The sequence below is a fragment of the Bacteroidota bacterium genome (assembly GCA_020161395.1).
Lineage (GTDB): Bacteria > Bacteroidota > Ignavibacteria > Ignavibacteriales > Ignavibacteriaceae > UTCHB3.
Window position 1 is genome coordinate 115343 of the sequence record JAIUOE010000002.1, and the last position, 57671, is coordinate 173013.

41 protein-coding genes (2 of these 41 running past the window's edge) are annotated in these 57671 nt (G+C 42.2%); 5 read left to right on the plus strand and 36 right to left on the minus strand.

Annotated elements, in window-relative coordinates; translation table 11 throughout:
* The 3 genes in view from LCH52_03105 to LCH52_03115 are tightly spaced (at most 1 nt apart) and all read left to right on the plus strand, a layout consistent with a single transcriptional unit that may run on beyond the window.
* Positions 1–524, plus strand: the 3' portion of a protein-coding gene (locus LCH52_03105) for an ATP-binding cassette domain-containing protein (GenBank protein ID MCA0387461.1). It extends 406 nt beyond the left edge of the window; only the last 524 of its 930 coding nucleotides appear in the window; its start codon lies beyond the left edge, outside the window; the stop codon is at positions 522–524.
* 1 nt (position 525) lies between these two features.
* Positions 526–1659 (plus strand): ABC transporter permease, encoded by a 1134-nt coding sequence (locus tag LCH52_03110; GenBank protein ID MCA0387462.1) that lies wholly within the window; start codon positions 526–528, stop codon positions 1657–1659.
* A 1-nt stretch (position 1660) separates the two neighbouring features.
* The gene (locus tag LCH52_03115) at positions 1661–2791 is read left to right on the plus strand and encodes an ABC transporter permease (protein MCA0387463.1); all 1131 of its coding nucleotides are present in this window, start codon (positions 1661–1663) and stop codon (positions 2789–2791) included.
* A gap of 62 nt (positions 2792–2853) precedes the next feature.
* On the opposite strand, the gene LCH52_03120 is transcribed toward LCH52_03115, so the two are convergent.
* From LCH52_03120 to LCH52_03190, 15 genes are all read right to left on the minus strand, one after another.
* Positions 2854–3840: a hypothetical protein gene (locus LCH52_03120; GenBank protein MCA0387464.1), complete on the minus strand. Its 987-nt coding sequence runs from the start codon at positions 3838–3840 to the stop codon at positions 2854–2856.
* Position 3841: 1 nt separating this feature from the next.
* Positions 3842–6142, minus strand: coding sequence for a TonB-dependent receptor (locus LCH52_03125; GenBank protein MCA0387465.1), 2301 nt, complete (start codon positions 6140–6142; stop codon positions 3842–3844).
* A gap of 298 nt (positions 6143–6440) precedes the next feature.
* Positions 6441–7742, minus strand: coding sequence for a T9SS type A sorting domain-containing protein (locus tag LCH52_03130; GenBank protein ID MCA0387466.1), 1302 nt, complete (start codon positions 7740–7742; stop codon positions 6441–6443).
* Between the two features lie 68 nt (positions 7743–7810).
* A complete protein-coding gene (locus LCH52_03135) occupies positions 7811–9049 on the minus strand; it encodes an IPT/TIG domain-containing protein (protein ID MCA0387467.1) in 1239 nt (412 codons plus the stop codon).
* Positions 9050–9084: 35 nt separating this feature from the next.
* Complete coding sequence (locus LCH52_03140) at positions 9085–10101, minus strand: PorV/PorQ family protein (protein ID MCA0387468.1); 1017 nt, start codon at positions 10099–10101, stop codon at positions 9085–9087.
* 22 nt (positions 10102–10123) lie between these two features.
* The gene (locus LCH52_03145) at positions 10124–12166 is read right to left on the minus strand and encodes a hypothetical protein (protein ID MCA0387469.1); all 2043 of its coding nucleotides are present in this window, start codon (positions 12164–12166) and stop codon (positions 10124–10126) included.
* 41 nt (positions 12167–12207) lie between these two features.
* Complete coding sequence (locus LCH52_03150; protein MCA0387470.1) at positions 12208–15261, minus strand: carboxypeptidase-like regulatory domain-containing protein; 3054 nt, start codon at positions 15259–15261, stop codon at positions 12208–12210.
* 213 nt (positions 15262–15474) lie between these two features.
* The gene (locus tag LCH52_03155) at positions 15475–17694 is read right to left on the minus strand and encodes a S9 family peptidase (GenBank protein ID MCA0387471.1); all 2220 of its coding nucleotides are present in this window, start codon (positions 17692–17694) and stop codon (positions 15475–15477) included.
* A gap of 20 nt (positions 17695–17714) precedes the next feature.
* A complete protein-coding gene (gene pyrE, locus LCH52_03160) occupies positions 17715–18245 on the minus strand; it encodes an orotate phosphoribosyltransferase (protein ID MCA0387472.1) in 531 nt (176 codons plus the stop codon).
* Positions 18246–18298: 53 nt separating this feature from the next.
* Positions 18299–18538, minus strand: coding sequence for a membrane protein insertion efficiency factor YidD (gene yidD / locus LCH52_03165; GenBank protein ID MCA0387473.1), 240 nt, complete (start codon positions 18536–18538; stop codon positions 18299–18301).
* 195 nt (positions 18539–18733) lie between these two features.
* Positions 18734–19618: an NAD(+)/NADH kinase gene (locus LCH52_03170; GenBank protein MCA0387474.1), complete on the minus strand. Its 885-nt coding sequence runs from the start codon at positions 19616–19618 to the stop codon at positions 18734–18736.
* Complete coding sequence (locus LCH52_03175) at positions 19587–20363, minus strand: glycosyltransferase family 2 protein (protein ID MCA0387475.1); 777 nt, start codon at positions 20361–20363, stop codon at positions 19587–19589. Before LCH52_03175 ends, LCH52_03170 begins: the two co-directional genes overlap by 32 nt.
* Positions 20360–21379, minus strand: coding sequence for an AmmeMemoRadiSam system radical SAM enzyme (gene amrS / locus LCH52_03180; GenBank protein ID MCA0387476.1), 1020 nt, complete (start codon positions 21377–21379; stop codon positions 20360–20362). The genes LCH52_03175 and amrS overlap by 4 nt, the downstream gene beginning before the upstream one ends.
* A 10-nt stretch (positions 21380–21389) precedes the next feature.
* Positions 21390–22835, minus strand: a complete 1446-nt coding sequence (gene pyk / locus LCH52_03185; protein MCA0387477.1) for a pyruvate kinase — start codon at positions 22833–22835, stop codon at positions 21390–21392.
* Between the two features lie 93 nt (positions 22836–22928).
* Entirely contained in the window at positions 22929–25421 is a 2493-nt protein-coding gene (locus tag LCH52_03190; protein MCA0387478.1) for an AAA family ATPase, read from the minus strand.
* A gap of 182 nt (positions 25422–25603) precedes the next feature.
* Here LCH52_03190 and LCH52_03195 point away from each other — a divergent pair, with 182 nt between their 5' ends.
* A complete protein-coding gene (locus LCH52_03195) occupies positions 25604–26698 on the plus strand; it encodes an efflux RND transporter periplasmic adaptor subunit (GenBank protein MCA0387479.1) in 1095 nt (364 codons plus the stop codon).
* Positions 26695–29775, plus strand: a complete 3081-nt coding sequence (locus tag LCH52_03200; protein ID MCA0387480.1) for an efflux RND transporter permease subunit — start codon at positions 26695–26697, stop codon at positions 29773–29775. The genes LCH52_03195 and LCH52_03200 overlap by 4 nt, the downstream gene beginning before the upstream one ends.
* A 1-nt stretch (position 29776) precedes the next feature.
* Here LCH52_03200 and LCH52_03205 read toward each other — a convergent pair whose 3' ends face one another.
* The 21 genes from LCH52_03205 to LCH52_03305 all read right to left on the minus strand — a co-directional run.
* A complete protein-coding gene (locus LCH52_03205; protein ID MCA0387481.1) occupies positions 29777–31048 on the minus strand; it encodes a hybrid sensor histidine kinase/response regulator in 1272 nt (423 codons plus the stop codon).
* Positions 31049–31152: 104 nt separating this feature from the next.
* On the minus strand, positions 31153–33585 hold the full coding sequence (locus tag LCH52_03210; GenBank protein ID MCA0387482.1) for a response regulator: 2433 nt from the start codon (positions 33583–33585) through the stop codon (positions 31153–31155).
* Positions 33575–35224 (minus strand): methyl-accepting chemotaxis protein, encoded by a 1650-nt coding sequence (locus LCH52_03215; GenBank protein MCA0387483.1) that lies wholly within the window; start codon positions 35222–35224, stop codon positions 33575–33577. The genes LCH52_03210 and LCH52_03215 overlap by 11 nt, the downstream gene beginning before the upstream one ends.
* 18 nt (positions 35225–35242) lie before the next feature.
* Positions 35243–35749, minus strand: a complete 507-nt coding sequence (locus LCH52_03220) for a chemotaxis protein CheW (GenBank protein MCA0387484.1) — start codon at positions 35747–35749, stop codon at positions 35243–35245.
* The gene (locus LCH52_03225) at positions 35749–36558 is read right to left on the minus strand and encodes a hypothetical protein (GenBank protein ID MCA0387485.1); all 810 of its coding nucleotides are present in this window, start codon (positions 36556–36558) and stop codon (positions 35749–35751) included. The genes LCH52_03220 and LCH52_03225 overlap by 1 nt, the downstream gene beginning before the upstream one ends.
* The gene (locus LCH52_03230) at positions 36545–37012 is read right to left on the minus strand and encodes a chemotaxis protein CheW (GenBank protein MCA0387486.1); all 468 of its coding nucleotides are present in this window, start codon (positions 37010–37012) and stop codon (positions 36545–36547) included. The genes LCH52_03225 and LCH52_03230 overlap by 14 nt, the downstream gene beginning before the upstream one ends.
* A 139-nt stretch (positions 37013–37151) precedes the next feature.
* On the minus strand, positions 37152–39611 hold the full coding sequence (locus tag LCH52_03235) for a phosphodiester glycosidase family protein (GenBank protein ID MCA0387487.1): 2460 nt from the start codon (positions 39609–39611) through the stop codon (positions 37152–37154).
* A 76-nt stretch (positions 39612–39687) separates the two neighbouring features.
* Positions 39688–40326: an MBL fold metallo-hydrolase gene (locus tag LCH52_03240; GenBank protein ID MCA0387488.1), complete on the minus strand. Its 639-nt coding sequence runs from the start codon at positions 40324–40326 to the stop codon at positions 39688–39690.
* Positions 40316–41527, minus strand: coding sequence for a chorismate synthase (aroC, locus tag LCH52_03245; GenBank protein MCA0387489.1), 1212 nt, complete (start codon positions 41525–41527; stop codon positions 40316–40318). Before aroC ends, LCH52_03240 begins: the two co-directional genes overlap by 11 nt.
* Positions 41528–41615: 88 nt before the next feature.
* Complete coding sequence (locus LCH52_03250) at positions 41616–43100, minus strand: Do family serine endopeptidase (protein MCA0387490.1); 1485 nt, start codon at positions 43098–43100, stop codon at positions 41616–41618.
* A 54-nt stretch (positions 43101–43154) separates the two neighbouring features.
* On the minus strand, positions 43155–43904 hold the full coding sequence (recO, locus tag LCH52_03255) for a DNA repair protein RecO (protein ID MCA0387491.1): 750 nt from the start codon (positions 43902–43904) through the stop codon (positions 43155–43157).
* Positions 43904–44908 carry an S-methyl-5-thioribose-1-phosphate isomerase gene (gene mtnA / locus LCH52_03260; protein MCA0387492.1) on the minus strand — a complete coding sequence of 335 codons (1005 nt, stop codon included), beginning with the start codon at positions 44906–44908 and terminating at the stop codon, positions 43904–43906. The genes recO and mtnA overlap by 1 nt, the downstream gene beginning before the upstream one ends.
* Positions 44898–45812: a PfkB family carbohydrate kinase gene (locus LCH52_03265; protein MCA0387493.1), complete on the minus strand. Its 915-nt coding sequence runs from the start codon at positions 45810–45812 to the stop codon at positions 44898–44900. The genes mtnA and LCH52_03265 overlap by 11 nt, the downstream gene beginning before the upstream one ends.
* Before the next feature lie 75 nt (positions 45813–45887).
* A complete protein-coding gene (locus tag LCH52_03270; GenBank protein ID MCA0387494.1) occupies positions 45888–46349 on the minus strand; it encodes an NUDIX domain-containing protein in 462 nt (153 codons plus the stop codon).
* Between the two features lie 8 nt (positions 46350–46357).
* The gene (locus LCH52_03275; GenBank protein ID MCA0387495.1) at positions 46358–49822 is read right to left on the minus strand and encodes a hypothetical protein; all 3465 of its coding nucleotides are present in this window, start codon (positions 49820–49822) and stop codon (positions 46358–46360) included.
* A 20-nt stretch (positions 49823–49842) separates the two neighbouring features.
* Positions 49843–50937 carry a glycosyltransferase family 9 protein gene (locus LCH52_03280; protein ID MCA0387496.1) on the minus strand — a complete coding sequence of 365 codons (1095 nt, stop codon included), beginning with the start codon at positions 50935–50937 and terminating at the stop codon, positions 49843–49845.
* A complete protein-coding gene (locus LCH52_03285; protein MCA0387497.1) occupies positions 50900–52420 on the minus strand; it encodes a polysaccharide biosynthesis C-terminal domain-containing protein in 1521 nt (506 codons plus the stop codon). The genes LCH52_03280 and LCH52_03285 overlap by 38 nt, the downstream gene beginning before the upstream one ends.
* Positions 52421–52452: 32 nt before the next feature.
* A complete protein-coding gene (locus LCH52_03290; GenBank protein ID MCA0387498.1) occupies positions 52453–53574 on the minus strand; it encodes a hypothetical protein in 1122 nt (373 codons plus the stop codon).
* Positions 53574–55169 carry an SLBB domain-containing protein gene (locus tag LCH52_03295; protein MCA0387499.1) on the minus strand — a complete coding sequence of 532 codons (1596 nt, stop codon included), beginning with the start codon at positions 55167–55169 and terminating at the stop codon, positions 53574–53576. The genes LCH52_03290 and LCH52_03295 overlap by 1 nt, the downstream gene beginning before the upstream one ends.
* A 16-nt stretch (positions 55170–55185) precedes the next feature.
* On the minus strand, positions 55186–57408 hold the full coding sequence (locus LCH52_03300; protein ID MCA0387500.1) for a polysaccharide biosynthesis tyrosine autokinase: 2223 nt from the start codon (positions 57406–57408) through the stop codon (positions 55186–55188).
* 8 nt (positions 57409–57416) lie between these two features.
* Positions 57417–57671, minus strand: the 3' end of a protein-coding gene (locus LCH52_03305) for an SLBB domain-containing protein (GenBank protein ID MCA0387501.1). Its footprint extends 315 nt past the window's final position; 255 of the gene's 570 nt are visible here — the last part of the coding sequence; its start codon lies off the right edge, out of view; it ends in the stop codon at positions 57417–57419.

The following is a 57671-nucleotide window of genomic DNA, read 5'->3' on the forward strand; positions in this document are numbered from 1 at the left end:
TGCCCGGAGGCATAAAACAGCGGCTCGCACTGGCAACCGCAGTAATCCACAAACCAAAAATCGTATTTCTTGATGAACCCACAAGTGGTGTTGATCCAATATCACGAAGAGCTTTCTGGGAACTGATCAACTCACTTTCAGAGGAAGGAATTACTGTTTTTGTGACCACACACTACCTTGAAGAAGCGGAATATTGTGCCAATATCATCCTGATTAATGCAGGGAAAATAATTGCCGAAGGCACTCCAACAGAGTTGAAACAGAACCACATAAAATCAAGGGTACTGGAAATCACTTCGAACAACAGTGTGGAGTTGATGAACAAAATTTCTGAATCACAACTCAATGGTGAAATCTCCATTTTTGGAGATAAAATACACTTCATTCCTGCGGATAACACTACATCAAATGTTGACACAATGAGGTTCCTCAACACGAATTTCTCTAATTTTGATCTGAACATTTCCGAGATACTCCCCTCTCTCGAGGATGTTTTTATTCATCTCATAGAAAAAAAATATTGATATGCTAAAAACTGTTTTTGCAATCGCAAACAAGGAATTCAAACATCTGACCCGGGACCGAAGACTCTTCGGAATTTTGATGTTCTTCCCCGTGTTTCTTCTGGCATTCTTTGGTTATGCCGTTAATTTTGATGTGAAGCAAATTAAAACTGCGGTAATCGACCTTGACGGTTCCCCTTCGAGCCGCAGGTTTATCAGCGAGATGACCTCTACAGAGTATTTTGCAAAACCACTCTACGCACACGACATGTCATCGATTAGGCACCTGCTTGACAGCAAAACAGTTATTGCTGTTATTACGATACCTGAGAAATTTGAGGAAGAACTAAAACGGGGTGAAAAAACAACTGTTCAATACCTGATTGACGGAGTGGATGCAAACACTGCAGTAATTGTATCCAATTATATTGAAGCTGCAATCGGGTTGTTCAATTCCAAATACCGGGATGAGGAACTCGCAAAAACAGGATTGAAAGTTAATCCCCCTGTTAAAATTTCGCCTAAAATACTTTATAATCCGGAGTTGAAAAGCTCCCTCTTCTTTGTGCCGGGTCTGATTTCTATGATTCTGGTAATAACTGCCGTGGTAAGCGTCTCCCTCTCACTCGTAAGAGAGGAAGAAAGAAACACCATTGAGCAGATTCGAGTCTCTCCCGTTTCTTCCTTTTCATTGCTGATTGGCAAGATAACCCCTTACCTGCTTCTGGCATACCTGAACGCAGTGATGATACTGATTGTCGGGTATTTTCTCTTTGGTGTCGAAACAAAAGGAAGCTATTTCGATCTGGTTTACACAACATTCGTGTTTCTTCTTGCCTGCACCTCACTTGGAATTCTGGTTTCAGTAATCTCAGACAACTCACAGGTTGCATTTACACTGGGACAGTTCATATCCCTTCTGCCGGCACTTCTTTTGTCGGGATTTGTATTCCAGATAGACAGCATGCCACCTTTGATCCAGATTCTTACAAACATTACACCGACTAAATTTTTTAACCGGATACTAAGAGCCATTATCCTTCGGGGAACGGGACTCCCCACATTCTACAAAGACATGATAAGTCTGTTTATTTATACCGGTGTAACACTCGGACTTTCGCTCATTATCGCCAAAGTAAAAGAGAGGAAAGCCTGACATGAAAACAGTTTTGCGAATCATTTTGAAGGAGTTCCAGCAATTCAGGCGGGATCCAAAAATGTTCGGCATTATTCTCGTCGCACCTGTGATGCAATTGATTTTTCTCGGGTACGCTGCCACACTCGATATAAAGAGCGTAAAAACAATTGTCTATGATACGGACAGGTCGGAAATGAGCCGAAAACTGATCAGGGAATTTGAAGGCAGCACCTATTTCATTGTAAACGACCATCTCTTTAACTACAACGATGTTTACAAAAAAATGGATGAGGGGAATACAATTGCTGCGATTATCATTCCGAAAGACTTCGAAAAGGATATAAACCGGGGTGAATCAGCCACGATTCAGGCAATTTTCAACGGGAGTGACGGTAACACTGCATCAATCGCTGCAGGATATGTATCCAAAGTCATCGGAAAATTTGCGGGAAATGTAGCCGGCGACAAACTCAAACTGCGTGGTATCACCAGACTCCCCTCGGGTGAAGTCACTTCACAGTACAGAATCTGGTATAATCCCGCTGTTGAGTCGAGGTACTTTATGGTGCCATCCATCGTAGGGCTTCTCCTCAGTCTCATTACCCTTTTGCTGACCTCTCTCGCCATTGTCAAGGAGAAAGAAATAGGTACCCTTGAACAGTTGATTGTTACCCCCATCAAGTCATGGCAACTCATCGCAGGGAAACTGATTCCATTTGTTATGCTTGGATTTGTTACGGTTGTTCTGGTGCTTACGGCAATGAGGGTGATATTTGGAATTGAGGTAAAAGGGGATGTTGCATTTCTTTTTTTCTCGGCATTTATCTACATTCTGTCAACTCTGGGGCTTGGATTGCTTGTATCGACATTCAGCAAAACCCAGCAACAGGCAATGATGGTTGCCACATTCGGGGTAATGATGCCGCTAATTTTCCTCTCGGGTTTCTCCTTCCCCGTCGAGAACATGCCTGACATCTTCCAGAAAATCAGCATAATTATTCCGTTGAAATACTTCATCCTGATAATTCGCGGTGTTATTCTGAAAGGCTCCGGTTTCGCTGAACACTGGCAGGATGTCCTCGCTATGTTTATCATCGGGACCGTAATCCTCGGTATCAGCATCCTTCGGTTTAAGAAGAGAATATCTTAATTATGAGTTATAAATTATGATTTATTAGTTTAAACTCATAATTAATAAGTAATAACTCATAATTACTTAATTCTGTATCCAAACTTTGTGACATACCTTGAGTCGAACTCTTCCTGGTAGGTGGAGGTGAAATAGGTACCGAAGAGACCGTAACCGCCGGAGATGTTGGTGAAGACCTGCTCATCAAGCCGGAGACTGAAGTTGTCGAGGAAACCATTCACGCTTGAGTAGTAGAACGACAGGGGTGCATCGTACTCGGTTGATTCGAATATTACATGAAGTGCGCGGAACTGTGATTTGTCCTCAACACCCTCGGATATTTTGTTCATTGCCCAGTCGAATGAGGCAAGTTCATAGGAGGCTTCCTCGTCTCTGTTTGCGACAGGATAAATAGGTGTTTCCACACCGTTTCTGTTTATCACTCTTAGCGGTACTTCTATCGAGCCAGGCACTTCCCTGTTGTTCACTAACCTCGAATAGTATATTTTCATCTTGGGAAATGTAAGGTTCAACTCCTGTGAAGTCCAGTAGAAAGTCCAGTTTTTACCATATTTAAATGGATCGACATCAGTCGTGAATCCGCGCGGATACGGGATGGAGTTTTCGTAATTAAGGTACTGAGGTACTTTTGTTCCGGAGGTGAGCACTTTACCGTTTTGCAACCTAGCAGTAATTGTTATGGTGTCGTTTGCATAAAGTGGAATCGCCTTCCCAAAGTAAAATTTCAGCGGTCCTTTATATCTTGAAGAATCTTTACGGGCAACCATGGAATCTTTCAGTATGTAAGTATCCCCTCTGAATTTAATTTCCACCCGGGCACCGGCAATTTCCGGGTCTTCGGTGTTCAAAAGCGGATCTGTACCGGGAGCGTCATATACTTTTGCCAGGATTACTTTGGGGACAACGAACTTGCCAATCTCCTGACCCGGTGTAATTGAATAAAGGACATAGCCTTCCTTAAATTCAGATCTGGGAGAGAAACTTTCCTCACACCCCGTCAACATAACAGTGAAGAAAAGAATGCTTAATGTCGATAGAATCTTTTTCATGTTAAAACTCGGCTTTCACGAAAATTGCAGGGAGAATCGGGAGTTGATCTATTCTCTTTCCGGTTTTTTTGTCAAAATAGTAGATGTTTGCGCGATTGTAGGCATTTATTACACTCGCACCAATCGTAAAGTCTGCAAAAGAAGTCGAGAACTTTTTGGTGATCGAAACATCAAGTCTGTGATACCAGGGCAGTCTGCCGGAATTCTTGGTATCATAGATAAACTGTGGTTCATAGTTGTTGAAAATGTCAATCGGCGTTGTACCGTCCAGTATGAGCTTGTTGAAAAATCCCGAAATCGGTGTAAACGGCATTCCTGATGAAAGCACCCAATTAGCGGTGAATTGCCAGTTGTCACCCGGATTGATACCTGCAAGAATACTCAATGAATGCCGGACATCGTACCTTGGCGGATAAGTGAGGTCTTTTGCCTTTTTCTCAGCCCAGCCAAGTGCGTAGGAGGCTCTCGCATAAAAAATGCTTCCGTCAAATTTAAGGGACGACTCAATTCCGTAGGAAACTCCCTCAATATTCTTGAAATCGAACTGTATCGATGTAAACTTCTTCTCGTTCACTTCCATCAGATTCGACATTACTTTGTAGTAAGCCTCGACTTCAAGAAGGAATTTATCGGTAAAGTAGGATGTGAAACCGGCAATAAAATGTGTCGCTTCTGCTGCGGTGATGTTGTCGGGAATGATAACCCAAGGTTCGAAAACAGAGATGAGCTCATCTTCGTTGGCAAGAGAAACCATCTCCTGTGAGTATCTGCCGAATGCAAATTTAAAGATCATCAATCGGTTTAGCAGGTATGTCAGACTTATTCTGGGCTCAAAAAGGAAAGGTCTTTTTTCCGACATTGAAATAAAATTGAACCGCATTCCAAGATCGAATCCGACATCATCCCAACGGAAAAACCGGTAGTTAAAATAGCCGGCGAGAGCATTTTTTGTGGTTTTGAAGTCAATTTCCCGCTCCAACTGATTCACCTGTTTCAAAGAAGTGGAAATATTTTTATTCTGAAGACCAAAAAGGAGCTGATCCTTGCTGTCATAGATGTATGCAAAATCGGCATTTATTGTGAAATCAGTTACATTATTCTCACGGGGCTTCGAACCGCTGAAGTTTGGCTCCACCTTAGCCATGTAATGCGAAAATGAGAAAATAACATCGGAGACCAATGGTGAACCATCCCAAATCTTGCTCCATTTCAGTCCACCGATATTGTTTCTGATGTGATAATCTTCAAGCAAAGGGTCGCTGTTGATTACCTGATCGCTGCTTAAAAAAAGATTTGCACTGAATTTGCTGTTGGGATCGATATACGCCGGTGAGTAATTCACTTTAAGCGACAGATCGTAAAAATCGAACGGGGTCTCTTTGTTGTTAAGGTACTTTTTCAGTATCCCCGACCAGTAACTTTTTCTTCCCGTCAACAGAAATGATCCATCTGGAATGGGTCCCTCGGCTGCCACTTTTCCTGAAAGGAGACCTGCCTGTATGGTCCCCTGATAAAAATTCTTGTTTCCGTCACGGGTAATGATATTTAGAATCGAGGAAAGCCTGTCCCCCATAGCGGGCGTAAAGCCTCCTTTGTAAAATTCGAGTGATGAAATAATTTCAGGATCAATTACCGAAAAAATTCCGAGGGCATGGAAGGGGTTATATACGGTTGCACCGTTAAGCAGCACAAGGTTTTGATCGCTGCCACCACCTCTTACATAATATTTCGCTGTTGCATCTCCGGTGGTGTTCACTCCCGGATTATTTTGTATCACGCGAAAGATATCAGCCTCGGCTCCTACGGGTTGAAGTTCGATATCCTTGACTGAAATCTTTTCCAGCCCCAAATCTGTTTCATTTTCACGGGCATTTCTTTCCCCCACAATAGTTACTTCATTTATGTTCACTGAAGAGCGGGAGAGTTTCAGATTAAGTTCGTTGATGACACCCTGCTTTATCTCGATCTCAACTTCTTTTTTGATATATCCAATGTACGAGAAAAGCACTGTTCGCTTCCCTGCGGGAACAGACGGAATGAAATAGTAACCCGAGCTGTTGGTGGAAGCACCAAGTTTAGTGGACTTGATCGTTACATTCGCATACGGAATAATCTCACCACTCAATGAGTCGGTCACGATACCCCGGAGACTACCCTGAGACTGAGCCGACACAGGCAGAAAAAACAGAAGAGAAAACAACATTAAAAATAATGCATGCATTATTCCGGGTTTTTGTTTTGTTGATTTATATGACGGGGTGGATTTATCAATTGAGGCAGAAAGAGCAGGAAATGAAGACATGAAAAATTTTCTTTAATATTTTATACAGGTTTGAAATCAAAATTCCAAACTTCGCAGATTGCATTTACAAAAAATAAATAATTAATATCCCCAATTTAGTGATAAATTTTGATTCAGAGGGACTGTTCGATATCACGATCCACTGATTATCAGACATTCTTAAAATTCTTCCCCATCACGATTATCGTGTTCAATAAAAAAGGCTGCCCCTCTCGAGACAGCCTTTTTTTTAAATATTAGGTATTAGGTATAAGTTATTATTTTTCATAACTCATACTTCAAACCTCATACTTCAAAATTATTTCATAAGAAGCATCTTGTTTGTAAGTCTTACATTGTTTGAAACAACTTCATAGATGTAAGTACCGGAAGCAAGTTTCGATGCATCAAATGTGTAAGCATACATTCCTGAATTCAGGTTTTCGCTTACCAGGGTGGCAACTTCTTTACCAAGGATATCATAAACCTTCAAGGTTGTGAAACCTGCACTCTTCAATGAGAATCTGATCTCTGTTGAAGGGTTGAACGGGTTAGGATAATTCTGGAAAAGTTTAAAATCTTCGACATTCATGCCAAGGTCTTTAATGCTTGATGGATTTGGATTGATGAATCTTTCCATCGGTGGATAGTTTGATGCACCAAAAGCGGTAACATAAGCTGTATCACCTGAAGGTGAGAAACCTATACCCCGAGGTCTTGCATCAACAGCACCGGGATACATATTCCATGACAAGCTGTCCTTGATTTCGCCGGAAACAGCATCATAAGCATACCAGGTTCTGTTTGACCAGAAAGTTGTAGCACCAGGGTATCTGTTTGGAAGATCGTTGTTTGAACCGGCAGATGCCCAGAGAAGATTGTATTTTCTATTCCATGCAATAGATTCGCAATCAAAACCTTTAAGGATGGTATCTGTCACTGTGAAAGGTGAAAATTCATCAGGTCTTGTATATTTAAAGATTGCATGATTGGTATAGCCAGCCCAGTAAATTGTGTTTCCGTCAGCGCCAACTTCGAATCCTCTTGAGAAACCAACTGATGAATCAACTGCGTTTCCGAGGAAATTGAAAGAAGGATCCCAAATTTTGATCGGGTTTCCACCGACAACATTTGCCGAGAAGAAATTTCCATTGCCGTCTACAGCGTTTGCAACACCTGAGGCTCCAACGGTATTTCTGAATTTACCTTTGGAAAGACCGGTTTTGTAGTCAATCTTGTGAGTAAAATCAAAGAATGTGGCGAGGATATCACCATCAGGATGTGCTTTCAAACCACGGCCTGTGTTACCAACAAGGGAGTCAGGGCTGACGCCGGGTCCGACGAAAACCTTTATTGGTGAGAATGATGCCTGTGTTCCATCCTGGTTGAAGCAATAAAGAGCTCCGCATTTAACCCATGCATTACCGTTCCAAATTGAATCGGCAAGGTTTGAGTAAAGGCTGAACCATATTCTGCCGTACGGGTCAACAGCCACACCGTGACCGCCGGAACCAACACGGAAGCGAGTTGTATCAGGGAAGTATCCGTTGAAGGTCCAGCCTTGAGCGAATGCTCCCGATGTCAGCAACATGAATAAAAGAAGTGCAGACAATTTTTTCATTTTGTATCTCCTAAGTGAGTTGATGTTGAGTTGTTAAAATAAGCATTTAACATTAAAAATCCATTTAATTATTTTCTACCGGAATATGCAGCACCCTGAACACCCATTAATACCTTCACTATTGTCTGGTCTACAGCTTTCCCGGATACGGTGCCTGAAGATCTTGTGTAGTAAAGATTAGTACCAGTATCCCATGTCAGGAACAATGCATTCAAAGGAAGGAATACGCCCGGATAGTGAACTGATACATTCCCCGCAGGGGTGATCTTCAAAATTGGGGCAACATTGTTCGTCGCCAGGAATATATTACCTGTGACATCCATCGTAAACTGATTGATATACACATTATATCCAACAGCAGTACCAAGATTGACAACTGTTTGAGGATTGGCTCCGTCAATATCACCGTTAGCATCCATGGGGAATTTGTAAAGAACTCCGGATGAGTCCTTCTTTACCGCAACATATACAGCGTTGTTATAAACTCTGATTGCTGTTGCGTTGGCAGCAAATGCATAAGATTTCAGAACCTTTGCAGGACTTACTCTGAAAAGTGATGCGTTGTCGCCACATGCCCAGATATTTCCGGCATCATCAAAATCGATATCGAGGATCTTCACGGTAGCCGGAGTAATGGCAAACCATGAGGCTATTGCAGCGCCTTCAGTCATTCTGAAAATGGCTCTAAGTGAATTTCTTACACCATAGAGTGCACCGTCAGGTCCGATTTTGAGACTGGTAAAGACATAACCGCCACCAACTGAAGGGGTAAAGTTTGTCTTCACGCCGGCAGGTGTAACTTTAACAATGTTATTTGTCACACCGCTTGTGAGGAGCGAAAAATACAAGTTTCCGTTTTTATCGAATTCAAGAGCCGATGGCTGTTCGAAACTCTGGAAAGCCAAAGGAAACTGGGCTGCCTGAATCAGTTTTACAACAACAGTATTGCTGAAAGCCAGGGCACCTTTAACTCTTACCTTCACGAGGGCATTCTGTCCTGCTTCAGTAACAACTCCGGCTCTCACCTTAAGTTGTGTAGCTGTGGCTGAAAGAATGGTACCCGTGCCTGTATTGAAATACACTGTGTTTTCTTCAGGGACTGTCGAGAAATTTGATCCGTTGATAGTTATTTCAGTAATACCGCTGTAACCGCTGTCAGGAGTAACCGTCGAAATGACGGGATCAGGTTTAACGGCAACATTAGGATCAAACAGAGTGGTTGTTTTATCGTTTCCACACCCGGAGAAGAGTATCATAGCAGATATCAGAATATATGCCGGGAGCAGAACTGTTTTAATTTTATTCATCAAAATTGCTTTCATTTTTTTAACCCGTCTGATAGTTAATACTCAAATCTGACTGTGAAATTGTGAACCGAGCTAAATACTCCAAATGGGGTATAAGCATAATCGACCGCCATTTTGATCCCTTCCAGTTCAGGTCTGAGACCAAAGCCGAGACTGTATTTTTTCTCGTCATTAGGAAATGAGACACCTCCACGGAGATAAACCCATTTCATAAAGCTGTATTCACCACCGATGTATAACTGTTCAGGATAATCTCTCGGGTGGGAAACATCCACAGCCAGCAGGAATGAATGCTGTTTCGCCAGTTCGGGGAAAAGGTCGATCATGTTCATCGCAACACCAATTTTGAAGTTGAGTGGCAACTGAAATCCGTCTTCCTTGTATTTGATCTCGGTCGAGAAATTTCTTACGCTCATACCAAAATTGAGGCTTTTGAATCCTGTTTTGTAGAAAATACCGAAATCGAATGCCAATGTCGAAAGGGAATTCTCTTCAGTAACCATCTGACCGGTATTGTCGAATGTAATAGGGCTCACACCAAGATTCTGGCGGACATATTTAACCTGACCTCCGACGCTGAATTTTTCGGACAGGGCATTTGCATAACCAACACCTATAGAGATTGCTGTCGGGCTGAATGTACCGACATCTCTGTAACCTCTTTCAGTGCTTCCATCAACCACCGTCATCAGCAGATCGCCGTAATTCACAGCCATTACAGTTGCACCAAATTTTCCCCATGCGGGATCACTCGGTTGAAACGAAAAGCTTGAATAAACATAGTTGATGTCGGCAATCCATTTATTAACGCCAGCCGATACATCCATTTTACTGTCGCCAAAAGCAAGTGTAGCAGGGTTATAAAAGAGTGCCGCTGAATTTGCAGTAACAGCAGTAAATGTTTCACCCATACCGGTTGCTCTTGCATCGGTTGGGGCAGATAAAAACTTCATTCCAGACTGTGCTAACTTGGTCCGTTGACCAAATGTCTCAGACTGGAGAAAGCATACGGCAGCCAAAATAATAGCCGTAAATAATAGATACTTTTTCATATTCTTTTCCGTCCCGGTTAAGTTAGCGAATGATAACAAATTTAACGGTGTGTTTTTCACCCGTCTTTGTGTCAGTTATTACACCGATATAAACACCACTGACAACAATCTGTCCGGCAGATGTAACCTGATTCCAGAATTCATCTCCTGATCCGTCGTTGTGTTCAATGGTCTTGATGAGTTCACCCATCTCGGTGTATATTTTTATAGTACATTCGCCGGGGATGTCATAAAAAGCTATTCTGTCGCCTGCTGCCCCGCCCGGGAATCTGACTTTGTCAGGAATGGCACTCGAATTATAAGGATTCGGCACTACTCTGATTTCGCTGAGGGCGTTACCGGCTTTTCTTTTCAATCTTGCAGGATCGTAAGATTGTGAATAGTAGCGGGAACTCTTGGCACCGTTATTGCCGACACATGTCAGGTAATAGTAGTAATCGAATCCTCTCGAAAGCGAGGTATCGTTAAATGATGTTGAACCGGCAGGAAGCGTTTTAATAAGATGATATGTTGAGTCAACATTTGCTGATGCTCTCCATACCTCAAAACCTGCAGGATTTTCTCCATCAAACAGTGTCCACGAAAGTGTGATTCTGTCACCACCGGATTTTATATCAAAAATCTTTGGCGGTTTTGGCGGATTTGGTATGCTAGCCCAGTTTGTTGCAAAAGCATCAGAAATTTTCTTGAAAGTTGCCATCAGGGAATCTTTTCCCTTCATCACTTCCTGATTTTTCTGAAGCGCTGATATTTGTCCGTTTTTGAATCTCTTGCCGACTTCCAGTCCTGCCTCGTATCCCATACCTGCTGAAGCCTCAGCCCAGATTATGGTAACAGAGTCACCAGGGGCAAGGGTGTATGGACCGTAACCGTTGTTTGCAGAGTTACCGCCTGTACCTGTACCGTAAGGTGGAGCAGTCTGCGCAGCATAATTTCCATCAGGCTGTACAAATTTGGCGTGTCTTGGTGATTTATGACCGGCAGACATCAGGGTATATTCACCCTGCATTCTGTTCACATTAAATGCATTGTTTCCGGCGAGAAATTCGTTTCTGTCAGAATCTTCCCAGCTTGTTGTGGTAGGCTGGGTTTTATCATCAGTTTTGTCAGTTGCAGATTTGTCAGCATGCAATGTTATGTTACCAACGAACTGCCATGCGGCAAGTCGTCCAACTGTGTCACCTTTATCAAGATAACGGGCAGCGTTCGAGTTGATTTGCCAGATTGGACCACCGATGTTATCGTATGGAGCTTCTTTTCCGGGGTGATAGCCATGCCATGCGAACTGGCATCTGAAAGCTTCACTTGGAGGATCGACTTCCACACCGTCACCTCTTGAATCAACCATGGTATTGATACCCCAGCCTGCAGAGTTACCGATTACATAGCGTGCCTGTTTGTTTATGGAGTATCTGTAATTAAAGAAGAAATATACTCCGCTAAGGGTTGTTGTTGGTAATTCGATGGTCGTTGGATCTGCATCTGTGTTACCTGTATTCTTGTATGTGTATTCGTTTACGATGAAGTTATCATAACCGGGTGCACTGAACTGATAGATTCTTCTTGTCATCGTAATCCCCAACTGGGTATGCACGATATTTTCAAGCATTCTGTCAGCCTTCAAGGTTGGGTCAACTCTGTCGATGGAAACATCTTTTTCATACGACTGATTTCCGTCGACATTCACAATCGGAGCTTCAAATTTTGAGATCAACTCAAATTTTTCAGGAAATGCAGCCCAGAATTGCGGGTTTCTGGGTCCGATTGCCACTACTTTTACCGGATAAAAGTTGCCTTTTTCATCAGTAAAGTTGGCAGCACCTATCCAGTGACCTTTCATCGCTATCATGTCCTGATAACGATAAATTGCAGGATATGCGAGACCTTCCTGCTGGGTCTTTACAAAACCCTGCTCTTCAAGCTCGCTCCCTATCTCTGAATACCAGCTATGCAAAGAGCCAACCGACATCCACTTGTTTTTAAACTGTGCATTTGCATCGAAAGTGGCAACCACCAGCAGAAGCAAAAGAACAGACCAAAATTTAATCATAAATTCTTTTTTCATTTTTTCCTCGGATTTAATTTCCATTCTTCGTTCACTGATAATTACTTTATTTCAATCATGAGTCTCAGACCCCAGTAAACTGCTCTGGGATTCAAGAACGCTGTGTATGCGAGGTTTGGCATATCGATATATGATTTATTTTTACGCCATTCTTCTTTTTGTGACTCACTTGCATTATCATCCCAAGGAATGTATTCTCCAGTTCTGACATCACCCGGCTTGTCGTCGCCGATTATGTTTTTGTATCCAAAAGCACTGAACTCTGATGGCAGGTGAAGTGATTGCATGTAGGCATCATAATCTTTTGCATCAACAAAACCGGCTCTGTAATCAAGATATTTGATATTGAAAAGGTTCGAAATGTCTGCAAAAAATTCGATTGCTGCAGGACCGACTTTAAATGTCTTCGAAATTCTCATGTCGAAGTTATAAAAATCTTTCCACTGAATGTTGTTCGTGAAGCCGGGGCGTGTTCCGCCGGGTCCTGTCCAACTGAAATAGGTTCCTGATGACCATGTAGCCAAAAGGTTGATTCTGATATCTTCAAGGAGATATACACCGCCTATTTCAGGACCAAAATTCATTGGTGTGAAAATGTCGATGTTAGCTCTGCCGTAAGGCTGTGGAACAGGTTTTGACTGTTCGAAGAGAGCTGTGTTTCTTTCCGATTCTCTTTGAAGTGCCGGGTTTTCATAGTAAGTAGGCAGTCCAAAGAATCCCGCAGTGGAAACCATGTAGGTGTAGTTAACAAATCCTGTAATCCACTCACCTCTGTTTTTGGTAAGTGTTATTTCAAATCCGCGAATGTCACGGTATCTGTTTGGTTCAGGAACGCTGTAGGAAACCGAATTGTCACGGCTGACATAACCGACAAGACGGGTTTCATCGGTAACATCCTTGTAATAACCTGCGACTCTTAAAAGGAACATGTCGAACAGGTTGTGCTCGTAACCCAACTCATAAGCAACTGTTTTTGGCAGCGGGTTGTTCGGGTTTGCAAGTCTTGATATCGCATTATTCGACTGATTTCTTCTAAGGAGGAAGAGATCTTCCGGAGCCGGCATCGATCTGAAATGGCCATAGTTGAAGAAGAGTTTGCTGTTAACCGTAATCGGGAAAGCAACACCAAGTCTTGGACTAAGGCTTATAACTTTTTCAGTTGATTCTTTCTGAAGAAGTTCATCAATTTTCAATGAGTAGGCACCCGAGAATGCTTTGTTGTAAGGATCATAGAGATACCACTGACCACCAGCGTGTGAATAATCCAAACGGAGACCGATATTGGCAATCATTCCTTCAAACTCGAGTTTTGTCTGACCATAGATTGCCCCTCTTACAGGGTAGGTCTGCCATACTGAACGGGAGTTGCTGGTTGGGAGTGAAGGCTCAATAAGAGCGTAGTTAACATTGTTGTCGGTGTAGATAAACTCGACACCGGCTTTTATCTGCATAATTTTGTTGAGCTGACTTGAATAGTCAAATCTTGAACTCCAGGTATACACTTTCGAACTGTCTCTCGAGTTTGAGTAGCCGAGTCCCATGTTCATCGAACTTCCGATACCTGAGCTAAAGCCTGAGAAAGCACCGTATGGTGATTCATCATAGTAGTTGTTACCAATTTTAACCACTTTGCCTGTGTTTCTTGCACTTGCAGGGTTGGTGCTGTATTCTGAACCAACAACATTCAACTGAATTTCGTAGAAAGTGGTTGGAGAGAGGACATGCACAAATTTTGCACCGAGCATTTTTCTGTCAACTTTGGTTGGTGCCCAGTAATCTGTTGCAAAAGCTCTGGCATCCAAATAACTTGCGCCTGATCTGATGTCCATTTCAGAAACTATTGAATAAGCAGAACGGAAGATTCCGGGACCACCGCTTCTCGAGCTGCTGGTACCGGTCTGTAAACCTAGTAAACCTTCGATGGTGAATTTCATTCCCTGAGCAATGTCGGAAGTGATTTTCACATGAGTACTCCAGTCATGGTATGAACTGGTTGACAAAGGAATAACATACATTTCTCTGGTTGTTCTGTATGATGCGAGGAATCTGAGATCGCCAAGCATGCTGCTGACAACAGGAACCGGACCACTGATACTGAAATCCATATCATAATCGGGTTGGGTTATACCCATCGGTTTTCTGTGTTGCCACATAAACAGTTGTTGTGCCGCTTCAGGAGTCAGATCGTTCGAAGGATCGTCATCGGAAAGGAGTTCCTGTGAAACTTTGTCCCATCCTCTGAATTCCTGATACTGTGCCTGTGTATATGCATCCCATGCACCATTTTTTGTACCTGTGAAGGCAACTGCAGGGTCAACAAAAGGACGGATAAAGTAGGTGTTGAAATCGTTAGGCTGGTCACCCCAGTTTTTTGCACCGGGTGCTCTGTATCTGCCAAGGAATGCAACATTATATTTGTCGCGTTTACCTTCAGTCGTAACCACATTCACGAGACCGGAACGGATATTACCATACTCGGCATTAAAACCACCGGTTTGAATCTGAATTTCTTCCACTGAAGTAAAACTTATTCCTGTATATGAAGAATTATCTCTTTCATCTCTGAAAGTAATACCGTTGATCATGAAAGCAGTCTGGTCGGAGCCGCCGCCTCTGATGGTCAAGCCCTGTACACCGGCCTGTAAGCCGATTACGCTTGCCACACTGACTACAGGCAGACTTGCCACATCCTCCATTGAAATATTGACAACACTGGAGGAGACATCTTTTTCAATAACGGGTTGGGTTGCCGTTATTATTACTTCCTGGGTTGTAATTGATTCATCAGACAGAAAAAAATCTACTGTTGTTGTCTGGTTGATGTTTATTTTTACCTCTTGCACTGATTGTGAGGCATAACCGATCATGGATGCTCTGATTGTAAATGCTCCCGGAGGGACATTAAGTATCGTGTAGTATCCTTCGGCATCGGATTTGGCACCCAGCTTGGTACCTTCGATCACTATGGTCGATCCGATCAGTGTCTCGCCCGTTTTCTTGTCCTTCACTACACCGGTAACTTTACCTGTCTGTGAGAAGACCGGAATACTGAAGAGGAGAAAGGCAATACATAAAATAGTATGCTTAAAGCGCATATTTCTGACTCCTGTGTGTATCTTTAACAAAATGTATAAGCAACACCGCTTTTTTGTTTAATGATTGATCTGTAAAATCTGTTGATTGTGTGCAAAAATTAACAATTTTAATAATAATAATCAGATTTCCCCGCATGTGTGGAAATCATTCTACCAAAATTAAAGAAAATTTTCGATATAGGGAAAATTTTGGCAAAAATTATAAAAATATTTCTACTTCCTGTTTAATTCCTCATCCAAAAAGAGTTCAATCGATTTAAAAAGGTGTGACGATGTCCCTTTCCCTTCTGAAATTCCGTGTGACCTGTTCGGATACGGCATATACCTGAATTGCTTCCCGGCAGCAACAAGTTTATTCACAAGATATTCCGCATTCTGAAAATGGACATTGTCGTCACCTGTACCATGAATCAGGAAAAGTCTTCCTTCAAGATTTCCCGCATAAGTAACAGGTGAGCACTCTTTATAGGCATCGGGGCTGGTCTGAGGCAGTCCCATGTATCGTTCTTCATAAATTGTGTCGTAAAATCTCAGATCAGTAACCGGAGCAACAGAAACACCGAAATGATACATTTTCGGGTATCTGAACAGCATGTTTAATGTCATCGAACCACCACCGCTCCATCCCCAGATCCCGACTTTTGTTGCGTCCATATAAGGGCGTTCTGCCAGAAGAGTCGTTAAAGCACCTGCCTGATCTTCGGAAGAGATGACTCCTATCTTTTGATAAATTGATTTTCTCCACTCCCTCCCTTTTGGTGCAGGTGTACCTCTCCCGTCCACACTCATAACAATAAATCCTTTGTCAGCGAGTGCTTTGTGAAACAACCCCATAAAACCGTCATAGCTGTCGTTTACCGTGGTGCTGGCGGGTTCGTTATAGACATAAAAGAGAACCGGATATTTTTTTGAAGGATCGAAATTATATGGTTTTGTGCACCATCCATCAACTGAAACACCTCCCGGTGTCTTCACAGTGAAGAGCTCGTAGTTATATCCTGTTTCTTTCAATTTTTCAACAAGTTTCCCGTTGGTTGTCTCCTGACGGATAAGCTTGTGATCGGGAAGTGAAACAAGGCTGACTTTCGAGGGTGTATTGATATTGTCCCAGGTGTCATAAGCAAACTTGCCGTCGGCAGATATGCTGTATTCATTTGTGCCGTCAAATTCAGCGGGAGTAATCCTCCGTGGAGCTTCATTTTTACCGGTTTCCACCATGTAAAGATACTTTTGGGTAGCCTTATCAGGTGAAGCATAAAAATAAACTGCCCCCGTTTCGGGAACAAACCTTACAATTTTAATTACATCATATTTCTTGTTAATAAGATTTTTAACTGAACCGTCTTTCAAGGAAATGAGGTACAACTGGTCAAAGCCATCCTTGTCTGAAACCCAAAAAAGATCCTGATCATTGTTTATAAATTTCCAGTCGTCAACCACTTCTATCCAGGCATTCTGCTCCTCATTATACAATTTTTCTACACTACCCGAGCGAGGGTCTGCGAGATAAACGGTCATGTTATTCTGGAGTCTGTTCAGGTGCTGAAAGGCGAGTTTACCGGTCTTCCCTGCCCATTCCATCCTCGGTATATAGTTGTTCCGGGGGTCGTCTCCCACATTCATCCAGACAATGTTGCCGGAAGAGATGTCGACTGTACCTACCCTGCACCCGCTGTTGGTTTCACCCGCTTTCGGATATTGAACAGGGATTGTATATGAATAGAGGGAATCTGTATTATTAATCATCAAAAAGTCTCTGACACCATTCGCATCAAGCTGCCAGAAGGCGATCATTTTGCCATCCGGACTCCATCTGAAACCGTCACGGATCCCGAATTCCTCTTCGTATACCCAGTCAAAAGTGCCGTTGATTATTGTTCTGCTGCCATCTTTCGTAAGAGCTTTTATCTCACCTGTCTCCAGATTCTCGAGGTACAGGTTGTTCTCTCTTACATAAGCTACGAATTTTTCAGAAGGATCCAGTTTGGCGAATTGAAGTGTCGAAGGTTTGGCATCACTTCCACCGAGTTTTTTAAGTTTTTTTGTCTCTGTATTGTAAACCCAGTAGTCCCCTCTCGAATTGACACGCCAAACCTTTTTGGTGTTTGTGTAGATCAAAATCCACTTTCCCGAAGGAGAGAGTTTGTAATCCTTAAGGTTCAAAGGATCTGACTTCCCTTCCGGTATCAGGTCTTTGTTGGAAACAACAAGAGTTTTTTCGCCTGTTGTTACATCAATTTTGAAAATCTGAGAGCCGTCATCACCATCCTCAATTTTATAATATGTGTGCCCGCTCTCCGTCCATTTTACCGGGGCAAAATACTCTCCGCTGAATTCCCCCTTGAATACCTGATCGAGGGTGATTTTCTTTTGGGGAATTGCGACAAACGAGAAGAAAATGACAAAAAAGAGAAGTTTTCGGTTTAAGTACATTTGATCTGCCTGATTAATTGTTAAATACCTTTATAATCTTTTATCTGTTGCATCGAATAAAGAGGTAACAGACCCAGGTCAGCATTTTTAAGATTGGAAAAAGCTTTTTCCTCTCTAACTATAACGCAGAGCACTGAATCGACTATGGCTCCGAGGTTTCTAAGGTCTTTTGCGCTCAGAATAATCTGCCCTCCGGTCGTAACCACATCCTCGATTATGCAAACCTTTTTACCGGAAAAATCGAGTCCCTCAGCTACTTTGCAGGTACCATACTTTTTTGCTTCCTTCCTTACAAAGACCGAAGGTATTCCGGTTTTAAGTGACAGCACTGTCGCGAGAGGTATTCCACCCATCTCAAGTCCCGCCAGCACTTCGGTTCCTTCCGGAATCAAGGAGACCATTTTTTCGCCGATCTGCTGAAGCAGCACCGGATCTGATTCAAATCTGTATTTATCAAAATATTCATTGGAGATTTTGCCCGATCTAAGCAGGAATTCCCCGGTAAGATGAGCTGTGTCGAAGATTTTTATTGCGAGTTCTTTTTCTGTCATGTTTTTGCTTTTTGTGATCTGAAATTTTTCATACTAAGACTTTTCCTGCTCCCTTATGGTACCGGATCAAATCCACTCCCTCCCCAAGGGTTGCACCTCAAAATTCGCCAGATACCAAGATAAAGCCCCTTAAAAGGTCCGTGCTTTTTCAAAGCCTCAATCATGTAATTGGAACAGGTGGGTGTGAATCTGCAACTTGGGGGAAATAGCGGCGAGATCAATAACTGATAGATTTTTACAAGAGCGATCAGTACTGAAGAAATTATATTAACCAGGAATTTCAGGAGTTTCATGTTGGTATAATCCGGTGCGGAATAAATTTCTTTTGAGACCTAATGTACAAAGTTTTTGAGAGATATGAAAATGATGAGTGGCTGAATTGCGAAGGATGAAGGATGAATTCCTGAAGGATGATGGCTGAAGGATGAAGAGTGAATTGCGAAATTCAGCCCTCAAATTTTCAGCCTTCGATATTCAGCCCTCAGTCCTCAATTTTTCAGTCTTCTCTCTCTAACATCAATCCCCCAGTAGAGTTTGTTGCGGAGGACATTAAAGTAGCTGGAGTCTTTTCCGCGAATGAGTTTTAGAGGATTTTTACCTTTGGATATGTCGATACTAAAAGGGGATGATATTTCGTTAACTCTCTGACCGTCGCAGTTTATGGAAAACTTCACGGGGTGATTGTTTATTTCAACTGTGATAACCATATCAGCAGGGAGAACAAGCGGTCGCATCGTCAGACTGTGAGGACATATTGGACTGATCACAATTACATCAGCACGAGGGTTGACTATCGGACCTCCCGCAGAGAGTGAATATCCTGTAGAGCCGGTGGGGGTTGCAATAATCAATCCGTCTGCCGAGAAAATTGAAACCAGTTCCTTGTTGGCGAAAAGGGAGATTTCCATCATCTTGGGCCAGCCACCTTTTTCAATGACAATGTCGTTTATCGCCAGAATATTGCAATCGGAGAGATTGTTACTTTTACCTTTCAGTACAATTCTTTCCTCCAGAAAATAGTTTCCTGATTTGATATCACGAAATGATTCATTCAATGTTTCTTTGTGAATTTCTGTCAGAAAACCGAGTTTTCCAAAATTTACTCCTGCAATCGGTTTTCCGCTCTCAAGAGTAATGGAAGCTGTGTTCAGAAGGGTGCCGTCACCACCAAGGGAAATTATTATATCAGAAGCATCAATTAGTTCGGTATCAGGAAGAAATTTATAGTCTGTTTTCATCGTCTCTGTGGAGAGTTTAAATATCGAATCACTGATCAGACATGAGAATCCTTCGGAGACGAGAGCGTCAACTACTGTTGTGACGGCAGAGGCAATATTTTCTTTACTTGTGTTGGCTATTATGCCTGCTTTCATTTCTTTCCCACAGTTTTACATATTTGGTAAAAACATAGTTCATTGAATAGAATGAGAGAATAAAACCCTGTGCCCCGTCAAGGAAACCTGATTTCAGGAAATACATTTTTAAAAACACCGACAGCGCCCTTATGTATGCCTCAAAAATCCCTGATTTTTTGTTTTCGTCATAAAGCTGATTTGCTGCAAGCGAAGTGTAGTGGTTAAACTTGTTGTAATAGTGCTCGGAAGAGGGATCGGTAAAGTGATCAAGCGGATATTTCAATTCTCCCGGCTCACCCGTAAACTCAAGCCCTTCATGAACAAGATTGTTGTTGAATTTAACCTTTTGTTTGTTAAACAGTCTTGGTACCCTCCCCGGATACCACCCGCAGTGCCGGATCCACCTTCCCAGAAACCATGCCTTCCGGGGAACGCTGAAAATATCGTGATGCGGATTTCCAGATTTCCACGCGGTGAGCTCTGCTCCAAGTTCGGGCGTGATTGCTTCGTCTGCATCTATCCAGAAGATCCAGTCATTTGATGTTTTATCAATTCCGTTCTGTTTCGTAAGAGCATATCCTTCCCACTTTATCGGATAGGATTTAACTCCCGGAAACTGTCTAACGATCTCTTCAGTTCTGTCAGTTGTGGAATCATCAATCAGAACATTAATTTCATCAATTATCCCCAATTGTGAGGTTATACACCTCCCGATATTTGCTTCCTCATTTTTTGCGAGAACAATGGATGAGAGTTTAATCATGTAAAAATCCCATCAACCGGGGAATTGCAATCCGGACATCTCCCGCTGACAAGCCGGTTTGCTGTCACGGTATGCCAGTCCCTCTCAATTACTTTCCTATTGCATTGGGGACAGAAAGTGGTCTGACCTTTGCTGTCGTGAACATTGCCTGTATAAATATATTTCAAACCTTCTGCCAGGGCGATTTCCCGAGCTATTGTCAGAGTATTGAAAGGGGTTCTTTCTTTATTCCTGAGTTTGAAGTCGGGATGAAAAGCTGTGAAGTGAATGGGAACCCTGTCACCGATGTTTCTGTGTATCCATCTCGTCATGTCTGTAATCTCTCGTTCGGAGTCGTTTTCCCCCGGAATCAGAAGTGTTGTCAATTCCATCCAAACATTTGTCTTTTCTTTTATCCAGACTATGGTGTCGAGAACCTCTTTTAGCGATGCCCACGCCAGGTTTTTGTAGAAGCTCTCAGTGAATGCCTTCAAGTCAATGTTTGTGGCAGAGGCATACTCGAAGAGTTCACCCCGGGCTTGTGGAGTTACATATCCGGCAGTAACAAAAACCGAATGAATGTTTTCTTCCTGGGCAATCTTCGAGATGTCAATCGCATACTCGGCAAAAATTACAGGATCGTTGTAGGTAAAAGCTATTGAGGGGGTGGAGTACTTTTTTGCAAGGGAAACGACATCAGTTGGCAGAGCCACAATGGAGTTGGAATCATCAAGTTTCGCTTTCGAAATCGACCAGTTTTGACAGAATTTACAACCAAGGTTACAACCCGCCGTTCCAAACGACAAAATGGTGGAACCTGGCAGAAAGTGGCTCAATGGTTTCTTCTCTATCGGATCGATAGCGAAACCGGTCGGTCTGCCATATCCGATAGAGACAAGCCGGTTATCTATATTCTGCCGAATATAGCAAAAACCGTGCTGGTCAAGTCCCATTTCGCAAAATCTTGGACAAAGGGTACACTTGATTTTCCCGGTGGATGAAACTTCCCACCATTTTGCCGGGTGAAAATGAGTCATTACTGACATATCAGATTACGAATATCTTCAATTTGTTTGTTCTTCCTTTTTCGGAAATTGGTGCACCTGATGTGTAAATTACCACATCACCTTTTTTTACATGACCGATCTTAAGTATTATATCGGTTGCCTCAGAAATCAGTTCTTCAGAATCCCGGTCGAGATCCGGCATGAACATCGAAGACACACCCCAGTAGAGGCACAGATTGTTCATCGTGTCAAACTTGTCCGAGATTGCAATTATTCTTGCATTAGGGCGGTATTTTGAAAGTTTTCGTGCTGTCCTTCCATTTTCAGTAAAAACCACAATAGCTGTGGCGTCCACTTCCTTGCTCATTTGAACAATTCCTTTATTAACCGAATCGAAGAGTTTGTCTTCAAAATTTTTCGTCATGTCAAAGTCGATATGACGGGTCCAATAGGCGTGGGCACCGGCGCTTCTTACAATCTGATTCATCGTCTCCACAGTTTTCACAGGAAATTTACCGACTGAAGTCTCTGCAGAAAGCATGACGACATCAGTACCATCCCAAACTGCGTTCGCGACATCAGATGCTTCTGCTCTCGTCGGTATGGGATTGTGAACCATGGATTCGAGCATCTGAGTGGCTGTAATCACAAGTTTACCGGTGGCGTTGCACCGCTTTATTATATTCTTTTGAATCAGAGGAACCTCCTGAGGCTCCAGTTCCACTCCCAAGTCGCCTCTCGCCACCATAATGCCATCGGAGACTTTAAGTATTGCCTCAAAATTTGATACAGCCTCTTTCATCTCAATTTTAGAGATTATTGGTGCTGAGAAGCCTTTCCCCTTCATCCATTTTCTTAAGTTTGTTATATCATCCGCACTTCTTACAAATGAGAGGGCTACAAAGTCGACACGGTGTTTAATGAAAATATATTCGAGATTTTTTAGGTCGGTCTCTGTCACAGATGGGGTGGAAAGTTTCATTCCGGGAAGATTCATCCCCTTTTTAGGTTTCACCGTCCCGCCATTCAATATCTCACAAACAACTGCAGTTGACTCCTTTTCTGTCACTCTCAGTCTGATCAATCCGTCGTCAATCAGTATTAAATCACCAATCTTGGCATCATTTACGAGCAATTTGTATGATGTTGAAAGAATTTTATCGGTTCCATCCAAATCCTCGATGGTGATTCGAATTGTATCGCCCGTCTTAATATCAATCTCCGGAACGCTCAGGTTACCGATTCGAATTTTAGGACCCTGCAGATCAGCCAGAACTGCCAGCGAAGTGGACTCATTCACGCAGGCTTCGTGAATGTTAAAAAAGAGATTGTCAAAAAATTCGTGCGAGCCATGGGAAAAATTCAGCCTGACACCATCCATCCCGGCACGGATCATTTGGGCAATTATGCTTTTGTCCGAGGTTGCTGGTCCCAATGTACAAAGTATTTTTGTACAGGCAAAAAGAAAGTTAGATCCTTGAAGCATGGTTATTCTCTTCTTTATGGTGAATCTAAATGGTCAGCCATTTAGTTTATTAAAATTATTAACTGCAAAATTAATCAGTAAACAGTCAAAAATTTACTCGGCAGTTTTAAGATTTTGTTCCCCCGCCACTGTTTCAGGTTGCGTTGATCTTGGATGTTTATTTAGTTTGAAGGGATCCTTCGCAAACATATACATCTTTTTGAGATTCTCAGCAGTAATACCATAGATAGTATTTCTGGGAAAATGACCTTCCTCGTTTTTCTCCCCCGCCCTGACACCGAGAAGTATCTCCAATGCTTCAGAAATATGCGAAACGGGCCATATATGGAACAGGCCTGACTTGGCGGCAGCCTGAATTTCCTCATCGAGCATCAAATCGTCGATATTTGAAACAGGGATAATCACACCCTGATACTTGGTGAAACCTTTCTCTTTACAGACTTTATAAAAACCCTCGATTTTCTCATTGACCCCGCCTATCGGCTGCACTTCCCCTTTCTGATTAACTGATCCGGTTACGGCAATCGCCTGATTAACCGGCAATTTTGAAATCGCTGAAAGTATCACAGCCATTTCAGCAATCGATGCTGAATCACCATCTATGTTTCCGTATGACTGTTCAAAGACCACCGTGGCAGAGACTGCAAGCGGGACTATATGAGAGAAGGTCTCCCTTAAAAATCCTGCGATAATCAGTATCGCTTTGTCATGGGTTTTCCCTGACAGCCCTGATTCTTTTTCAACATTGATGATTACACCGTTTCCGGGAGCAACAGCGGAAGTGATGCGGGCAGGTTTACCAAACGCAATAATATCGCTGCCATAAACCGCAAGTCCGTTTACCTGACCGACCTTCTTCCCTGCCACATCTATCAGAATTCTGTCTGTGGCTATCATTTCTGTATATTTTTCATCCCACAGGTCGTGTCTTTCCCGTGCATTGGCGAACGCCTGACGGACATGCTCAGACCTGACCTTTGATGAATTATCCTCTTGAGCCCAGAAAGAAGCCTCTCGCACCACATCCGCAAGCATAGAAAAGCGTGAAGTGAGTTTATCTTTCGATCCGGCATACCTTGCTGCAATCTCCATCACGGAAGCTATGGCAGACTTATGAAATTCCTTCAAATTTTCATCGGAGATTATCTTTTTTATAATGTGTGCATACTGTACGAGAATCTCTTTCGAACGGGTTATTTCGTAGTCGAACTCAGCTTTTACTTTGAAAATTTTCTTGAAATCATCCTCCCGTTCAGCGAGAAGTGAATATATATACGAGTTCCCGATAAGGATTACTTTTAAATCAATGGGTATCGATTCCGGTTTCAAAGAGGAAGGTGCCATCTGATAGTAGATGTGGTTATCCTGAATGTCCAGCATCATATAGGTAAGGATTCGTTTAAGTGTTTTCCAGACACCCGGAGCCTCAAAAAGGTGACTGACTCTCAAAACCAGAAAACCTCCGTTTGCCCGAAGCATCGATCCTGCTTTAATATTCAAAAAGTCTGCATAGAAATTCCCTTTCCTGTCTGATACTCTCTCAATATTCCCAAAAAGAGTGTTCATTGAAGGTGCGGTTTCGATTATTACAGGGCTGTCTTTAATCCCCGCATTATCCAAAAGAATATTTACATCATAAGCGCGGAACGGATCGAGTGGAAAGGATTCTGCAATTGCCTCGGGATTCGACATCGCAAGCTTAAACAACTGAATATTCTCAAGTATGTCCTTCTCGAGGGTCGCAATCCAGTCCGCAGTTTTTCCATCCTTGTAATTTTCATTCAGGTAGATAATTGCACCTTTAATTAGAGCTTCAGCTTCACTCTTCTCAATGTTGCGGATCTCGGTCTGCAAATCCTGCGAAAGTTTCACATGTTTTTTGACGAGAATCATCAAATCCTGCTGCCGGGCAGAATAGGCATCATAAATTTGCTGAGCCTTTTTCTTTGTCAGTTCACCTTTGGAAACGAGTTCCTCAATTGTTGTTATAAGAACCGGTTTTTTGTTAATTACCGGCATTATCTCAGGACGCACCCCATCTTCAACCTGAACCTGCCCGAGCGTCAGCCCGTCTTTGTTTATCATTTCCTCAAAGCCCGTAATCAGCGATTGCTCCTGTTTCGAGAACTTCTCGATTATGGCATTTTTCTTTGCGTTAAGACTCTCCGATTCCAGTACCTGGGGAATCCTCTCCCTCAGGAGTGAAATCAAGGAGTTTACATCATATTTAAATTTAAGTGACATACCTGCGGGGAAGGTAAGAAGTACAGGCTGATCCGGATTTTTAAAGTTGTTCACATAGCAGTAGTCAAACAGCGCCGGGTTGTTGTCCGCCAGAATCTCCAACATTTTTTTAACCGTCGAGGCTTTGCCTGTACCCGAAAGCCCGGCAATATAGATGTTGTATCCTGAAGCTTTCAGTCCCACGCCCAGTCGAAGTGCTTTTATTGCTCTGTCCTGACCAATAATTCCTTCTATTGGTTCTATCTCTTCTGTGGATTCAAAGTTAAATGTCGAAAGGTTACACTTCCACCTGTAAGCAGAGGGTTTAAGTTCGGGATGCTTTTTAGCCGGAGCTGGTTTCATTATTTTCTCAAAATTTTGGTTATTAAATATAATAATTTTTGGTTGATAAAGTTGGAATATTGAATCATATCTCTTTTTTATGGGTTGATGATATTGGCAGGACTGATTATATTTGTTGCTGAAATTTTAGTTTAGATTGAAGAGTATATCTTCCCGGTTTTTCATTAAGTAATGGTTAAAATATGTCAAAGTGGACCAAAATATTTATTTATGCGCTGATCGTACTTGTTGCAGGCGGTCTGGTGATTTATCCATTGATCAAAGGTGACGGGAAAGATGACGCCGGAAAAGGCAAATCATCGAGCAAACAGCAGCAAGGTCCGGCTTTAGTTAAAGGGAAGGTGTTGAAATATGATTCATTCTCCTCCGAAATTAAAGTGATGGGGAAGGTAATCGCGGACGAATGGGTGGATCTGTCACCCGAGGTTTCAGGTAAAATTGTAAAAATAAATTTCAAGGAGGGGGGAAATGTTACCAAAGGACAACTCCTTGTAAAAATAAATGACAATGACCTTCAGGCACAACTAAAAAAGAACAGAATAAGACTCGAACTCTCCGCTCAAAAACTCGACAGACAGAAAAAACTTCTCGAAGTTAACGGGACCACCAAGGAAGAATTTGACAATGCCAGATTCGAATTTGAATCGATCTCCGCTGACATTGACCTGATCGAGGCTCAAATATTAAAAACTGAAATCAGGGCTCCTTTTGCAGGACAAATAGGCTTGAGATACCTCTCTGAAGGCGCCTTCGTGGCACCGGGAACTAAAATCGCAACACTTCAAAGCAGATCAAAACTAAAAATCGACTTCACCATACCACAGAATTATTCCATTTATTTAAACACCGGAAAAAACATAAGTTTTAGTACCGGTAACGGTGCTGAGGAGCTGAGTGCAAACATCTATGCCCTCGAGCCGGGAGTTGATCAGACGACAGCCACTCTCAAGGCAAGAGCTTATGTAACAGGGAGTGGAAAGGGTTTGATTCCCGGTAAGGTAGTCGAAGTCAAAGTTAAACTTACTGCTCCAGTAAAAACAATACTTATTCCGACCGAAACCCTCGTGCCTGAAATATCAGGTCAGTCGGTGTACCTCTTTAAAAATGGAAAATCAGTCTCCTTCCCTGTTGAGATTGGTGACAGAACGGAAAAAATTGTGCAGATTATCTCCGGAATAAGTGAAGGTGATACTCTCATTGTTTCGGGACTTATTCAATTGAAAAATGGTGGTCCGGTTAAGCTTTCAGGAGTTGAAACGCAGGGAAAAACGGAATGAGTCTATCTTCAATAAGCATACGGAGACCGGTTCTCGCCATCGTTATGTCGGTGGTTATTGTTCTATTTGGTGTAATCGGTTATACCTCGCTCGGGGTGAGAGAATATCCCAGTATTGACCCACCGATTATAACAGTCCAAACCAATTACACCGGTGCTAATGCCACGGTTATCGAAGCCCAGATTACAGAACCGCTCGAAGAATCGATCAATGGAATTGCCGGTATTAGAAGCATGACTTCTTCATCCAGAGACGGCAGAAGCCTTATTACGGTCGAGTTTGATATCGATGTCGACCTTGAAGCCGCAGCCAATGATGTAAGAGACAGGGTTTCCCGGGCAATAAATCTATTACCTCCCGATGTTGACCCGCCCGTTGTAACAAAAGCTGATGCAGATGCCATTCCAATTGTGATGGTGAATGTAAACGGAAAGGAAAAAAGCATTCTCGATCTGTCTGATTATTCGAGAAATGTACTGAAGGAAAAACTTCAGACTATCCCCGGTATAAGTCAGATTCAGATTTGGGGTGAAAAAAGATATTCAATGAGGTTATGGCTCGATCCGGCAAAGATGAATGCATTTAAGGTTACACCGGTCGAGGTTAGAAATGTCCTGAGACTTGAAAATGTTGAACTCCCGTCGGGACGGCTTGAAGGAGACAATACAGAACTTACTGTCAGGACTCTCGGACTTCTTCAGACACCTGAAGATTTCAACAATCTTATAATAAGAGAAGAACAAGGAAACACGGTCAGATTTTCGGACATCGGTTACGCTGAATATTATCCGGAAAATGAGAGAACCATTCTAAGGCGTGACGGTGTGCCCATGACTGGTCTCGTCGCCGTTCCTCTCCCCGGCAGTAATCATATCGAGATTGCAGACGAATTCCACAAAAGAATTGAAGAAATCAAAAAAGATCTCCCTGCCGATATGAATATACAGCTCGGTTTTGATGCGACCACCTTCATAAGACAGTCAATCTCGGAAGTGATGGAAACAATTTTTATTGCTTTCGGACTTGTGATTCTGATAATTTTCCTCTTCCTCCGGAACTGGCGCACGACACTTATCCCGATTCTGGCTATTCCCATTTCATTAATCGGTGCTTTTTTTATAATGTACCTTGCCGGTTTCTCCATCAATGTACTGACACTACTCGGTATTGTACTTGCGATCGGTATTGTGGTGGATGATGCCATTGTGGTACTTGAGAATATCTATAAAAAAATTGAGGATGGCTTAACGCCGGTCGAGGCTGCAGCAAAGGGTTCATCGGAGATATTTTTTGCAATTATCTCCACAACCGTTTCACTTGCTTCTGTCTTTCTGCCAATAGTCTTCCTGCAGGGTTTAACCGGAAAACTGTTCAAGGAATTTGGTTTTGTAATCGCCGGATCAGTAATCATCTCGGCATTTGTGGCTCTTACTCTCACTCCGATGCTCAGCTCGAAAATGTTGAAGTCCTCCGAGTCACATTCGAAATTCTACAATCTTACCGAACCGTTTTTTGAGTGGATGACAAAAGCGTACCACTCGGCTCTGGAAGCATTTATGAGAGTCCGCTGGATTTCATTTCCTCTCATCATTCTTGCTTTGGGTGCCATCTATTTTTTTGGTGGCGGGCTCCAGTCCGAGCTGGCACCTCAGGAAGACAGAAGTGCTCTCAGGATTCAATCAACCGCTCCCGAAGGAACATCTTATGACTACATGGACAGGTACATTCAAAAACTCGTGGAGCAGGTGCATGGTCTCGTTCAAAATGAGGAGGCAGCGCTCGTTTCTGTGACAGCTCCGGGTTTCGGTGGCAGTTCCACAAACTCCGGCTTCATCCGTCTTATGTTAAAAGACCCAAAGGACAGGAGCAGAACGCAGCAGGAAATAGCTCAGGAATTGACTGTTGCTGTGCGAAAGTTGAATGACGCCAGAACCATTGTAATTCAGGAACAGTCGATTGGTGGAGGTTCAAGAGGCGGACTGCCGGTACAATATGTAATTCAGGCGAACAATTTCGAGGATCTAAGGGAGGTATTGCCAAAATTCCTCGGTGAAGTAAGACAAAGCCCCGTTTTTGCAGTAACCGATGTGAATCTCAAATTCAATAAACCGGAAGTTGTTGTAGAAATTGACAGATCAAAAGCCAGAGACCTTGGTGTCTCTGTTTCAGATGTTGCAACAACTCTTCAGTTTTCTTTAAGCGGACAAAGATTCGGCTATTTTATCAGAAATGGAAAACAGTACCAGGTAATCGGTCAATTGAAAAGGGAAAACAGAAATGAGCCTCTCGATCTTCGCTCGATGTTTGTGAAGAACAAGAGGGGTGACATGATTCAGCTTGATAACATTGTCACTTTGACTGAAAGAAGTTCACCCCCGCAGCTTTACCGTTATAACCGTTACGCATCTGCCACCGTCTCTGCCGGTCTTTCAGAAGGAAAGACAATTGGTGACGGAATCACAGAGATGGACAGGATTTCTGAAAAAGTTCTCGGTGATAAGTTTACAACAGCCCTTGATGGAGCTTCCAAAGATTTCGCCGAAAGTTCTTCGTCACTCATCTTTACCTTCCTGCTCGCACTGGCTCTGATTTATCTGGTTCTTGCGGCACAGTTTGAGAGTTTCAGAGATCCTTTTATTATTATGCTCACAGTACCCCTGGCTATAGCAGGTGCGGTGATTTCACTCGCATATTTCGGACAGACTTTGAATATTTTCAGTCAGATAGGTCAGATTATGCTGATCGGACTGGTTACGAAAAATGGAATTCTTATAGTGGAGTTCGCAAATCAGAGGAGAGAAGCCGGTTCAGACAGATTAAAAGCAGTAAAAGAAGCTGCTGAACTGAGATTGAGACCTATTTTGATGACAAGTCTTTCCACTATCCTCGGTACACTGCCTATCGCTTTGGCTTTGGGTGCAGGCTCGGAAAGCAGAGTTTCAATGGGTATTGCAATTATTGGCGGGTTGATTTTTTCAACAATTCTTACACTGTTTATCATCCCTGCCATGTACAGTTATATCTCACCAAAAGAGATGAAGATTATTCCGGATCTCTCTGAAATGGAACGAAAATAGATTACAGAGGTAATGTGCAGGAAAAGACGGAACCTTCGCCCTGCTTGCTCGTTACCTCAACTCTTCCTTTGTGAGCTTCCATAATCTTTTTCACGATCACAAGACCGAGTCCGGTGCTTTTTTCACCCGCAGTTGAACGAACGCTCAACTTTTCAAATGGAATAAACAATTTGTTGATTTCAGTTGCCGGTATCCCCTGACCATTGTCCCTCACTCCAAATACAAGTTCATTCGCCATCTTCTTTATAAACAATGTGACTGCATTTCCAGGAAATGAAAATTTTATTGCGTTCGATGTCAGATTGTTCAGCACCTGTTCGATTTTTACCGGATCGACATTAATTTCAATCTCCTCAACATTCGATTCATATTTCAATTCGATGTTCTTCTTGTCGGCAAGCACTTTATTTAACGCGATATTGTTTTGAACAAGATTGGTGAATTCGACATCCATTGTTTTAAGATTAAGTTCACCCGATTCAATTACAGAGATATCGAGAAGTTCATTCAGGAGCTGAAGAACAAAATCACTCGATTTCACAATAATCTTTACAAATTCAAGCTCATCTTCGGTGAATTTTTTCTTTAGATCGTCCTGCAGAATCAAGCCAAAAGAAAGAATTGCACCGACCGGATTACGCAAATCGTGCGCCGCCATCGAAAGGAATTTGTTCTTATCCTTGTTCAGTTTCTCAAGTTCATGGTTTTTCTTTGCAAGCTCTCGATGCATCCTTAAAAGCTGTTGATTGGCTTCAGCGAGTTCCCCGTTTTTCTGAATTGCATTTTCATAGGTGGAGAGGAGAAGATCCACGATCTGAATTCTGTCGGAGTTAATAAAATATTTTTTACCGCCGAAGACTATTTCCATTCCCATATTCGATACAGGCGAAGAAAGCCTGATCTCCTGATTAACAAGTATGTATTTTACACGCGACAGGAGGAAATCTTTGTTATATGGTTTGGTGAGGAAGTTGTCGGCTCCAGACTGGAGACCTTTAATAACATCGTGTGGATCTGAAAGATTGGTGAGGAGCATTACGGGAATGTCTTTTGTAGAATTGTTTGACTTTACATGCTTGCAAAGGTCATAACCATCCATCTCAGGCATCAGGATATCAGTAATAACAAGAGCCGGTTTTTCTTCCTCAATCAGTCGGACTGCAATTGATCCGTTGGCTGCGGTTTTAACCGAATAACCTTCACTTTCAAGAATATAGGCAAGTTGCTCAAGTTGAGTCGGACTGTCTTCCACCACCAGGATATGATTTTGCATTGCTTCCTCGAATCTCCAAATCGTTCTTCGAAATTAAAAAAGAGAATTGTAAAATTCCCGTCTGTTAATTTATGAAAGAGATTAAATAATTACTAATAAAACAGTTAAATATCTTTATTATTGACAAAAAAATTGATAGTGTCTATCAATACTGATTGATCAAAACTCTTTTTCAAAATGTACGCGTTGGCACCCGCTTTTACGCCTCTGGCTTTATCTTCCTCCCTCGCAAGTCCGGTAACAAGTATAACCGGAAGTTTCGAAAGTTCGGGAGTCTGTCTTACCTTCACGGTCAGTTCGAGTCCGTTCATTTTAGGCATTTCGATATCTGAAACCAGTACATCGTATTTTCCGGAAACCAGCAGATCAAATGCCTCCACTCCGTCTTCCGCAATATCGACTTTAAAGCCTGCGAAGTCAAGAATCTCCTGTAACAGTGTTCTTGATGTTTTCGAATCATCCACAACCAGCACTTTTACAGATTTTCTGTCTGCAAGAAGTCTTAGATCACCCGTCGATGTTTCTTCGAGACCCATCAGCCATGTGGAGCTGAGCACCGGATAGAGTTTCCCGTCTCCGAGTATTGTCGCCCCTGTGTAAAGTTTGATACCGTCAATGGGTGGTTGAAACGATTTAATTATAATTTCAAGTTCATCATTTATTTCGTCAACCAGAAGTGCCAAAGAGCGCCCTTTTGCTTTGAGAAACAACGCCGGGATAACAGAATCTGTCAGCGGAGAATTGTCGATACCCAGTTCACTTTTCATTATTTTTACGGGTATTACCATCTCTTCACTTTGGATGCCATAACCCTTGCCGAAAAATTTTATCGAGTCTCTGTTCAGTCTGGTAATTTTTGAAATGTATTGAGACTCAACTATAAATCTGAGAGCACCGGCTCTCACCATCACTCCCCTTGTGGAAGAAATGGTGACAGGAAGCCTCATTGTCACTCTGAAGAGTTTCCCTCTCACAGAGTTAACTGATATGGTCCCTTTCAATTTTTCCACTTTTTCTTTCACTATGCTCATTCCGAGCCCCCTGCCGGAGATGTCGGTTACCACTCCGGTAGTTGACACTCCGGAGTAGAAAATCACTTCCGAAACTCTTGATTCGATCATCGGTTCCGGCTCATCCCCTTTCAACAAACCTCTTTCAGCCGCTTTCGACTTAAGTGTATCGACATCGAGCCCTTTACCGTCATCGGTGATGCTCAGGATAATATTTCCTTCAGCAGGACCCGATATCTCAATTTTGATACTCCCCGACCGGGGTTTCCCGATGTTGAGCCTGTGAGCTGGACTCTCTATTCCGTGATCGATACTATTCCTGATAATATGCAAAAGAGGGTCTTTGATTTCTTCAAGGATTCGCCTGTCCACCTCAATGTCAGCTCCGGTAATAGTAAGTTCCACCTCCTTGTTCAAGGTTTTTGACAAATCACGAACAGCTTTGGGAAGGAAATCGAGCACATAGCTGAACGGCAGCATAAAGAGTGTCTGGGTAAAATCATTCACATCATCAATTATTCTTCGGGAGGCTGTTTTATATTTTTTTACGGCAGATGTCAGTTCAGCAACCCTCCGTCTGCTTGAAAAAGAATTTTGTGACAGGGATTTAAAGTTTTCTGCGAGTTCGATAAACTGCGATTTAAGATTGGGGGGAAATGAATCCACAGATGCGAGCAGTCTGTTAAACTTTTCAGTAAGTTGCTCTACCGTCTGTTGTCCGCCCGAAACAATCGAGTTCATCTCCTTTATCTCATTTAGGAGCTGATCGTAATTAAGTTTTATGTTCAACAGCTCTTCTGTTCTGGTACGGAGGTCATCTATTTTTGCAGTGTTAACTCGAATGGTTTCGGGTATCACTCTTGATGCGGAAGTGTCGGGCTGTCTGGATTTGACAATTACTTTTTCAATGGTTTTTTCGGAAGGCTTTTCTTCATGAGCCAGGGGCTCTATTTTAACGGATGAGGAGGAATCTTCTGTTTTTTGTTTCTCTTGAATCTTTTTTCGGAGCTGGTTCAGATTAAAATTATATGTGGAGAATCCCTCAGTTGCATCATTTTTAGATGCCGGGGCAGAGACTTCTTCCTGATTTTCTTTAGGTTTTGATTTCAATATTGAACCGATTGACATACCCTTGACCTCTTCAGTCAAAAGTCGCATTGCTTCCTGATTCTCTAGATCGTCAGCACCATTTTTTTTTAGCTCTATTGATTCCCTTGTAAGATCGATAGCCCTGAAGAGGATGTCATAATCCCCGGGGGATGGTTCTATTTCTTCTTTTTTTATCAAAGAAAAATATGATTCAATATTTTGCAGGAGGTACTCGACAGCTTCAAGACCAACAGCTCTTGATGCACCTTTCAAACTGTGTGCCTCACGATACACTTCTTCCAGCAGTTCAGGTGCGTTTATTGCAGGAGATGCGATCTTTTCAAGTTTTAGAAAACCTGATGACATAAGTGAAAGGTGCTCTTCGGCTTCAACGGAAAATGTCTTGAAAAGCCTGTTGAAGAAAGTGTCATCCATCATTCTTCACGAATTTGAACTTCTTTATCTGGTTCGCGATGTTACTCCCAAGATTCAACAACTGATTTGTATATGACTCTACTTCCCTTGTTGAATTGGCATTATGTGCACTGGCAGTTCTTATGTTTTCCATGGCAGTGGCAATCTGGTCCATCCCGATCTGTTGCTGCTGATTTGAAGAGGTAATCTGAAGTGACGCATCATACGAGAGTTCGATGCTCTTTACCAGTTCAGAAATTACAATCCCCGTTTGATTGGATGTTTTTATCCCGTCCTCAAGAGCTTTTGAAGCCTGTTCGGTCGACAAGACTGCAGAATTAACAAAATTTTGTATGTCCTGAAGAATCAGTCTGACCTGTGAAGTTGATTGTTTCGACTGCTCTGCGAGATTTCTGATTTCCTGTGCCACAACAGCGAAACCCTTTCCTTGCTCCCCTGCTCTTGCTGCTTCGATTGAGGCATTCACTGCCAAAAGATTGGATTGTTCGGCGATGTCGTTGACTGCAGCGATTATTTCGCCTATCAGCCGGCTCCGCTCATTTAACTTCAGGATGTTTTCCGTGATGGAGTTCATGTGAGTACCAAATCTCTGAATCCCGTCAATAGTTGATCTGGTCGATTCCTGACCAGATGCGGAGATGTCGAAAGATTCCTGGGCTCTCTCGGCAACCTCCTTTGCCTTTTTATTCGAGAGGTACGATGTCTGCCTCACCTCTTCAACTGTTGCTGTTGTTTCGGTGATGGCTGCCACCGTTTCCGTTGAACTGCTTGCAAGTTCCGCAGTATTGCTGAATATCTTGTTCGTAAATGTATTAAGGATATTTACAGCTTCATCGAGTTCTGTTGTAATACTCTTCAAAGAAGTGATCATCTCGGAAAAGGACTTCGCAAGTACTCCAATTTCATCTTTCCTTGCTGTATGGTTTACTTTTACCGTGAGGTCGCCCGTTGCCACGAGTTGTGCGCTTTTGCTTAAATCAAGGAGTGGAAGTGCAAGATTCGAGTTGAGAAAAGCAATCAGCACAATTGCAAGGATAACAAGTATGCCTCCTGTAATGTAAAGAAGCATCCGCTTGTTGGAAAGGATACTGTCGACGGAATTGAAGCTTTGCTCAGACTTCAACTGGTATGCCGAGATAAGATTATTGATTACAAGATTCAGATTACTGAATGAATAATGCTCCGATTTCGAAAGTCTTCCTGCCAGCAGAGGGTCGGAAGGTGTGGCTGTGCTGTTTTTAGACAAGTATTTTAATATCGAATCGGTTGCGGAAATAAAATTTTCCGATGATCTGATTATCTCTGTAAGATTATTGTTTTCTTCCACACTGCCGAATCTTATTTTCAAGGAGTCAATATGATTCAGATAAGATATTTTAATTTTCTCATATTCCTCCAACCTGCCATAGCTCAATTCCGGAAGTGACGAAGCAACCTCCTCGTTGATTGTAGTGGCATATTTCTGAAGCGTATTCAAATGCGAAACAGTCTTGATGTACGATGACACTTTGTCACCGGTTATCTTTCCGATACTGTCATAAGCATCAAGATTGAAGTATATAAGAAGAAATGCAAAGAGAATCAGTCCCGAGAAAGAGAAAAATAATTTCCACCGGGTCGAAATACTGTTAATCCAGTTCATGTTTAAGCCTGTTTAAGATCATAAAATTCTGAGTATGTCATTTTCCATCAATTTATCGATATCAACACATCTGGCTGAGTCTTGAAAAATTCCGGAAAAAATAACGGGCAAAAGTGCGTGGCTCTCCCCTCCCATTATGGATTCAGGATCGCGATGTTCGATACCGCCGACATCTTCGCACACAATGGCAAAATAGATATCACTGCAACTGCAAATCAGGAGGTACCTGTGCAGGGCTCGGGATACGGAATCGATTCCAAAAATCCTGTCGCTGTTGAAAACCCCTATCACCGAACCTCTGAAATTATAAATTCCTGCAAGCTTGTCGTCGACGCCGGGAAGAAGAGTAACATCCCTGTATTTAATTACCTCCACCACATTATCAGCCGAAATGAGGAGTTTCTCACCGGCTACGAAAAAAGCGACAAATGCATCAAGGTTTTTCCCGGCCTCTGATGATTTTGGCAGTTGCGCAAGTCTTTCGGCATTTCCGAGAAGGGTCTTTCTTCTGATTTCCTCTTCCATCAGAACCTGAAAATATTTCTGTATTCTTTATAATTCCTCGATCTCAATTTCGTGGAGAGAGCTCCTTCTGCAAGACCGGTAATCAAAAATCCACCCGGATTAAGAACCCGTAAAAGATTGTCCGTTACTGCTTCTATGGCACTCGCATTGAGATAGAGATAAAGGTTGCGACAGAGGATAATATCAAACTTGATATCGGCAAGGAAGTAATAAAAATTTGGTGAGAGCAAATTATATCTTATGAAGGATATGTTCTTTCTATACTCGTCTTTTAATTTATACCTTTTATCAACAGCGTAAAAATATTCTTCTTTGAAGCCGGAAGCGCAGGTCCTGAGCGACCAGTCGTTGTAAAGGGCATCTCCTGCGATTCTGATCATCTTCTGATTTATCTCGATACCATAAATCATTATTTCATCGTTCAAATAACGATCACCCATCGCAATCGCGGTGCTGTACACTTCTTCGCCCGAGGAAGATGCGGCACACAAAAGATTTAGTTTACCGTTTTGCCGGAAAGCGTGTCCCGCCAGTTCAGGTAATACAGCTAAAGTCTCGGGTTCCCTGTTGAAGTAAGTCTCATTCACCGAGTAAAGGTCAATCAACTCTTCATCAACATCAGAAAAGGAATCATAATTAACATCACTCTCAAAGAGATCAATCAATTTGGTCTCTCCAAATTTGATTAACAGTTTGCCAAGAATAAAAGCTGTATTCTCAATTTTCGACGGAATGATGAACCATCCGTATTTTTTTTCGAGATAGGTGGTAAATTTTTTGTAAAGATTGATACTGTCAAGATTGCTCATGGGTTTCACCTGCTAAAATTTTTTCGCCCGTTGTGAGGTCCAACAGCACATCCTCTTTTATAAAAGTCCCAAGATCATTTATAATGAATCTTCCGGAGGAATCGATGAGGACACTGCCGCTTGTGTATGTGTTCATCGCAAAATTATTGAACTGGGCAGGATCGAGTTCGAGTACATCGGCGACCTCATCGACCACCAAAAGGAACCTGAATCCATTTCTCTTCATCAATATCATCTTGTGGGATATATCCATTCCGGGGAAGGTTAAACCAACCCTCTGATAAATGTCGAACACCGCTACAGGTTCTCCTTCGAGAATGATGTAACCCAGAAGCAAACTGCCTTCAGAGACAGGATACTCCTTCAGGGCAGCAGCCGGCAATACCCTCACTACATTCTTTAGCGGGATGAAGAATTCGTATTTACCGATCCTGAACTTGAGAAAATTCTCCAATGAAATCCTGTTATTTCAATTCAATTAACGCGTAAATATACAATATATTTTCAGATTTTAAGTTGATCGGAATTATAAATTATTCTCTGCTTCAGTTCACACAACCTCATGATTCTGAGGTTCTGAGATTCTGAAGTTCTCATTTTAGAAGTATCATCTTGTGAACTCTTATATCCCCTTCCCGGTTTAAAACGGCAAAGTAAACTCCACTTGTGTATTTGTTTCCTTTCCAGGTCGTGTGATATTTTCCTGGGGCCTGAAAAGCATTGACGAGGCTTTCAATTTTTGCTCCGGTTATATCGTAAATATCAAGCAAAGTATTACCGGCTTTATCCAATGAATAAGAAATTGTCGTTTCGGGATTGAAAGGATTCGGGAAGTTGCCCCATAAACCAAAACCTGACGGCATTTCCATATCCCGTACCGAAACAGGCGCCTCTGTGGGATAAGAGACCCTAAGATTGTCCAGATATATGGTACCGGAATAAACCTGGCCCGGCACTCTCGAACTCCCCATCCTGATTTGGATTTCCTTAAGTTTCAACGGAAAGTAAAGTGTACCCGTTGTTCCGGCAGGAACAGCACGGCTTACAGGAGTTTTTGTCTCCTGGAAAATTACGGAAGTGATATACTGTGCCATTGTAATTCTGAATGGTTCATCATTTTCATCAGTCACAAGCCATGTCACATGGTGTTGTGGTCCATCAGCCTTCACATCAACATGAATCGAATCCGGCACTCCGTAAATCTGCTTATCGGTCTTCAGGTAAATATAATTGAAAACACCGGTTGCATAAGTGAATTTGTAATTCAATTTGAATGAACCGGGAGCTGTTGTAAAAGTATCGATGGCGATCGACAAATTTGTGCCGGATGTATCCATCAGAAGATAATCAACTGTCCATGCCTGCAGGTCATCCATCCCGTCAACCAGCCGGATTCCCTCACCAATCTCAACCGATACCAGAACCGAATCTTTGTTTCCGCGATGATCTGCATAGACGGTGACAAAACCGTTGTCACGACCTTTAAACTTTCCTGTGGAGTCTATAGTCCCGATGGTTGGATCAGAGACTGACCATGCGTAAAGATTTGCTGCCAGATTCCTGGGTGTTCCGTCCATATCCCATGCCTGAGTTTTTATCTCCAAAATCCGGGTCGAATCTGTAACAGAATAACGGGGATTTAACTGTATCCTGGTAATACCCTTCACAATTATCAGTGCAGAATCACGAAATCCCTGATAGTTGACATAAACGAAACCGGTATCCGGATTATTTCCTGCCGTAAATGTGTTCCCGGTCAGGGTACCAATTCCCGGCGTAACCGAATAAACCGGATTTCCCTGCGTGAGTGGAACAGGATTAAAATACTGATCAAATCCATAGGTTGAAAACGACACCGATTCCCCGTGATATAACCGGTATGACCCTGGTGAAATACGGATTCTGTCAAGAGAACCCTGCGGACTTGAAGTAAATACAGCCATCGCATTGGCTACCGATCTCTCGACACCATCAGAAGTAACATTCATGACTGAATCGCGAACAAACACGGTAGTGGACCCACCACCATCAAAATTAATTCCCTGATAAATACCAATTCTTTGCATAAAATCAGCAAGTTCGTGAAGTGTCATTCCAACACTTTGTGCAGACCTTCCATCTACAGCTACAAAATAAATTTTGCTTGAATCCTGAGAGAAGCCAACAGCAGTGCGCGGATGTCTTTCATAGGTATGTGACGGTCCCCCCTCTTCAAGATAACCCTGATCGACATAATCAGCACCATTGTAAACGATCTTTGGAAATCCTCCGATCAGCTCTTTCAGTTTTGCAACACCGGGTGACAATCCCATAAATATCTTGACCGTATCACCAACCGCAAGATTACTCAGCCAGGTTGCGGCAGTGCCGTTACCTGAAAGCACCGTGGTTGAATCATTGAGAGCCATACCTCCCGTACCTGTCACCTTGTTTGTTACTATGCAAACTACGGTATCGTTTGCGTACCACTGTGAAATGCTTTTTACTGCCACTTCGGTACCATAAATATTTGTACCGGTATTTGTACCATAAAACTTGTTGAAAAGTATCAGTTGATTCGTACCCCGGTTTTCATTCACACCGTTAATTGCGGTCGAAGAGTTGCCTTTCTTTACTGATGCTGAGAAATTCACTCTTGCAAGCATCGGTTTTTTGTTGTCACTGAAACCTACAGTCGATTGGACACTTGGTCTTCTGAGTAATTGTCCATCACGAATCTGGATATTGATCGGGATTCCGGTACCGCCATAAAAATCACCATTAATGGCTCCCACAGCTATGTGTCCCGGGTATGACATCCTCCTTGCCATTGAACTCGTCTTTTCAAAACCTGCAAGTCTGTCTTGAGCCTTTATTGTTTCAATAGAATTGTAGGGGACATTCAGATCAATTTCCAGAACATAGATATTCCACGGTTTGCTGTATTCTATATATTTTTTGTAGAAGATACCCATTCCAACCTGGAGATTGGAGACCGTATCGAAGTTTAGCTGCGAAAATGAGGTGGAAACGAGTATGAGAGAAAGGAATAATATTTTGTAAAGCTTTTTCATTTTGTATACCGGTAAAATTTTGTGCAAAATTCAGATTTCCATTCTGAAATTTATACAAATTTATCGGAAATGAGCCTCACACCAGAAAAGTATTTGTCGCTTTTTCTTTTCTAATCGTTGTACTCTCTCCATGCCCTGGATAAACAATCGTCTCATCGGGCAGGGTCAATAATTTTGATTTAATTGAATTGATCAAAATATCATAATCTCCTCCCCAAAGATCAGTTCGCCCGATGCTCCCTGCAAAGAGTACATCCCCGGCGATCAAAATATTTTCTTCTGCACAATAGAGACAGTACTCTCCGGGAGTATGTCCCGGTGTGAAAACGGGTTTTAAGATATACCTCCCGATTTTAAAAGTGTAGTTTTCATCATAAAATCCATCGGGCAGTTTCACTTCCTCCATTTCGATGCCGAATGCCCTTCCCATTTTTGGGGCATTCTCGAGAAGGAAAAGGTCTTTTGCAGGAATAAGGTATTCGGGGTCGTATTGCTGTTTAACGAAATTGTTTCCGAAAATATGATCAAGATGGCAGTGGGTATTAATCAGATATTTAACTCTAAGCCGGTTCTTCTCAATAAAATCTGCAAGCTCCTCCTCCTCCTCGAGGTTGTAACATCCCGGATCGATGATTGCAGTCTCTTTGGTTACCTCATCGAAGACCACAAAAGTATTCTCATCAAAAGGACTGAAGACAAATGACTTAACTTTCATGATCTCTCCCAAAGTTTTCTCTTAATCTCTGATAAATCCTGTTTTTGTATTGAGTGAAGTTGTCGACTGACTCTTCAACCGAGTCACCGCCAAATTTGTCGAGGTAAAATTCAGCGAGCGTCCAGGCAAGTACACTCTCTCCGATAACGGCACAGGCAGGAACAGCGGTAAAATCACTCCTTTCCCTGCGGGCATCAATTTCTTCAAATGATGAGAGATCAATACTTCTTAGTGGCATCATTAAAGTGGCGATTGGTTTCATTGCTGCTCTGACCAAAATACTCTCACCATTTGTCGTACCGCCTTCAATTCCACCGGCTCTGTTGGTTTTTCTTGAAATAACTCCGTCTCTCAAAATTATCTCATCATGCACCATCGATCCGGGTACTGCCGCACCTTCAAAGCCAGTCCCGATTTCCACACCTTTAACGGCATTAATCGACATCATTGAGTGGGAAATTGCTGCATCCAGTTTCCGGTCATAATGAACAAAACTGCCAACTCCGGGAACCAATCCCCGAGCCACTACTGCAAAAACGCCACCAAGGGTATCACCCTCCTTCTTTGCAAGTCGAATTCTCTCTTTAATCTCTTCCTCTTTTTCAGGGTCAGGTATCCGGAGCTCACTCTCCTCAGCAATTTTGAGAATCTCAGTAAAAATTACATCCTCGTTGTTCAATAACCGGAAATACAAATCTCCTGATCCGTTGACTCCACCGATACTCTCAACAAAACTTGAAATCTCAACTCCATATTGAGACAACAATTGTTTTGCGAATGCCCCTGCGACAACCCTGACAGCAGTTTCTCTTGCACTGGATCGTTCGATTGAGTTTCGTATATCATCGAGATTATATTTGGTTACCCCGACAAGATCGGCATGCCCGGGTCTGGGGATTACAATCTTTTCGATTTCTTCATCGACGGGTTCAACCGACATTTTTGTGCCCCAATTCTCCCAGTCGCGATTCCTTACAAGTACTGAAATTGGTGAGCCCGTCGTCTTACCAAACCGTACACCCGAAACAATCTCTGCGGTATCCTTCTCTATCTTCATTCTGCCGCCCCTGCCGTATCCGCCCTGCCTGCGGGAGAGTTCCAGATTTATTTTATCAATATCAATACGAAGATTTGAAGGGAATCCTTCGATGATGACTGCCAAAGTTTTGCCGTGTGATTCTCCGGCTGTTAAATATCTTATATGTGACATAATTTCCGAAATTGTGTTGCCAAAAATAAAAAAAATGCCGGTCAGACCGGCATTTTTCAGCAAATGTTTATTTCAGGGATTAATCAGGAATCTCTATTCCCACATATCTTGAATTACCCTGATTATCCGCTACCTCCAGTAGTACTGCCCTGCCTTTGCTGCTCTTGAATATTTTTTCTATATCAGCAACGGTTGAAACATCTTTTCTGTCTGCTCTTGTAATTACGAGTCCTCTTCCAAGGCCCTGATCGTAAGCAAGGCTGTATGGTTTCACATCCGCAATAAATACTCCGTTGTCAAGCTTGTATTTTTTTAACTCGTCGGCTTTTAAGTTCCTGAGTGTTAATCCAATATTCTCAAGTTTAATTTGCTCCGAAGACGAATTATCTTCCTTTTCAGGTCGGTCTGAATTGTCTTTCACAGCAACATTGTCATCACCTCTTGGTTTGAGAGTGACGGTTCTTTCAATTTCCTTGTTGTCTCTCCAGATGGTAAGAACAACTTTTGAACCCGCACTCTTACCCGCAACATGACTTTGTAAAGTATTGGGTGCATTAACTTCCTTACCGTCTATCTTCAGGATCACATCACCTTTTTTGATGTCGGCATCTGATGCAGAACCACCCTCAACAACTTTTTCGATAATCACACCTGTTGGCCTGCTTAATCCAAGTGATTTGGCAAGTGCCGCATCCACTTCCCTGATTTGTACTCCAATGTAACCTCTGCTAACCTTGCCGTTTGCAATGAGATCTTTTGCAACAGTCTGAGCCAGGTTTATCGGTATGGCAAAGCCATATCCTATGTATGTTCCCGTTCTGGTGGCAATGGCTGTATTAACTCCAATTACTGCACCATTTAAATCGACAAGGGCTCCACCGCTGTTTCCGGGGTTGATAACCGCATCTGTCTGAATGAAATTTTCCACACCATAACTGTCGTTGATTAACCGGAGAGAACCTCTGTTCAATGCACTTATGATTCCGGCTGTCACAGTCGAAGAAAGTGAAAGCGGATTACCAATTGCCATTACCCACTGACCAACTTTGAGACCGTCACTGTTTCCAAGGTAGGCGGCAGGAAGATTTGTCGCATTAATCTTTATTACTCCAAGGTCTGTCAACGGATCTGTACCGATTACCTTGGCTTCAAACTTCCTTCTGTCGTTGAGAATTACCTCAACCCGTTTTGCATTCTCCACCACATGATTATTGGTGAGAATGTAACCGTCGTTGCTGATGATGATACCACTTCCTGAACCCTCCGATTCTTTCGGAGAACCATCCATATCACCGAATGGAAAGAAATCAAAGCCCTGTCCTTTCTTTGCTTCAGCAACTACATTGATTTGGACAATCGAAGGAGTGACCTTTTCAGACACTTCAATAAACGCCTGACTGAAATTGTTTAGCTCAGCATTTGGCATTACCGGCGACTTGTCGGCTCCAAGCTTTACATCAGCGAGACCGGGTTTCACCCATCCGAAGCCTGAAACCAAAACCGCTCCAAAAAGAATTCCGAGTACTACAAGGGCAACTGCCCCAAGAACGCTCTTTCCTCTCATTTTCTAATCCTACTGTTTAATTGTTAAATAGATAACCAGGAAGTAAGTTTTTATCTATAAATCTCCTAATATTTTTAATGCTTTTAAGCCTTTAAAAGTTTCAAAATGGGTTCGTGTATAAGTCTCAAGTAAATTTAACAACTGCCTGACTGATTTTGATTCGAAATTGTCAACCGGTTTACCGCTATTTAGACAGAAAAGGAGACCATAAAGTTCCATGGAAATATGTATGCCCCTTCTTTTTTCAAACGCACATTTTTCGCATAAAATTCCAAATCCGGAATCAAATCTCACTCCCGTATCTTTTGAAATTTCACAACCGCATGAAGAACAGGTCTGCGAATGGATACCCACACCTGACTCATCGAGGATGAACAGAAAATATCTGAGCAACAGTATCAGGGAAGGCTCTTTTTTGGAGTCCATCAACCTGATAATTTTTTCCGTCCCTCTAAAAAGTCTGTCGTTCTCTTCGTGAGGTGGAGTAAGTTCTTTCAAAAGTTCGATGACTGAAGTCGCGCAACTTATTGCCTCAAGATCGGTCATTATTTCCTTGGGATGAAAAATCAGTTCGGCGGAGTTGATTGTATAGAGTTCTCTTCCCTCTTTGTCATAATAGAAAAGCTCAACAAGATTAAGGACATCTGTGGCAAGTCCTGATTTCGATTTGATGTTTCTTGCCCCTTTTACCAATCCGCTGATTTTTCCTGAAGTTTTGGTGTAAAAACTGATTATGTTGCTTGAATCACTGAACTTCAACCTCGAAAGAACAATAGCCTCGGTTTTTACAAGACTGTTTCCCATTATCTAAAGCTGTAAGGAAATTTGAAAATACCTTTTTCGGTGATTATACCGGTAATGTTTTCTGAAGGAGTGATGTCGAAGGATGGATTGAAACTGTTAAAATTGAGAGAAGTGTAACCCGATGAAAGATACTGAACAAGTTCCATTGGTGATCTTTCCTCAACCGGAATATCGGAGAATCCCGACGCCACGGGATCAATGGTTGTCGATGGTGCGGCGATGTAGAAAGGAACTTTGTATTCCTTGCACAACACTGACAGGGTAAAAGTACCTAGTTTATTCGCTGAATCGCCGTTGGATGCAATACGGTCGGCTCCAGTGATCACAAGATCGATTTTACCATCCCTGATCAGGACTCCCGCGGCTGAATCCGGAATGATGCTGAAAGGAATTCCATTTTTGGAAAGTTCGTATGAAGTGAGTCTCAAGCCCTGAAAAAGAGGTCTGGTTTCATCAGCATAGACATGTTGTATGAGTTCACTTTCAAATCCCCTTTGTATCACTCCGAAAGCAGTTCCGATTCCACCTGTCGCAAGCCTGCCTGTATTGCAATGCGTAAGAACTGTCGATCTCCCTTTGAATATTTCGAGACCGTTGTTTGCAATTTGCTCACACATCATTTCATCCTCGGAATGAATGCGCTCTGCTTCCAAAAGGAGGTTATGAAAATTCCTCTCCTGAACGGGCAGATCGAAACAAAATTTTTTCATTCTCTGCAGACAGTTGAAAAGATTTACAGCTGTGGGTCTTGTGGAGGCGAGTAATTGAAAAGCGGAATGAAAAACCTGCTCTGAAAAACCACCTTTAACTGACAGAGCCAAAGCGTAGGCGGCTGCAATTCCAATCAAGGGTGCTCCCCGGATCTCAAGCCGTTTTATGGCTTCTGCAACTCTTTCCGGGTTGTCAGTATGGATATATTCTTCAGAAGATGGCAGCTTTGTTTGATCGAGAAACAAAAGCCTGCCATCATGAAATTTTATGGAAAACCAGGAATCAGATCTCATCAAATCTTGAAATCGTCAAAAATTCCCTGTACCTGTCCTGAATCCGCAAATAGGAAAGATTTTCAAGAGCCTCTGTACTGAACTGTTCAACACAAAATGATGCCATGGTACTGCCGTAAACGACCGCCCTCTTGATGTTCGAAGGACTTAAATCCTGGGTTTTGTGCAGATATCCAATAAATCCTCCGGCAAAAGAGTCACCGGCTCCGGTTGGATCATTTATCATTTCAAGCGGGTATGCAGGTGCCGAGAACACAACATCCTCAGTGAAAAGCAGTGCACCGTGTTCGCCTTTTTTGATTATCAGAATTTTTGCACCCATTTCCCTGATAATCTTGGCAGCTTTAATCAGGTTTGGTTCCTGCGCTAAAAGCCTTGCTTCCGAATCATTTATGATTAACACATCACTTCTTTTGAGAACTTCGGCAAGCACATCTTTCTTTCCTTCAATCCAGTAATTCATGGTATCACAGACCACAAACTGTGGATTTTCGAGCTGGTCAAGCACTCTTAACTGAAGAACAGGATCGATATTCCCAAGACAAATGTATGAGGATTTTCTCAGTTTGTCGGGGATTACAGGATTGAAAGATTCAAACACATTTAACTCGGTCAGAAGTGTATCCCGTGTGTTCAGATCATAATGGTATTTGCCTGCCCATCTGAAAGTTTTTCCCCCTTCAACCACCTGCATTCCTGTCAAATTGACATTATGAGATTCCAACAGATCAAAATACTTTTTGGGGAAATCATCTCCCACCACACCAACTATGTATGCAGGTGCGGTAAAATAACTTGCTGCCAGTGAAATATATGTGGCAGAACCTCCAAGTGCATTATCAACAGACTTGAAAGGGGTGGATACGGAATCAAAGGCGACGGAACCGACTATTAATAGGCTCAAATCTAACTCCTCATTATAAATGTGTGCGAGCGAAAATAAAAAAACTTAACCTTGTAATTAAACAAAATTTCTGCTCTAAATCAACTTAACCGGATCAAAATAGATTTTTTCATCTTTTGCCTTATTCATTATAAGCTCTGCCGACTTTCGTTGGCCGGGCCAGGCTAGCAATGGAAGTGCCACCTCAAGCGAACACCACATATATTCGTCATGCTCATCGGACAGGACTACTTCTACATTTTTATCCACCTTTCCGGCAAATACCGGAATAAGACTTACGGAATCATTCGCAGGATTGTAAAACGAATTTACATTTGGCACAACGAAAAACTGATCAGGGGTAATCCCGGTCTCCTCTTTTATCTCCCGAAGTGCCGCCTCCCAGGCTTTTTCACCTTCATGCATTCTACCCGTCACAGGCTGCCACACACCGGGATAAACTTCCTCTGTCTGTGACCTTCGCAATAAAAGCAGTTCATGTTTTTCTCCCGAACTCCTGAAAATGTGGGCTTCTACTATATCATCAATGATTTTCATTTTGTCTCCTAAAAAAATGCTCTGACCTCTGCCCTTGCTGAATGAATTACCCTTCCGCCTCCCAGGGAACGACCGTCATATCCCAAAGTACTTTGAAGGTTGGTTGATATCCTGTAATCAAAATTAAGCCTCCAGTAATAATTTTTCCCCACGAGATTACCATTGGTCAACTCAAATGGAAGGAAGTTTTCAGTATCGTTTTTAATGATTTCCACCCGTTCAACTTCAAATCTGACTCTTCCGGTCCCGGCAAATGAAAAATTGACTCTTAATATCTGACTGTTGGTCCTCAATTCCGTCGGAGTAGCCGGGTACTCGTCTTTCGTAACACCGGTCTTAATTATAAATCCCGTCTCAATATAATTTTCGGGTCTGTAAGAAAAATCGAGAACAAAATCTGTAGAATTAATCTTCCGGTTACGAAGCGAAGCAGGTGGAGCCGCGAGGTTATTGGAATTGAGCATCACATCTGCCTGAATACTAAACTCTCTTACAAGTCGTAATCTGGTTCTTAGACTGCGCTCTGTCAGCAAACCTCTTTCAGCACCTCCACTGAACTCTGTGAAACTGTTCCTCTCATTAAATCGCAATCTGAAATTCAGGTCTGAATTGTTTTCAAAAATAAAAATATCCTGAAGAATCGATTGTGCACCCTTGATCGTGTTTTTATCATTCAAAAACCAGGAAAGTTTAAGAAGGTAGATTTTCTCAATGTCGTTTTCTTTACTGTTTTCCTCGATTCTCACCGTTGTTTCACTGCTGATAAAATCCAGCGGTTTCAAAAATGAGAGCCCTTCTTCAGCAAGATCTCTGAATAAAATCTTTACTCTGAATCCGGTTTTAAGGTCAATTACAGGGTATAAGGTCTCACTCGGAATTGTAATCGCAATAAAATCGGCATCGTAAATGGCGGGTTGAAATTCATTTTCATCGTACAGGCCGTTCTTGTTTAGGTCACCAAGATAGATGTAGTTTCCGGTTCCTTTTTCAACTTTTACAAAAACCCTCTCGAGTAAAGATGCCCTTCGGGTCGAGGCTTCGTAAAAAAGATCACCGTTAACCCCGTTTCCAAACAATGCGAAGCGGCTTCGCATTCTCAAAAGGACCGTTTGATTGTCAGAAAATCCCTTAAGTTTGAATGACGGTTCGTACCGTTTTTCCCTGACTGACACCGACATTTCGATATTAAAATCCCTGTTTCCCTGATATTTGATCCCAGCTTCCTGCCCTGTTGTCCTCGATTCCTTTATAAAAATCCCTCTCTCGGAAACCTCATCCTCCCTGAAGATCATCTTCCCGGTAAAATTAATCCCCCAAAGAACAGGAATTTCCACTAAGGGTCCTGCTTCGTAAAAGTAATAGCTACCCGATAGCAATGAGTCATTAGAGATAATTCTCTCCTTTTTGATCTCACTTTCAAAAAACGCACCCGGATTGATAAACCCGATTTTCCAGGTACCTGAAGCCTTCTGCTTAAGCCATCCGCTCTTTAGCAACACATTTTCTGTTGAAACAAAATCAGCACTGTAGGAAAGGTCTCTCTCCCCCTGTTCAAACGATCTGAACGCACCATTCATTCTTTCCGAGATGAAATTATTCCCGTTTTTGAGGTAGCCATAGGAAACATCCACTCCGGTGCCCGGTATCGGGTATAACGAGAATCCTGCTTCACGAAGTATTTCATCCCCCCTTTGCGAGAGATTCCCGGTATTGTAATCCCTGTCGAACTCCACTGAATTAAATCTGTCGGGAGAACTGAAATCTGCAGCCACAAATCTCTCCCTGTATTTCAGGGTGAGTGAACTGAAGTCAACATTGAAAACTGAAAAAGTTACCGGATTGAAAGTCGCCTCGAAGTTGCGGGCAAAACCGGTTGCAGAGGTACCATCAAGAGTTGAAAACTGGTTTTTGTTCAATACACTTCCTGCTATCTCACCTTTGAAACGCAGGTATTTCAGAGGTTGGTACTCCATTACGAAATTTGCTGCCTGCCGTTTTTCAGGCAAAGGAATGAAAATTACAGGTGAATAGACCCCGAATCCTTTCCCAACATACCTGAATTTCCCTATGGATTCTCTGGTATAGTCACCATTCCCTGCACCGGTATAACTAAAAGAGACATTATAGACAGCATTCTGTGAACCGGGATTATACAGATAGTATTGCAAGACTTGACCGGTTCCCGTCACTGTATCGCGTTTTTCGTAAAACCCGTTTCTTCTTCCTGTTGAATCAGGATCCGCCAGCCTCTCACCCGGTTTTGTGGCTTTGTTTCTGTCTCCGCCCGCATTTTTGAGAATCTCCTTGTCCTGATCGGAAAGGGAAAAATCGATTGGATTATCTTTGTCATCACCCTCCTGAATGAATTGCAGGCTGTATTTCAGCTTTGAACTGAAGAGTTCACCATCAGTTCCTGCGGAGAAAAAATTCCTTCCGTATTTTCTGTCTGAATACTCAAAATCAACATTTATTCTGGATGAAGAGGTGATTACTCTTCTTGTAGTAAAGATCAGTTCACCACTGGAATAATCAATTGTATAGTCATTATTGTCACCCCGTCGCATTTCTTCTCCGTTCAGAAAAACTTTTTCCGATCCGGCTATTATTATGATGTCCCTTTCACCATTGCTGCCTGATAATCTGTATGGTCCCTGTACTCCCTCCTGTCCCTGAAACACATTTGAATTAAACTTCCCTCTCGAACTCGCCAAAGCGAAAAAACCGTTGAATTTATCGTATTTCACCTCACCGTATAAACCCTGAAGTTTTCGGCTCACTCTTCCGAACTCGCCTCGGGTCGAAATAAGATCGTAGTCGCCAAAAACGCCTCTCGCATTTGGGTGTGTAATCTGGATAAATACCTTGTCTATTTCGTCAAGTCTTTCAGTGTTCCCTTCCGGTTGAATTGGAGTATTCTCGTCAGAAAGTGCAGCAACAATTTCTATATCATCAGTCAGTTTCCCGCTTAACTGAAGCTTCAACCCGCTTTGAAGCGAGAGATCTTTATTCGTTCCAAAAGTAAAACCTCTAACAAGGGTTCCGCTCTTTTGAATGTTCTGCCCAAAAATGTTATCGGGAGACAGGAATGAGTCAAAACCTTTGAATCCCCTGATCGTATCTTCCCCTGCCAGGGTCACAAAAGACTGTAGTTCCCGTTTTTTATAAATCTTCGACAGGGAGGATTGAAGAGCCAGATACTCAATTCTCAGTGTATCAAAAATTGAATATGAAAGTGATTCGGAGAGAGAGAAGAAACCTGTAAGATAGTCAATAGTGTAGTCGGTCTGAAGCAGCACTTTATCCCTGATTGTGATTATCTCGCTCCCGGGTTTTACTCCGGTCGCTTCAAGTTCGTATTTGTTGCTTACCTTTACCGGCAAATACTGCACCTTGATCTTGTAAGAACCTGATTGACCATTTCCTGAAAAGCTCCAAAGAAGAAAAAAAATCAGAAAAAGGCTTAGCCACCTCATTAAATGTCCACTGATTGCTTCTATGAGTATTTATTGTAATGTGAAATTACAACATTTTTTACCTCGTCAACCGTTATTCTTGAGAGGCATTCTCTTACCGGACAGGTTCTTCCCGCTCCATATTCACAATAATTAAACTCAACCGGTGAACAATTCAATTCTCTGTTAATTGCGATGTGTTGATCTCCGGGCTGTTTACAAAAATTTGGATTTGTCGGTCCGAAAATTGCCACGGTAGGCACACCAAACCAGGCTGCGACATGAACCGGACCGGTATCATTTGCAACGAGTAATGCGGCGTGTTTTAAGATCGGGGCATATTCATCTATTGACTTCAATTCTGTAATCTTTATGCTTGAGTCTACAAGTGATGATTTAATATCTTCACTTAGTTTCCCTTTCTCCACGACAAAGTTGACCTCAAACGATCTACTCAACTCCACAGCGAGCGATATCATCTTCTTCATTCCCCACATTTTTTCATCCCAGCCGGCAAATGGAGTCAGGATTATTTCTTTTCCTCTTGCGGTCGACAAAGGAAAAATCCATGATTCGGGTTTTCTATTAATTATTTTGTAACTGTCAACAGCATCAAAATAAATATCGATGAGATGGGGCTCTTTCCGCATGGACTTAAAACTGTCGAAAGCGGTGCTGTAAGCCTCTCTGGAAATTCCGTGGAACCGCCTGCCACCTGAAAGCAGCATTGTAAATACTGACTGTGGATTCTCTGAAAAATTAATTACAACTCCGCATTTGGTTGCTCTGGCTTTTTTAATAACAGTCATTGATGGAATTTTACCACCTTGAAGAAACTCTGTGCTGTCAACATATACAAATTTTATTCCCGGCAATTCCTTGTTGAACAAAAAACTGAATTTACTGTAAGTAAGAACCGTGATCTGAACCGACACTTCCTCTTCTGAGAGTCTTTTGAGGGCATGAAGTGAAAGGATTGTATCACCTATGTTATTAAAAGAAATTATGAGAATATCCTTTCCGGAAGATGAAAACATGCGGGATAACAACTTCAGAATGAAGACTAAAAATCTTGTGAAAGACTTCAGGAAATTATTGTTATCGAGATTTAAGGAACCTGGAAACGATTTCCTCATAAACTGAGTTTCGGGTGATGTGTAAAATTAATGGATATGCTAAAATAAAACATAAAGGAAGAATAAGAGTGGTCAAATTAAATTGACTGACCAGCAAATAGCAAACTAACAATATCATCGATGAATAAAGCAGGAAGAAAAATGCGTTTTTCACTAATTCAGGATTTAATCTGAAGCCCGATCTTTTAAAGATGAAGGCGAGACACATTACAGATTGAACTATATAGGTAATCGAAGTTGAAAGTGCGAGTCCGTTCTGATGCATATTTTCACTTAGAACTAGTGAAAGGATGTATTTAAGAATTAAACCCGCGAGCGAAATTAAAACGAGAGCAGTACTCCCCTTCAGACTGTATGCATATTTCAATCCGACTGCAAATATTGCGTACAGAGGGAGGCTAATTGCATAGTAAACCAGAGTCCCTTCTGTCAGGAGAGTGGAATCGCCTGTAAATTTACCCCGCTGATAGAGTAACCCAATAATTTCCCCACCTGCAAAAATAAAAATGATTGAGGCAGGGATAAACACAAGAAGAATAACCTCTATCGCCTTCGTAAATTTTGCGTTTGCCTCTTTCAAGTCACCTTTAGCAACATTTGCAGCAAAATCGGGTAACAATGCACTTCCAAGTGCTGTTGTAAAGATGGTAACGGGAAGCATGTATATGATATACGAGTAGTTAAGTGAGGCAATACCGCCGGGTTCAGTGTTTGTATAAAACAGTCTGTCTATGAAAAAGAAAATCTGTCCCACCACTTCCACAAAGAGTGTATTAAGGAAGATAAGCCAGGAAACATTTTTTGAGATCGCAAGAGAGAATTTGAATTTCCCCCTGAACATATTCTTACTGCCAAAAAGTAGATGTGTAACCTGGATCATGCTGCCCATGATGTAACCGGCTATTATCGCCATGGTTCCCAGCCAGGCAGAGAAGAAGAAAACTGTGAAAATTATTGAAAGATTTGTCCACACCTGAGAAAGATAGGTAACCTTAAATTTGAACTCTGCTATCAAATACGCAGACAAGATACTGATTATGGCATTCAAAGGCACGGTTAGAAGTGCCATTTCAAAAAGTTGATTTATTGCGGTGTGGTCGGATCCGCTCGAGGTCTCGAGAAAAAGAGATATTACTCCGTCAGAGGCAAAGTAAAGACCCGCTGCCACCAGGGTTACTAGTCCCGTGAAAAGAAGCATCGTCGAAACAAAAAAGGAATTTGCTTCTTCGGGGTCTTTCGATTTGAGATCATTGTAGATGGGAATGAAGTAGTTTTGAGCCTGATAAAACAGAATACTGTTCAGCATCGCAGGAATGGTGTATGCTATAAGGAAATATTCGAAATCCTTCCCGACTCCGAATTTCCCGGCAAATAAAATTTCTCTGAAGAAACCGGTTCCTTTGGAAAGAACCTGAGCAACCACCACTATCAGTGCAGCTCCGCCAACTCCTTGAAATATGTGTTTTATTCTATCTTTTACCAAAACAGGTGAGTTTTTTCTAACAATTTAAGTGGTTAGCTTAAATATTTTTTTACTTCATCTTCTTTTCTGAAGTAATACAAAAAGGTAAGAGTAAAAAAGAGAAACGCTGCAGCCAGGACCGACTGAAACATTTTTGGGGAAGATGTCCTCAATGGGGGCACAGCCGTATCAAGTACTTCGATGGTTGGAATGTCTTTCTGTTCCTGTATCAGCTCTTTGAAATATTGCTGTTGAAGAAGTGAATATACTTCGCTTAAGACCCGGACTTCCCTGTAATAGTTTGAAAGTTTTACCCCCAAAGCAGGAGCTTCTTTGAATCCAACAAACAATTCATCGGAGTTGGTCTGAAACTTGTTGTATTCTTTTTGAAGTGATGCAAGTTTACTTTTTACTGCCTCAACCTCAGGAGAGGTTTCACTCATTGTCTTTAATCTGAATTCGAGTTCAATTTGTGTTGCCAGAATGTCGCTCTTCACTTTTGCGGCAGCATCTATTGCAGCTTTTAATTGTTCGGGTAGTGCAATGGTCTTATTCTCCTTCTGAAACTTTGCCATTGCATTCTCGGCACTGTCCAAATCACTTTTAGTAGTTGCAAGTCTGCCTTCGATAAACTCTCTTGTTAATTTTGCTTTGCTGTGAAGTTTGCTCCTGTTTATGCTGTCCAAAGCTGCAACAAAAGTGTTGCTCACCAAAGCAGCGAATTCAGCAGTACCTTTTCTGTCAGTGTCATTTCTACCGAAATATCCGGTCTTGATCGAAAAGCCAATCTTGATAATGCCTTCCTTCGTCACCTCAACTTCCAAGTCACCAAGTATTTTGGAATGCAACTCTGTCAGGTTTGTTGTGTTGTAATATTTTTTCAGGTCAACTTTTTTTATTACATACTCAGTGGCGGATCGGCTTTTAACTATTTCGGCATACAACTGTGAACTACCGGAAGCCCCGCCTGTCACCAAACCCCCAAGGTCCTGCCCACCCAGCAAACCCGCAAGTCCCTGTGACTTGGGTGACTCGGGGGGAAGAACTGACGATGTGGCGGTAAAGGTCAATGGATAGACAAAGTAGAGAGTTACTGTATAGACGACCAGTACCGTGAACGAAATTCCGAGTATTTTAACATAATTCTTAAAGAAAGCTGAAAAAATTGTTTTCATTATCTGGTACTGATTATTACTGCCACAGTTGCGGCTATTACGGTCGCCAACTGGCCAAGAATGGTTAGTGTATCTTTGAATACATCCCAGAATTTCGGCGGTTGAGGCTGTTCCGGAATCCAAATGGTATCGCCCGGTTCCAGTTTAACAACCTTATCCTCTTCAATCCATTCACCTGTTCTCCCTTTTATTATCCTGACTTTTCCTTCTTCAGCTCTCCATGCGAAACCACCTGCCATATTGATATAATCTCTGACTGAAAAATCGGGATGAAATTCCAGATTCCCGGGAAATACAGCCTGACCAATTATCGTGATATAGTCTTTTTTCTCTACCACAAAAATCTGATCATTTTTCTTTAAAATCAAGTCGTCTGTTTTATCACGGAAAACTTTCTGAAAGTCAATTACTATCCTGCCGCGACGCTGCCGGGATTTTGATTTTAGATAATCATACTCGTCATCGGTCATATCCTTACGGGGAATTATTTTAATCCTCTCGAATTCTGGATCGTAGGACGATTCACCGGAAGCCCGGATAATGTAAGAGTTTTTCATTGATGCCTTCTCAAGAAATCCGCCGGCTTCAGGAATAATCTGGGAGAGTTTTGTCACCCCCTCAGTAATCTTATAAGGTCCCGGATATCTGACAAAACCATCGATAGTCACAATGTTTTCCTGAAGATAAAGCGGTTTGGAGCGAACAACTATTCTGTCTTTGTTTTGTAACTTGAAGCCGTTAGACATCAGGTTTCCGGAACTCTCTCGAATGCTGTTCTGGGTTTTATTATCATCTGCAAATCTGATCACCTCTATTGTGTCAAGAAATGCAGCATCAAGATAGCCACCTGCTATTTTAAGAAGTTCGGCATAGGTTTCCCCTTCTTTATACTCGTAAACCCCGGGGTATTTGACCATACCTGAGAGACTGACAGTCTTGTCAAGCTTGTCAACCATGATATAATCACCTTCTTCAAGCAATGGATTCTGGTTTCTGTCGGCAAGTCTGATGAAAGATAAAAGATCAATAAACTTTGTGCCACCATCCTTTGAAATTATTTTTATATTTCTGATATTGGCAACGGGTGTGAAACCCCCGTCCATAAGGATGTCGTTCAAACGTGAGTTCGCGAGAATGACTTTACTCCCCTTCTTCAAAACCTCGCCATAAATCGCAATTTTTATCCTTCTGATACCTGATAGAGTGACGAAGATATTTTTACTCTTGTATTTTCTGGCAAATTCGGCTTTTATACGATCTTTTGCATCTTTCAGAGTCAATCCGCTCACTTTAATCATCCCTATTTTAGGAAGCAGAAGAAGACCGTCCGGATTTATTTTAGCATCGAACACAAGGGTTTCGATATCATCAAGACTGATCTTGAACTGATCTCCAGGTCCAACCAAATAGACATTTTCATCGACACCACCTTCAACCACCGCAATGTCATCACTTTTCTGCGTTGAGGAATCGGTTATGATAAATGCCCTGTCGGCATAGGAAGGCATGTCCTGTGAACGGACCACCGTAGAAAAAAGAGAAAGGAACAGCATTACTGCCGTTCCTTTTCCAATAATAGAGAATATACTGTTCAACTGTCTCATTGCAGGACTATGAATTTTCTCCGGTTTTTGTCGAGCGTGAGTAGTAGTAGTAATATTTGTAATATGAACCATATGAGCTCTTATAGACAAAATTATTGAGTACAGCTCCGATGAAGTGGTGTTTTCCCTGTCTCATAATTTCACCGGCTCTTCTAAGGAGTTCCATCTCGGTAGTATCCGCTGAAACAACCAGAATTGACCCGTCAACATATCTCGAGAGAATCTCTGAGTCAGTAACAGCAATTACCGGCGGTGTATCGAGAATTATGAAATCGTATCTGTCTTTCAACTCATTCAGGAAGTGAAGCATCGCTTCAGATTCCATCAATTCTGCAGGATTTGGAGGAATGGTACCGCAGGGAATGAAGTCCAGGTTTGGCATATCAGTTGTACGAATAATTTCATCCAGCGTATTATGGCTGAAGAGGTAATCCACCAGACCGGGATGTCTGTTCATATTAAATACATTATGAACTCTCGGTTTTCTTAAATCGCAGTCAACCAGCAGAACTTTTTTGTTGATCTGTGAAAAACTTCCTGCAAGGTTTGTTGCAATGATGGTTTTACCTTCAGTTGGAGCTGATGATGTTACAAGAATCACTTTCATCTTGGCAGCATCGGGAGTAGTGAATTGCAATCGGGTCCTGAGTGCTCTGAAAGCCTCTGCAGGAATTGAGTCAGGCTTTGAGAATACTATAAACTCGTTCGAACTTCCCTTCGTTGCATCAATACCCTCAATTCTCGGAATCCATGAAAGGACATTGAATCCAAGTTTAGTGAGTTGATCAGGAGTTTTTACGGTCTTGTCGAAGTAATCTCTCACAAATACATATGAAATTGATACAACGAGACCCAACACAATACCGATAATTACAATAAGAGTACGGTTTGGTTTGGCTGGGGAAGTCATAACCCTCGCGACCTCAATAACAACCACATTACCGGGTTGCGACTGCTCATTAATTACGGCTTCCTGGAAGCGCTGTTCGATAAGCGTATAAAGTTTTTCAAGCCCCTCACGGGTTCTTGTAAGCTTTGCGAGTTCAATGGCACTTCTTGGAAGAGTCCCAAATTTTCCTTCATACTGTGCCAACTGGCTTGTGACCTGAGCAATCGAAAAATTCAATCCTTTTTCCTGAATATCCAATTCCATCAGCTTTAAAGCGACTGTTTTGTATTCTTCAGGTGTGTTCGCAACTGCACTTTTCTGAAAAGTCTCAACCTTCTCATTTAATTTGTCTTTGAGGAGATTTATTTTAAAATCTATCTCCTTTAAGGCTTTGGCATTTTTAGGGTCTTTGTCATTTCCGACAACGAGTAATTTCTGAATCTCAAGTTTGGCAATTTCTGTTTGGAGCTGATCAAAATAACCTTTTACCTCATATTGTGCGAGGTAATCAAGTGCATCAGGATCAAGTTTTGCAAGCTTGGCTTTGTATGATTCAATTGCATTTTGAGTCGATTTCAACTCAATTTCATACATCCCTTTGCTAGCTTCGAGTGTGGAAATCTGTGAAATCAGATTGGAAGCCTGATTGTCGAGGGCTATAATTCCCCCGCTCTCCTGAAAAGTCTTCAACATATCTTCTGCCTGATTTAATGCCTCAAGCTTTTCAGACCGCTGTTGATCGAGATAATTTTTGATTACAACAAGCTGATCACGGTTGAACATCAGGTTTAGATTGCGGTACTCGGACGAATATGTATTGGCTATCAAAGCAGCTTCATATGGAGAAGGTGAACTTGCGGAAAGAATCACAAAGTCCAGGCCCCTCTTTTGTTCAACAGTAACGAGACTTGAGAGTGTAACAGCAAGTTGTTCCTTAGTCATAAGCTTTTTCTTGCTCTGGTCAAGTTTGTCACTGGTCAGAAGAACCGAGAAAGTGTCTTTTTTCTGCGCATTGTTGAATGAATCAATAAGTGCAGAAGCAACTCTTTCTCTTAAGGTATAACTTTTGATGACCTCAATTTCATTTGAGATGAATCTGTCTTCTGAACCAAAAGGTTGAAGGAGCGGATTCGATTCAAGAATATTACCGGAGTTTTTATTGATTTTTACAAGTGTGGTAGAATTGTAGATATCAACCGCATTTATAGCGTAAACGAGGGCAAAAATGAAGGAAACGGCAGTAATAATCAGTATCGGGAGCAGGTTTCCCCTTATCAGTTGAAGATAATCTACAATTGATTTCGTTTCCTGGAATTGCGAATTGTTGAATTCTGTATCCAAAAGTTCCTCTAATTTCGTGTAATATTCAGGATTAAAATAGTTAATGATATAGCAGCAGACAGAACCTGCAGTGCTATCGAGAGATAATCTCTAAAGAAAAATCTTGGCTCGCCCTTCAAAAGAAGAATATCGCCCGGTTGAAGTCTCGGGATGGTATCCACGGGACGAATCTGATCCTCCCAAAGGAGGGAATTGTAATTCAGTTCGAGAACCCTGTTACCGGTGCTGGAAATCAACGAACTGTCTCTTGCATTTTTGGGTGG

Excerpts from the sequence above, each read along its gene's own strand:
- LCH52_03110 (MCA0387462.1), top strand. The coding sequence starts at position 526 with ATGCTAAAAACTGTTTTTGCAATCGCAAACAAGGAATTCAAACATCTG.
- LCH52_03275 (MCA0387495.1), bottom strand. The coding sequence starts at position 49,822 with ATGAGGTGGCTAAGCCTTTTTCTGATTTTTTTTCTTCTTTGGAGCTTT.
- LCH52_03130 (MCA0387466.1), bottom strand. The coding sequence starts at position 7,742 with ATGAAAAAATTGTCTGCACTTCTTTTATTCATGTTGCTGACATCGGGA.
- LCH52_03145 (MCA0387469.1), bottom strand. The coding sequence starts at position 12,166 with ATGAAAAAAGAATTTATGATTAAATTTTGGTCTGTTCTTTTGCTTCTG.
- LCH52_03115 (MCA0387463.1), top strand. The coding sequence starts at position 1,661 with ATGAAAACAGTTTTGCGAATCATTTTGAAGGAGTTCCAGCAATTCAGG.
- LCH52_03140 (MCA0387468.1), bottom strand. The coding sequence starts at position 10,101 with ATGAAAAAGTATCTATTATTTACGGCTATTATTTTGGCTGCCGTATGC.
- amrS (MCA0387476.1), bottom strand. The coding sequence starts at position 21,379 with ATGACTCATTTTCACCCGGCAAAATGGTGGGAAGTTTCATCCACCGGG.
- LCH52_03175 (MCA0387475.1), bottom strand. The coding sequence starts at position 20,363 with ATGATTAAACTCTCATCCATTGTTCTCGCAAAAAATGAGGAAGCAAAT.
- LCH52_03280 (MCA0387496.1), bottom strand. The coding sequence starts at position 50,937 with ATGAGGAAATCGTTTCCAGGTTCCTTAAATCTCGATAACAATAATTTC.
- mtnA (MCA0387492.1), bottom strand. The coding sequence starts at position 44,908 with ATGAGATCTGATTCCTGGTTTTCCATAAAATTTCATGATGGCAGGCTT.
- LCH52_03210 (MCA0387482.1), bottom strand. The coding sequence starts at position 33,585 with ATGATGGATGACACTTTCTTCAACAGGCTTTTCAAGACATTTTCCGTT.
- LCH52_03225 (MCA0387485.1), bottom strand. The coding sequence starts at position 36,558 with ATGAGCAATCTTGACAGTATCAATCTTTACAAAAAATTTACCACCTAT.
- LCH52_03220 (MCA0387484.1), bottom strand. The coding sequence starts at position 35,749 with ATGGAAGAGGAAATCAGAAGAAAGACCCTTCTCGGAAATGCCGAAAGA.
- LCH52_03200 (MCA0387480.1), top strand. The coding sequence starts at position 26,695 with ATGAGTCTATCTTCAATAAGCATACGGAGACCGGTTCTCGCCATCGTT.
- LCH52_03205 (MCA0387481.1), bottom strand. The coding sequence starts at position 31,048 with ATGCAAAATCATATCCTGGTGGTGGAAGACAGTCCGACTCAACTTGAG.
- recO (MCA0387491.1), bottom strand. The coding sequence starts at position 43,904 with ATGGGAAACAGTCTTGTAAAAACCGAGGCTATTGTTCTTTCGAGGTTG.
- LCH52_03215 (MCA0387483.1), bottom strand. The coding sequence starts at position 35,224 with ATGAACTGGATTAACAGTATTTCGACCCGGTGGAAATTATTTTTCTCT.
- LCH52_03250 (MCA0387490.1), bottom strand. The coding sequence starts at position 43,100 with ATGAGAGGAAAGAGCGTTCTTGGGGCAGTTGCCCTTGTAGTACTCGGA.
- pyk (MCA0387477.1), bottom strand. The coding sequence starts at position 22,835 with ATGCTTCAAGGATCTAACTTTCTTTTTGCCTGTACAAAAATACTTTGT.
- LCH52_03170 (MCA0387474.1), bottom strand. The coding sequence starts at position 19,618 with ATGAAAGCAGGCATAATAGCCAACACAAGTAAAGAAAATATTGCCTCT.
- LCH52_03195 (MCA0387479.1), top strand. The coding sequence starts at position 25,604 with ATGTCAAAGTGGACCAAAATATTTATTTATGCGCTGATCGTACTTGTT.
- LCH52_03235 (MCA0387487.1), bottom strand. The coding sequence starts at position 39,611 with ATGAAAAAGCTTTACAAAATATTATTCCTTTCTCTCATACTCGTTTCC.
- LCH52_03135 (MCA0387467.1), bottom strand. The coding sequence starts at position 9,049 with ATGAATAAAATTAAAACAGTTCTGCTCCCGGCATATATTCTGATATCT.
- pyrE (MCA0387472.1), bottom strand. The coding sequence starts at position 18,245 with ATGACAGAAAAAGAACTCGCAATAAAAATCTTCGACACAGCTCATCTT.
- LCH52_03150 (MCA0387470.1), bottom strand. The coding sequence starts at position 15,261 with ATGCGCTTTAAGCATACTATTTTATGTATTGCCTTTCTCCTCTTCAGT.
- LCH52_03120 (MCA0387464.1), bottom strand. The coding sequence starts at position 3,840 with ATGAAAAAGATTCTATCGACATTAAGCATTCTTTTCTTCACTGTTATG.
- LCH52_03290 (MCA0387498.1), bottom strand. The coding sequence starts at position 53,574 with ATGAAAACAATTTTTTCAGCTTTCTTTAAGAATTATGTTAAAATACTC.
- LCH52_03155 (MCA0387471.1), bottom strand. The coding sequence starts at position 17,694 with ATGTACTTAAACCGAAAACTTCTCTTTTTTGTCATTTTCTTCTCGTTT.
- yidD (MCA0387473.1), bottom strand. The coding sequence starts at position 18,538 with ATGAAACTCCTGAAATTCCTGGTTAATATAATTTCTTCAGTACTGATC.
- LCH52_03270 (MCA0387494.1), bottom strand. The coding sequence starts at position 46,349 with ATGAAAATCATTGATGATATAGTAGAAGCCCACATTTTCAGGAGTTCG.
- LCH52_03190 (MCA0387478.1), bottom strand. The coding sequence starts at position 25,421 with ATGAAACCAGCTCCGGCTAAAAAGCATCCCGAACTTAAACCCTCTGCT.
- LCH52_03240 (MCA0387488.1), bottom strand. The coding sequence starts at position 40,326 with ATGAAAGTTAAGTCATTTGTCTTCAGTCCTTTTGATGAGAATACTTTT.
- LCH52_03125 (MCA0387465.1), bottom strand. The coding sequence starts at position 6,142 with ATGTCTTCATTTCCTGCTCTTTCTGCCTCAATTGATAAATCCACCCCG.